Raw genomic sequence first — 57,671 nt, 5'->3', positions numbered from 1 at the left:
GAGCACGTCTTCCCTGGCGCTGGACCCGGAAGGGCGGCTGGTGGTCGGCAAATATCTGGGCGCCATGGTCGATATCGTCGATATCCCCATCGGCGGGCGTTAGTGCCCGTCAGGTTGAGATGGGATCTTCTCTTCCACCTTCCCGGTGACAAGCCGGGCCCCAGGGGCGTGACGGGCGGGTGGTGCTGCCCGGCCCCATCCGCAGCACCACCCTTCCCTGCCCAAACGGCGCTTTACTTGGACGCCGTCGCTTCGTAACAAGACGCGGACGTGTTGTTTTGGAGTTCGGGCGCAATGCCGAAGATGGTGTTCATTGAAACCGACGGCACCCGCCGCGAGGTGGATGCCCCCCTGGGCCTGTCGATCCTGGAAGTGGCCCGCCGCCACGATATCGACCTGGAAGGGGCGTGTGAGGGTTCGCTGGCCTGTTCCACCTGCCATGTCGTCGTGGCGCCGGAATGGTACGACCTGCTGCCCGACGCGGCAGAGGATGAGGAGGATATGCTGGATCTGGCCTTCGGCCTGACCAAGACCTCCCGCCTGGGCTGCCAGATCCGCATCACGCCAGAACTGGACGGTCTGACGGTCAAGCTGCCGGGCGCCAAGTAAGGCGCCCGCCATGGCGGGCGCTGTTGCGGCATTGCCGGACCTTGCCACGCCGGGCGGCCTGTTCGACCGGCTGCGCACGGCGTCGCGCCCCTCCTGGGACCGCTATGTCCGCCATGGATTCGTGGCCGGCATGGGCAACGGCACCCTGCCGCAGGCATGTTTCCGGCATTACCTGGTTCAGGATTACCTGTTCCTGATCCATTTCGCCCGCGCCTATGCCCTGGCCGCCTTCAAGGCCGACAATCTGTCCGACATGCGCGCGGCGGCCCGGTCCATGTCCGCCATCCTGGACCTGGAAATGGGGCTGCACGTCAAATATTGCGCCGGCTGGGGCCTGGACGAGGCCGCGATGCAGACGACGGCGGAGGCGCAGGGCACGCTGGCCTATACCCGCTTCGTGCTGGAACGCGGGCTGGCGGGTGATCTGCTGGACCTGCATGTGGCGCTGGCACCCTGCATCCTCGGCTATGCGGAGATCGCATCCAACCTGCTGACCGATCCGGCGGCCAGGCTGGACGGCAACCCCTACGCCGACTGGATCGTCCTGTATGCCGATCCGGAATATCGCGCCGTGGCCGCCGCCCAGGTGGAATTGCTCGACCGGCTGTCGGCCGCGCGCGGCGGGGAGGCACGCTTTGCCGACCTGACCCGCACCTTCGACGCGGCCAGCCGGCTGGAGGCCGGGTTCTGGGACATGGGCCTGGGGCTGCTGCCATGAAGGAGGCCCAGGCCCATCGGCTGGCCCTGCTGGCGCTGCTGCTGCTGGTCCTGTCGGTTGCCATGCCGCCTTTGGGCGGCGGGCTGGCCAAGGAGGTGTCGCAGGGCCACGATATCCTGGCTTTGTCCTTCCTGCGCAATGCGCTGGCGGCGGCGGTCATGCTGGCCGTCATCCGCCCGTCCTTCCGCAACCTGACACCGGTGCAATGGCGGGCGGCGATGGCGCTTGGGGCCGGGCTGGCCATCATGAATGCCTGTTTCTATCTGGCGCTGGCCCGGCTGCCGCTGGGCGTGGCGGTGGCCATCGAATTCCTGGGCCCGCTGGGTGTGGCCATGATCGGGGCGCGGCGCGTGGCCGATTATCTCTGGCCGGCTTTGGCGCTGGTGGGCGTGCTGCTGCTGACGCCGCTGGCGGGAACGGAAAGGCTGGACCCGCTGGGCCTGGCCTTCGCCATCATCACGGCCGGCGGCTGGGCCGCCTATATCCTGCTGTCGCGGCGCGTCGGCCGGGTGATCCCCGGCATGACGGGCCTGTCCCTGGCGCTTTTGTTCGCCACCCTGTTCACCCTGCCGGTGGGCCTGCCCGTCGCCGGCCCCTATCTGGCCAGCCCGGCAATGATGGCCAAGGTGGGTGCCGTGGCCATGCTGTCGACCCTGCTGCCCTATGCGCTGGAATTCGTGGCGCTGCGGCATGTGTCCACCGCCCTGTTCGGCATCATGATGGCGCTGGAGCCGGCCCTGTCGGCCGTGGTCGGCCTGTTTCTGCTGGGCGAGGTCCTGTCGCTGTCGGCCGTGATGGCCATCGCCCTGATCTGTGCGGCAGCCGTGGGGTCAAGCCTGGCGCGGCGATAGTCCCCTTTCAATGAACCCCGTCTTCATACCCACCAGCCAATAAAAGCCGATGCTCAGCACCTGATGCAGGGCGAATTCGCCCCAGTCGGCCAGCCCCTCCAGGTCCGGCGGATCGGGATCGATGCGGGTCAGCAGATCGGGGAAGGAGAAGTCGGCCCCGCCGATGAAGAAAGAGAACAGCACATTGTTGATGATGTGCACGCCCATCGCCGCCTCCAGCCGGCCGAAGCGCACCGTGATCCAGGACAGGAACAGGGCCATGGCCATGATCTCCGCCCGCTGTCCCCACACCGCCCGCGCGCCGGACCCTTCATGCGCCAGGGTGAACAGCATTCCGGTCAGCAGGGCCGCCGGCACGGCATGACGGAACAGCAGCTGCGCACCCTGGGCCAGATATCCCCGGAACAGCAGCTCCTCCGCCGAGGCCTGCACGGTGAACAGCACGATGCTGACCGGGGCCAGCGCCAGGAAAACCAGCATGGTGGTGCCCGTGGCCCGCAATTCCTCATTCAACAGGCCGCCCCCCACCTGCACCATCAACGGCACGGCCCAGACCAGCGCAGACCGGCCCAGCATGCCCCAATCGGCCCGCCGGCCGGGCGCGATCAGGTCGCCCAGGTGCATCCCGTGCAGGAAATGCACGACCAGGGCCAGGGCCGGGATGCCCATGGCGTTGATGGCCAGCATCCCGAAGGACTGCACCACCGGCACATCGGGCACGGTGCGCATGAACAGGAAGACGGGTAACCCCAGGACCAGTAGCGCCAGGAATGTCAGCAAAAGCCCCAGCAGATAGGATCGGCGCGACTGCCCCGTCGCCAGCCCGGCCAGATGCACGGGCACCACGGGGCCGCTCATTCCGGCCGCTCGCGTTCCCGCCAGCGCCCTTCGACGAAGCCGGTGCGCACCCCGATGAACCAGTAATTGGCGCAGACCGCGCCATAGACCAGGGTCTGGGCCAGCAGCGCATTGATGCTGAACGCCCGGTCGGGGAAATCCTCATTGAACCCGCTGACCGACGGCAGCCCATGGTCGGGCCGGGCAGCCAGCGTGAAGACGATCAGATTATGGGCGAAATGCACGCCCATGGCCGGCTCCAGCCGCCCGGACTGGGTCGTCAGCCAGGACAGGGCCAGACTGATCATCAGGATATTGGCCTTGCGGTCCCAGCCCGCATCCCACCCGCCCGTATCATGCAGGGCCAGGAAGATCACCGCCACCGGCAGTGCGGCAAGGGCGGCATGGCCGAACAGCACCTGGAACCCCTGGGCCAGATATCCCCGGCAGACCATCTCCTCCGCCGTGGCCTGCAACGCCACGATCACCAGCATCATGGGCAGCAGCACCAGCGCCGCGCGCCAGTCGCCCAGGTTCAACTGCCCGCTCATCACCGTCATGATCACGATGGGGGTGAAGGCGAGCGCATAGGTGCCGGCCGACCGGGCCATCATGCCCAGGTCCAGATGCTGTTCGGGCGCCACCACGCTCATCAGCGACCGGCCCTGCATATTCACCACCACACCCAGCACCAGGATGATGGCGGCCAGGGCCAGCAGGTTGGTGATGCGGCGGATGGCGGGATCACCATCGGCCCAGCCCAGCGACAGGCTGATCGTCTCCGACACGCCCCCCGCGACCCAGGCGACAGGAAATACCAGCAGGCCCAGCGCCAGCATCCCGGCCAGGTAATGCCAGAAGGACAGGCCCAGATGCACGCCGACCTGATGGACCGGCACGGGCCGCCAGCCCCGATCCTTGCCCTGCTGCCGCATGAAGCCTTCCATCCGCCGTTTCCGCCCACCGGTTTACCCGCAGGCGGCGGGTGGGGCAAGCGGCGGACCCTATGGCGAAAGGCCGGGGCAATGAAAAGGGGAGCCGAAGCCCCCCTTGTCCTTTGCGGTGTCCTTTGCCGTCGTAACGGCTGCCGGCGCGGCTTCACCCGCGCCAGATATAGCCGGTGCCGGGATCATTGCCGATGGCATCGAACCCCTCATCGACATCGCGGAACTTCCTGCGGATGCGCTTGATGAAAGCCCGAACATTGGCACGGTAGCCGGCATGGCCCTTGCCGGCCATGAAGCCCGGCCCGTGCACAAGATCATAAAGTTCGCGATAGCTGACGGGTTCGCCCGGCCGGTGGATCATCAGATGCAGCATTTTCAGCTCCGTCCCCGTGATGGGAACAGGCTTGCCGCGCCACTGGACACGGCCCACGTCGAGGCGCAGTTGCAGGTCGCCCTGCACCAGGGTGGACTGGCCGGCCGATCCCTTGTGGGGGGCGGCCGCGGCGAACATTGTGGCGCTGAGCGACATGGACTTGCTCCTTCTTCAGGTTCGTCGGCTTCCTCCCCCGCCGACCTCTCTCGTGACCTTAGAACACCTGTCCGCGATGGCGCGGACGGGGCTGAATAATGGCGGGCCTGGGGCGCTTTCCCCACCTCCCCTTTTGCGCCGCCACCCGTGGCACATTGGGTACCGCAGGTGGGACAATCGTAACCATTCCCGTGACAAGTGATCGCCGTCATGGTTGAAAGGAAGGGGAAGGTCAGCCCGCGCCGTCCGGGGAATGCACCATGGAAGCCCTGCTTCGTCTTGATGTCCTGACCCTGCTGGTCACCTTCGCCGCGGTCGCGGTGGGGCTGGCCTTTTCGCTGGGGCTTTATTGGTGGCGCCAGCGCACCATTCCCGGCCTGGGCCTGCTGACCGGCGGCGTCATCATGGGGGCTACGGGCGTAGCCGTGCTGGCGGCGCGTGATTACATGCCCCTCTGGCTGTCGGTAACGCTGGGCAATCTGGGCGTCGGCTTGGCCCATATCCTGGTCCTGATCGGCATCCGCCGCTTCTGCGGCCGGCCGTTGCGCGCCACCATGCCCCTGGTCACGCTGGGCATCCTGACGGCGGTGATGCTCTATGATGTCTTCAATCGCGACGACATCATCCTGCGCTCCATCGCCGCCACCATCTGGCTGGTCGGCATCAAGCTGAGTATCGCCTATGAAAGCTGGCGGCAGGGGCGGCAGGTGGCGCCGCGCCTGTGGGTGGTGATCACCGCCTTCTTCCTGGGCATGGCCCTGATCCTGATCGTGCGCATCACCGACATCGTGCTGCGCCAGGATGCCGGCGGCTTCTTCTCCCCCAGCCCGGCGGCCGCCGTCAATTTCCTGACCTCCATCGTCGGGCTGGTGGCCGGATGCATGGCCATCATGGCGCTGTCGAATGAATGGCTGCAGCGCCGGCTGGAAACCGAGGCGGCGGAGAATGCCCGCGTGGCACGCGAACGCGACCAGGCCGCCCAGACGGCCGACGCCGCCAACAAGGCCAAGTCGGTGTTCCTGGCCGCCGTCAGCCATGAAATCCGCACCCCCATCAACGCCGTGATGGGCGGGCTGGAGATCCTGAGCGGTCCCGGCCGGCCCGAGCCCTCGTCGCCGCAGGGCAAGGTGCTGGAGGTGATGGATAAGGCCGGGCAATCCATGCTGGCCCTGCTGGACGATCTTCTGGACATCACCCGCATCGAGGCGGGGCACCTGTCGCTGCTGCCCCAGCCCATGGACCTGCACCAGCGCCTGCATGACGCCATCGACCTGATGGCCGGGCGTGCCGCAGCCGGCGGGTTGAGCCTGGATCTGTCCATCGCGCCGGATGTGCCGCGTCATGTCAGCGTCGATGCCGCCCGCCTGCGCCAGATCCTGCTGAACCTGATCGGCAACGCCATCAAATTCACCGAACGCGGCGGCATCAAGGTGGTGGCCGTGCGCCAGCCGCCCAGCGTCGGCCATGCCAGCGCCACGCCGGGTGCCGTCCTGGTCCGCATCACCGTGGCCGACACCGGCATCGGCATCCCGGCATCCAAACTGCCGCATGTCTTCGACGCCTTCTATCAAGCCGATGGCGGCGACAGCCGCCGCTTCGGCGGGGTGGGGCTGGGCCTGGCCATCAGCAAGCGGCTGGTGGGCATGATGGGCGGTAATATCCAGGTGGACAGCGCGCCGGGCCATGGCACCGTCTTCACGGTGGATCTGCCCATGCCGCTGGCCGCCGCCCCGGTGCAGGCGCCGGGCGGGGCGGCCCGCGTCCTGCCCTATTGGACCAGCCGGCCGCTGGTGCTGCTGGTGGAGGATGACGCCGTCAACCAGTTCGTGGCCACGCAGCTGCTGACCCGCCAGGGCGTGCAGGTGATCACCGCGGAGGATGGGGAGACGGCCCTGCACATGCTGGCCCAGCAACGGGTGCGGCTGGTGCTGATGGATATCGGCATGCCCGGCATGGACGGGTTTGAAACGACGGCGCGGCTGCGCGACGGCGGCGGTCCCATGGCCACCGTGCCCGTCGTGGCCCTGACCGCCAACGTCCTGCCCGAGACCGTGTCGCGCAGCAAGGCCGTGGGCATGCAGGGCTTCATCGCCAAGCCCATCAAGCTGGAGGAGCTGCTGTCCACCCTGGCCCGCATCATCCCGCCCGACGGGATGGGGGCCGTGGCGCTGGCCGGCAATGGCGCCATGGAAACCACGGGCACCACCCCGCGGCTCCCGCCCGATACCGGGCCGATGGGCGCGCTGCGCGGGCGGCTGGGCGGACCGGCGGTCGATGGGCTGCTGGCACTGGCCGCCCAGAACGTGTCCGATGCGCGGCGCAGCCTGCGCCCGGTGGCCGACGACGGCCCCCACCCGGACGTCGCCGCCATCCGCCGCCTGGCCCTGCGCATGGCCGACGGGCTGGACAGCGTGGGCTTCCCCGGCGATGCCCAGGCGCTGCGCGACTGCCTGGGCCTGCTGCGGCCGGGCCAGCCCGTCAACACGGCCTTGGCCGCCATGGACGCCATCCTGGCCGACACCCAGTCCCGCCTGCCACGGGTGCGGACGGCGGCGGAGTAAACCATTTCGACCAGACAGGTTATAGAAAATGTCCGCCTTCCCGGCGAAGGCCGGGACCCAGGGGCCAAGCACCCGACCTGTCGGCAGCTTTGATCGAAGCTGCGTTAAGGTTTGATCCTGTGGCCCCTGGGTCCCGGCCTTCGCCGGGAAGGCGAGAAAAGGCGAGAAAAGGCGAGAAAAGGCGAGAATAGGAGCTCTGACGACCGCCCCTCTATTTCAGCAGCTTCTCCATCGCCTTCTTCACCACTGGGTCGATCGGCGGCGGGGTGATGTCCACGCCTTCGGCCAGGGCGGCGACGGCATGGCGCAGCACGGCCACGCGCGCATACCATTTGGCATCGGCCGGTACCGCCATCCAGGGGGCCTGACCCGTGCTGGTATGGGCGAACATCTCGTCGATAGCCTCCTCATAGTCGCCCCGCCGGTCGCGGTTGCGCAAATCCTCCGCCGTCAGCTTCCAATGCTTGTAGGGATTGTTCAGCCGTTCCTTGAAGCGCTGCAGCTGCTCCTCCGGGCTGATATGCATGAACAGCTTCACGATGCGCACCCCGTCATCGATCAGCAGCCGTTCGAACTCGTTGATCTCATCATAGGCGCGGCGCCATTCGGCCGGCCGGGCGAAGCCCTCCACCCGTTCCACCAGCACGCGGCCGTACCAGGACCGGTCGAAGATGGCGAAGGTCCCGGCCTCCGGCAGGCGCTGCCAGAACCGCCACAGGTAATGCTTGCCCTGCTCCACCGCCGTCGGCGCGGAGATGGGCCAGACATGGGTGCCGCGGGGGTCCAGGTTCTCCGTCAGGCGGCGGATCGCCCCGCCCTTGCCGGCGGCGTCCCAGCCCTCGAACACGATGACGGCCCGGCGCTTGCCATGCCAATAGGCCTGCTGGACATGCAGGATATCGTCCTGCAGCTTCTCCAGCTCCTTCTCATAGGCTCCCTTGTCGGCGATGCGGTGCGCCTTCATGTCCAGGTCGGCCAGGCGGGGAATGGCGGCGTTGTCTTTGCTCATCTTCTGTCCTGGAAAAGGGAATATCGGGCCCAGCCTAACGACCCGGTCCCCCCGCATCCAGCCGGCATTCCGGCATAAGCCGCCATGATCCATGACAATTGCCGGACATAGGCCTGTTCATTGTAACGGAAATGTTTCGCCCCTTGTCACCGGTTGACCGATGGCCGACCCATGTCGGTTCGGACAATCCCTATCCAAAAATAATGGGGGCAGGCAGTGAAGACTTTGTTGAAGAATGGGGCTTCGGCCCTGATCCTGGCCATGGTCGGGGCGATGGCCCCGGTGACGGTGCAGGCGGCGGACGCAGCCATCCAGGTAGCGCAGGCGGAGACGGACAAGGTGACCAGCGACAATCCCTTCTTCCATCAATGGAACACCCGCTTCGGCGTTCCGCCCTATGACGCCATTAAGCCGGAGCATTTCAAGCCGGCCTATGACAAGGCCATGGCAGACCATCTGGCGGAGATCAAGGCGATCACCGACAACAAGGACGCCCCCACCTTCGCCAATACCATCGACGCGCTGGAGATGAGTGGCGACCTGCTGGGCAACGTGTCGCGTGTGTTCGGCAGCCTGACCGCGTCCAACACCAATGATCAGCTTCAGAAGATCCAGCGGGAAATGGCGCCCATCCTGTCCAAGCACAGCAGCGCCATCAACCTGGACGCCGCCCTGTTCGCCCGCATCGATGCGATGTACGCCAAGCGCGACAGCCTGAAGCTGAGTGCCGAACAGAAACGCGTCCTGGAACGCTACCACCTGGATTTCGTGCGCGCCGGCGCCAAGCTGGAGGGCAAGGACCGCGAGCGCATGGCCGCCGTCATGCAGCGCCTGGCCGTGCTGTCCACCCAGTTCAGCCAGAACGTCCTGGCCGACGAGAAGGAATACAAGCTGGTCCTGACGTCGAAGGACGAGCTGGCCGGCCTGCCCGACTTCGTGGTGCAGGCAGCCGCCCAGGCCGCCAAGGACCGCGGTGACGACGGCAAATATGTCATCACCCTGTCGCGCTCCTCCATCGAGCCGTTCCTGACCTTCTCCGCCAACCGGACCTTGCGTGAGACGGCCTGGAAGGCCTGGATCGCCCGTGGCGACAATGGCGACGCCCAGGACAACAACGCCGCCATCAAGGAGATCGTGCAGCTCCGCATCGAGCGCGCGAACCTGCTGGGCTACAAGACCTTTGCCGAATACAAGATGGCCGATACCATGGCCAAAACCCCGCAGGCCGTCAGCGACCTGCTGTTGCAGGTCTGGGAACCCGCCAAGGTCCGGGCGGCGGAGGAGAAGGAAGACCTTCAGAAGATGGCCGCCAGCGAGGGCCAGAACATCCAGATCGAGCCCTGGGACTGGTATTACTATGCCGAGAAGGTACGCAAGGCGAAGTTCGACCTGAACGAGGAGGAGATCAAGCCGTACTTCCAGCTGGACAAGATGATGGAAGCGGTGTTCTTCACCGCCAACCAGCTGTTCGGCGTCACCTTTGCTGAACTGAAAGACATTCCCCGCTATCACCCGGACGTCAAGGCGTATGAGGTGAAGGACCGGAACGGCAAGCACTTGGCCGTGTTCTACAGCGACAATTTCGCCCGTCCCACCAAACGTTCCGGCGCCTGGATGTCGAGCCTGCGGGAGCAGCAGAAGCTGGGCGGCGTGGTTCATCCCATCGTGATGAACAACAACAATTTCGCCAAGGGGGCCGACGGCCAGCCGACGCTGCTGTCCTTCGACGATGCCACCACCCTGTTCCACGAGTTCGGCCACGGCCTGCACGGCATGCTGTCGAACGTCACCTATCCGCAGCTTTCCGGCACCTCCGTGCTGCGCGATTTCGTGGAGTTCCCCAGCCAGATCCTGGAACATTGGGTGGAGCAGCCGGAAATCCTCCAGCGCTTCGCCGTGCATTACAAGACGGGCGAGCCGATCCCCAAAGCGCTGCTGGACAAGATCCTGGCGGCCCAGACCTTCAACCAGGGCTTTGCCACCGTCTCCTACACTTCCTCCGCCCTGGTCGATCTGGCCTATCACAGCCTGACCGATGCCAAGGGTCTGGACCCCGACACGTTCGAGCGCGAGGAGCTGGCCAAGCTGGGCATGCCGAAGGAAATCGTCATGCGCCACCGCAGCCCGCATTTCACCCATGTCTTCTCCGGCGACGGCTATTCGGCCGGCTATTACAGCTATATGTGGGCGGAAGTGCTGGACGCCGACGGCTTCAATGCCTTCAAGGAAGCCGGCAACATCTTCGACCCCAAGCTGGCCAAGAAGCTCTATGAGCAGGTCTACAGCGCCGGCGGCAGCAAGGACCCGATGGCGGCCTATGTCGCCTTCCGCGGCCGTCCGCCCAAGGTCGACGCGCTGCTGGAAAACCGGGGCCTGCTGGGAACGGGTTCGCGGGTGAACTGAGGTCTGGTACAAAAGGAAAGCCCCCGCCGGAGTGATCCAGCGGGGGCTTTTTTTGTTTATCGCCGCAAGGTATGGATCGACCGGATCAGCAGCGCGATGACCACCAGGGCCCCGCCCTGGTGGGCGGAGCCCAGCGCCACCGGGACCCCATGCAGCAGGGTGGTAATCCCCAGCACCACCTGTCCCCCGATGCCCAGCGCCAGCCAGAGCGCGGCACTTTTGGCCACGCCGGCCAAGTCGGCCCGCTGCCCCACCCGCCAGGCATAGGACAGCACGGCCAACGCCGTGGCGATGGCCAGCCAGCGATGGGTAAACTGCACGGCCGCCGTATTCTCCAGCAGGTTCAGCCAGAAGGGCGACAGGGTCCACATTTCCGGCGGCGCGAAATCCCCGTTCATCAGCGGCCAGGTGTTATAGGCAAAACCGGCATCCAGCCCCGCCACGAAGGCCCCCCAGACCACGGTGACCGACACCAGTGCCATGGCAGCCCAGCCATGGCGGCGCAAGCCCGCCCGGTCGGGCCGATGGACAGCACCGGGATGACGCAGGCCCAGCCCCGCCTGGATCAGCAGCCCATAGAGGATCAGGGCCATGGAAAGATGCAGGGCCAGCCGGTAATGGCTGACATCGGTGCGCACCGACAGGCCCGACTGCACCATGAACCAGCCGATGAACCCCTGCAGCCCACCCAGCAGGAACAGGCCCACCAGTTTGGGCAGCATGGCCCGCGTCACCCAGCCCTTCAGGGCGAACCAGGCCAAAGGCAGGGCGAAGGCGACACCGATCAGCCGGCCCCACAGGCGGTGGAACCATTCCCAGAAGAAGATCTGCTTGAACTCCGCCAGGCTCATGCCACGGTTCAGCACCTGATATTCCGGAATCTGCTTGTATTTCTCGAATTCCGCCAGCCATTGCGCCTCGTTCAGGGGCGGCAGGGCGCCGGTGATCGGCTTCCATTCGGTGATGGACAGGCCGCTTTCCGTCAGGCGGGTGATGGCCCCGATGATGGCCATGACAAACACCATCCCGGCGCAGAACAGCAGCCAGTTGGCGACGGCACGGGGACCGGAAGCAGAAGCGGCATTCATGACGGGCCGTTCGGTGGATGAAAGATGCGGCTGATATGGGGCCCTGCGGCCCCGCCGGTCAAATGCCGGGCTTGCGGCCCGGCGTCGCAGCCAGCAGCGATGCCATGGCAGACGGATCGCGCATCGGCCCGCCCATCACCGCCACCCCCGCCGCACCGGCGGCGATACAGTCACCGATATTGGCAGCATCCACGCCGCCCAGCGCCAGGGTGGGCAGGGGCAGCCCGGCCAGCATATCCGTTCCCAGGGCCGGCCCATATCCCGGCTTGGACGCCGTCAGGAAGATCGGGCTGAGCGTGGCATAGTCGGCACCGTCCCGTGCCGCCGCGATCACACCGTCCCGGTCATGGCAGGAGGCGCCGATCAGGGCATCCGTCCCCAGCAGGGCCCGCACGGCGGCGATGTCGGCCCCGTCGGGCAGATGCACTCCGTCGCACAGCGGGGCCAGCGACGCATCGCCATGCACGGTCAGGGTACCACCGATATCGGCGAGCAGCGGCTTCAGCGCCCGCAGCAGATCGGCCTGTTCGGCGGCGGACAGGTCCTTCTCCCGCAGACTGACCCACCGGCACCCGGCAGCCACACAGTCCGCCACCGCCGACACTAGCCCGCCCACGGCCTGCGTCCGGTCGGTGATCAGCAGCAGGGGCGGGTTGGGCAGGGGCATGGGGGCACCTTCGATCGATATCCCCCACCCCTCTTTCGTCATCCCGGCGAAAGCCGGGACCCAGGGGCCACGGGGAAACACTTGTATGGTTTGCGGCGATCAACGCTGCGGAAAGGTCGGGCTTGTGGCCCCTGGGTCCCGGCTTTCGCCGGGATGACGATTAAAAAACCTGGACGGCTTCAACCGATCAGCTTTCCCCCGATCCCATGCGGATATCCGCGCAGGAAGGCACCGCCATCGACCGGTCCCTTGCCCGGCCGCTGCACGCGGATCAGGCGCAAGGCGCCCTCGCCGCAGGCCAGGGTGGGGGCCCCGTCCAGCAGGGTACCCGGCTCGCCCTTGCCCTCCACGGGCAGGGTTTCCAGCACCTTCAGCTTCTCGCCATTGGCCAGATCGATCCAGGTACCGGGCCAGGGGGTCAGGCCGCGCACCTGCCGGTCCAGGTCCGCCGCCGGGCGGAACAGGTCCAGCCGCCCCTCGTCCTTGGTCAGCTTGGCGGCATAGGTCACGCCCGCTTCCGGCTGCGGCACCGGCTTCAGCGAACCGTCCGCGATGCCGGGCAGTGCTTCCACCATCAGCCGCGCGCCCATGTCAGCCAGCGCATCATGCAGGTCGGCGGCATTCATGCGGGGTGTGATCGCCACCCTGTCCGTCAGCAGCATGGCGCCGGTATCCAGTCCGGCATCCATCTGCATGATGGTCACGCCGGTTTCGGCATCCCCGGCCAGGATCGACCGCTGGATTGGGGCCGCCCCCCGCCAGCGCGGCAGCAGGCTGGCATGCACGTTGACGCAGCCCAGACGCGGCGCATCCAGGATCGGCTGCGGCAGGATCAGGCCATAGGCCGCGACGATGGCGCAATCCAGGTCAAGGGCGGCAAACGCCTCCTGTTCCTCGGCCTTGCGCAGACTTTTGGGCGTGCGCACCGGAATGCCCAGGGCTTCGGCCCGGCGATGCACGGGGCCGGCCTGCAATTGCTGGCCGCGCCCGGCGGGCCGCGGCGGCTGGGAATAGACGGCGATCACCTCATGCCCGGCAGCGACAAGGGCATCCAGAATACCGACGGAGAAATCCGGCGTGCCCATGAAGGCGAGACGCAGCGGCATGGGGAACCTTCCGGGCTATGGGGAACGGGTGTGCTTACTTCTTCGCCTTGTTGTACTTGCGCAGGATCATGTTGCGCTTCAGCGACGACAGATGGTCGATGAACAGCACGCCGTTCAGATGGTCGATCTCATGCTGGATGCAGGTGGCCAGCAGCCCGTCGGCATCCATCTCCCGCACCTCACCCGCCCGGTCGACATAGCGCACGCGCACCATCTTGGGTCGCGTCACGTCGGCATAGATCTCCGGGATGGACAGGCACCCTTCCTGGGTCACCGCCAGTTCGTCCGATGTCCAGAGCAGCTCGGGGTTGACCATGGCCATGGCGTCGCTGCGGTTTTCCGACACATCCACCACGATCAGCCGTTCCAGCAACCCGATCTGCGGGGCGGCCAGACCGATGCCCGGCGCCTTGTACATGGTCTCCAGCATGTCATCCATCAGGCCCACCACGCGGCCATCGACATTGGTCAACGGCTTGCACTTGGTCTTCAGGCGGGTGTCGGGAATGGTCAGGATGGGCAGCAGCGACATGGGGAGTTCCGGGGCTCAGGAAGGCGAACGGGACACAAAGTCCCTCATAGGGCAGATATGCGCGCGAGCGGCCAATGGTCAAGCGCGATCCCGGCGGGGCGGAATTGCCGCGTTGCATCCCCTTGGGCCTCATCCCCTTGCAATCCGTCCATGACAGGCCCATGACATAGCGCATGGACCCTGGGGTGCCGCATGGCCTATCCGGTCGCGCGGCTGAGATCACACCCATAGAACCTGATCCGGGTCATGCCGGCGAAGGGAGAAGGCGGAAATGACGCTACATCGCACCACGGAAAAGCCGCGCGTCGCCATCATCGGCGGCGGCATCATCGGCATGTCCATCGGCTGGCGCCTGGCCCAGGCCGGGGCCCGGGTCGATATCTATGAGAAGGCCAAGGCCGGCCAAGCCGCCAGCCGCGCCGCCGCCGGCATGCTGGCCGCCGGCGTGGAGGCGGAGCCGGGCGAACAGCGCCTGCTGCCCTTGTGCCTGGAAAGCCAGGCCCGCTGGCCGGACTTCGCGCAGGAGCTGGCGGCGCTGACCGGCCTGCCCGTGGGCCTGCGGACCGAGGGGACGCTGGTGGTGGCCAGCACCCGCGATGAGGTGGAACTGCTGCGGTCGAACTATGAGTTCCAGCGCGGACTGGGCCTGGACCTTGTCTGGCTGACCGGCGCGCAGGCCAAGGAGCGGGAACCGTTCCTGAACCCGCGCACCGCCGCCGGCATCTACAGCGCCAAGGACGGGCAGGTGGATAACCGCCTGGCCAGCGCCGCGCTGCGCGTGGCCCTGGAACGGACCGGGGCCCGTCTGCATGAAGGTGTGGAGGCCACGGGCCTGGATGTGCAGGGCGGCCGCGTGCGGGGCGTGGTGCTGGGCGACCGGGTGGTGCCGGCCGATCAGGTGGTGATCGCCGCCGGCGCCTGGTCGCGCCTGGTGCCCGGTCAGGCCAGCCCGCCGCCGGTGCGGCCGGTGAAGGGCCAGATGATGTCGCTCGCCATGGACCCGGCCCATCCGCTGTTGACCCATGTCGTCTGGGCGCCCAAATGCTATCTGGTGCCCCGCGCCGACGGCACCCTGATCATCGGGGCGACGACGGAGGAGAAGGGGTTCGACGCCCAGATGACGGCCGGCGGGGTGCTGGCCCTGCTGGACGCCGCCTGGCGCGCCCTGCCGGGGGTGGAGGAACTGCCCATCCGCGAGATGTGGACGGGCCTGCGCCCCGGAAGCCGCGATGATGCGCCGATCCTGGGGGCAGCTCCCGGCCTGGATGGGCTGGTACTGGCCACCGGCCATCACCGCAACGGCATCCTGCTGGCCCCGATCACGGCGGATGCAATATCCGCCCTGGTCCTGACGGGCCGCACCGACCCGCATATCGCCCCGTTCGGGGCCGACCGTTTCAACGCCGCCCGCGCGGCGTGAAGGATGGAAACATGATCATGATCAATGGCCGCACCATCGTGCCCGACGATTACGCCCTGACCGCCGTGATGGCGGCGGACGGGATCGATGCGGGTGCGCGCGGCATCGCCGTGGCCGTCAATGACAGTGTCGTGCCGCGCGGCCGCTGGGCCGATACGGTGCTCTCCCCCGGCGACCGGGTGGAAATCGTCAAGGTTCTGCAAGGTGGTTGAGATGAAGGATCCACTGAAGATCGCCGGCCAAAGCTTCCGGTCGCGCCTGTTCCTGGGCAGCGCCGGTTATCCCAACCAGCAGGTGTTCCTGGACAGTCTGGACGCCTCGGGTGCTGAAATCCTGACCGTCTCCGTCCGGCGCGCCGACCTGACCGGCTATGGCGAGGGCTTGCTGGATCTGGTGGCAGGCCGAGTCTGGCTGCTACCCAACACCGCCGGCTGTTCCACGGTGAAGGATGCCGTGCTGACCGCGCAGCTGGCGCGCGAGGCGATGGACACCAACTGGATCAAGCTGGAACTGATCGGCGACCGCGAGACGCTGTATCCCGACGTGGAACAGTTGCTGCGCGCCGCGGACGAGCTGGTGCGTGACGGGTTCGTGGTCCTGCCCTATTGCACCGACGATCCCATCATCTGCCGCCGGCTGGCCGATATCGGCTGCGCCGCCGTCATGCCGCTGGGGGCACCGATCGGCACCGGCCTGGGCATCCTGAACCCTTACAATATCGAAACGATCTGCCGGAACAGCCTCGTTCCCGTCGTGCTGGATGCCGGTATCGGCACGGCCAGCGACGCGGCCCTGGCCATGGAGCTGGGCTGCGACGCGGTGCTGCTGAACACTGCCGTATCGAAAAGTATCGATCCCGTAATGATGGCCGCTGCCATGCGCGCCGGCGTGGAAGGCGGGCGCATGGCAAGGCTGGCGGGTCGCATCCCCAAGCGGTTGCGGGCCGAAGCGTCGAGTCCGGAACTGGGGCTGATCGGGACCTAAACCGCCCCTGCTGCCAACCCCGGCGATCCGGCCCCAGCCTGCTCCGCCGCCCGGATCAAATCCCGGACCCGGCGATTGACCGGCGCGTCCAGCTCGTGGCGTTCGGCCAGCTCGATCACCGCCCCCTGCAACCGGTCGATCTCCGTCGGCCGACGGCGCTCCAGATCCTCCCACATCGATGACCGGGCCAGCGGGTCGATGGACAGCATGCGCCGGGCCGCCAGCCGGAAAAGCGGGTCGGGCAGGCACAGCAGCCAGGGCAGCAGATGCGGCGCCAGGGCCGCCGATTTGGCCGGCTTGATCCCCGCCCGCTTCAACGCCCGCAACCCCTCCCATTGCTGCTGCGCCAGCAACAATCGCCAGGGCCGCGCCGCCAGCTGCTGGGCCAAAGGCAGGCCGGACAGGGCGTTCAGCGCGTTGTTCAAATTGATCAGCAGCTTGCCCCACAGCACCGCGTCCATGTCGGCACTTTCCGCCACGGGCAGGCCCGGCACGTCCAGTTCCGCACACACGCCCTTGTGACCAGCGGCGATCATGATCCGCCCGCCGGTGCCGCGGTGGAAGCGGCCGTCGGGCAGTTGCACGATGTTGAACGGCACCATACCGGCCAGCACACGGGCCCGCCCCAGCCGTTCCGCCAGGATGCCTGCATTGCCCACGCCGTTCTGCAGGCTGATGACCAGCGCGTCGGGCGGGGCATGGGTGGCGATCAGGTCGGCCATCCCGGCCGTATCGGCGCATTTCACCGTCACCAGGATCAGACCGGCATCCGCCATGGCGGCGGCGGGATCGGTATCCAGCCGCAGACCCGGCCGCGGCAGAACCGGACGGTCAAGCCCGTCCAGGTCGCTGACCCGCAACCCGCCGGCCGCGACCCGGTCCAGCAGCGATGCGCGACCCAACAGGGTGACGGGCCGCCCCGCCAGTGCCAGGCACCCGCCGGCATAGCAGCCGACGGAACCGGCCCCGGCGATCAGGATACGTCGCATCTTAACCCTGATGCGCCGGCAGGCTCAGGGCGCCGGCACCGCCGATGCCATCGGCCACCAGCCGTTCCACCTCGGCCTCCACTTCCCGGCGCAGGCCGACGGCGAAATAGCCTTCCGCCACCAGGAACAAGGGTGCCACGAAGATCTGCAACAGATTGGCGGTCAAAGCCGGCTTGTTGCCTTCGAACTTGTGGCCCAACAGCTGCACCGCCCAGCCACCGATGAAGGTGGACAGGCCGATGGTGGCCGCGATGGTCGGCGGCAGGGTCGATACATGATCGGCCAGCATCAGAAACGGCACCGACAGGGCCGCCAGCGTGCCGCCGATCATCGGGTCCAGATAGACGTAATAGGCGGCCAGCACCGCCATCAGGACCAGGGCCACACTGACCTGCATCCCGCCTAGCGGCACGGTCAGATATGAGAGGCCCAGCATCACCGCGAACACGATGGTCGGCACCCCGAAATAATGGGTCAGCCGGTTATGCGGATGCCGGTGATAGGCGGAATAGAAGGCCATGCTGCGCGCCAGCCGGCCGGGCTTGAACTCGTTTGCCATCCCATCCTCCCTTTTATGACGACGGTCAAAAACAGACCGATTGGTTTGTTTTTACATCGGGCCGGATTTTATGGCAATGATGAAAACGGGGAATGTTTCAGGTGCATGATGAGCGTGACGGAACAGGAAAAGCCGGCCCGGCGCAGCCAGTCGGTGCGGCGCGACGAGATGCGGCAACGGCTGGCCGCCGCCACCTTGGACGCGCTGGCCGATTATGGCCATGCCGGTGCATCGCTGTCGGTGATCCTGGAACGGGCTGGCGTGTCGCGCGGCGCCTGGGCCCACCATTTCGACACCAAGGCGGAAATGCTGGCCCTGGCGGCCGAAGGGCTGCTGCACAGTGCGGTGGAGGCCGCCCGCGCCCTGGCCCCGCCCACCCCGGACCCGTCGCTGCCCGCCGACGCCAGGCTGGCTGCGATGATCGAGGCGGCCTGGGCACGCTTCTATACCGGCCGCCACCGCGACCTGCTGTTCGAGGTGGCCTTGGCCGCCCGCACGGATGCAGAGCTGCGGGCCCGGCTGGCCCCCATCTTCTCGGGCTTTCTGGCGGCCACGGGCGGCAATTGGGGCGTGACCCTGCGCCCCGGTCCGGATGGGCTGGCGGAGATGGCCGACCTGATGGTGCTGACCATCTATATGCTGCGCGGCATGGCCATGCAGGAACTGGCCGCCGGCCCGACGCCGGGGCATGAGGGGCTGCGACGGCTGTGGGTGCGGATCCTGTCGGGCTGGCTGGACCGGGGATAGGCCGTCAGGGCGCGTCCGTCTTCACCGGCACCAGCCCATGGCCCAGTGCCACCCGTTCGTCAAAGACGAAGCAGCCGCCTTCCCATAGGCTGTCTTGCGGCCCGATCCGTTCCAGATAGTTCAGGATGCCGCCCTTCAGGTGGTAGACCTCCCCGAACCCCTGTTCCAGCATATAGGCCGTGGCCTTCTCGCAGCGGATACCGCCGGGCAGAACATGGCAACCTTGCGGTGCTTCGCCGGGTCCAGTTCACGCCGCACATAATCGGGGAACTGGCCGAAACTGTCCGTGCCGGGATCGACCGCGCCCTTGAAGGTGCCGTGCCCAACCTCGAAACTGTTGCGGGTATCGATAAGGATGGTATCGGGATCGCGGATCAGGGCGTTCCAGTCCTCCGGCTCCACATAGGTGCCGACGGCGCGCAGCGGATCGATGCCCGCCACACCCATGGTCACGATCTCCTTCTTCAGCCGCACCTTCAGCTTGCCGAAGGGGGGCTGGTCGGTGGTGGACCAGCAGGGCTGCAACGGTTCGGGCAGGCCGGCGATGCGGGCGATCTCCGCCACCACATGCCCCATCATGTCGGCGGGACCGGCGATGGTGCCATTCAGCCCCTCATCGGCCAGCAGCAGCGAACCGCAGACGCCATGGGCCGCCATCATGTCGAACAGCGGTTGACGCAGGTCGCGGAACTGCGGCAGCGGGTGGAAACGGTACAGGGCGGCGACGGCGATGACGGACATGGGGTGCGGCAGGCGGTTCTGAAAGGATGTGGGGCTTATACCAAGGCAAGGCGGAAGCGTCAGCCCCCACCTTGCCTGGCCCTCGCTCAGTGCGAATGACCGCCCAGCTCATACTTGGCCTGATCCGCCTTGCCATCCTTGGTGCGCAGGCTCAGCACGATATCGGCGCCGGCCGGTACCGCGCCGGCACCTTCCAGCCGGTCGCCCGCCGGCTTCAGGGTGATGGTGCCCACGCGGGCCGTGCCCTGGGTCAGCAGCAGGCTGCCCTGCACCCCCTCGGGCGGGATGGTCTTGGCGCCATGGTCGGACAGATAGACGGCAACGGTGCCGGTACCGATGACCAGTTCGGCCTCCAAACCTGCTACATCCTGGACAAGGCCGCCATGGGGTCCCTTGGCGGCGTGGCCATGGTCATGGTCCCCGGCCGCCATCGCGGCGGCGGGCATCAGGGCAATGAGGGCGGCGATCAGAAACGGCTTCAACATGGTTCTTCTCCTCTTCAATGGATGGTCGGGACGGGCATCGCTACCTCGTCCGCGTCGGCCGGCTGGATCGGGACGGCGAAGCGGCGATAAAGGGTGGGCAGCAGGATCAAGGTCAGCAGGGTGGCGGTGATCAGGCCGCCGATGACCACGGTGGCGATGGGCCGCTGCACCTCCGCCCCCACGCCGGTGGACAGCGCCATCGGCACGAAGCCCAGGCTGGCCACCAAAGCTGTCATCAGCACGGGACGCAGCCGGGTGAAGGCCCCTTCCCGCACCGCCTGGTCCAGCCCCATGCCCGACAGGCGCAACTGGCGGATATAGGACAGCATGACCAGCCCGTTCAGCACGGCGATGCCCGACAGGGCGATCATTCCCACCGCGGCGGAGATGGAGAACGGCATGCCCCGCAGGAATAGCGCCAGGATGCCGCCGGTCAGCGCCAGCGGCACGCCGCTGAACACCAGCATGGCGTCACGGCCAGAGCCCAAGGCACTGTAGAGCAGCAGGAAGATCAGCGCGAAGCAGGCCGGCACCACGATCGACAGCCGCTCACGCGCCGCGATCAGGTTTTCGAACTGCCCGCCCCAGGTGACCCAGTACCCGGCCGGCACCGGTACCTGGGCCGCCAGCCGTTCCTGCGCCTCGGTCACGAAGGACCCGATGTCACGGCCGCGGACATTGGCCTGCACCACGATGCGGCGCTTGCCATTCTCGCGGCTGATCTGGTTGGGTCCCTCGGTGAAGGTGATCGTTGCCACCTCTCCCAACGGCACCGTGCGGGCCTGCCCGGCCTCATCCGCCGGCAGCGGGATGGGCAGGGTGGCCAGGGCTTCGGGATCGTTGCGCAAGCTGTCGGGCAGGCGCACCAGGATGTCGAAGCGGCGGTCCCCCTGATAGACCAGCCCCGCGTCGCGTCCGCCCACGGCCACGGCCAGCACCTCCTGCACCTCGGCCACCGACAGGCCGAAGCGGGATGCCCGGTCGCGGTCCACCTCCACATTCATGAAGGAGGCGCCGGAAACCTGTTCGACGCGCACATCGGCCGACCCCGGCACCGCCTGGACGATGGCGGCGATCTGGTTGGCGGTGGTCAGCAACGTGTCGAAATCATCGCCGAACACCTTGATGGCCACATCGCCGCGCACGCCGGCCAGCAGTTCGTTGAAGCGCAGCTGGATGGGCTGGCTGACCTCATACACCTGGCCGGGCAACGCCCCCACGGCCGCTTCCAGCCTTGCCACAAGGTCGGCCTTGGACAGGCCGGGATCGGGCCATTCGTCGCGCGGCTTCAGCATGACAAACATGTGGGAGATGCCGGGCGGCATCACGTCCGTGCCGATCTCCGCCGTGCCGGTCTTGGAAAAGGCGAAGGCCACTTCCGGGAATGCGGCGACGGTCTTTTCGATCTCCAGCTGCTGTGCCGTGCCCTGGGCCAGGCTGGTGCTGGGGATGCGGAAGGCGTTCAGCGCCACATCACCTTCATCCAGCTGCGGGATGAATTCCTGGCCCAGCTGCGTGAACAGCAGCAGCGACAGGGCGAACAGGGCACCGGCGATGCCGGCCGCCCGGACAGGTGCCGCCAGCGCCTTTTCCAGCAGCGGACGATACCAGATGCCGGCCCGGCGGATGATGGCGTTCTCCTTCTCCTCCACCTTGCCCGACACGAAGAGGGCAATCAGGGCGGGGACAAGGGTTAAAGACAGGATGAAGGCCGCGACCAGGGCGATGATGACGGTCAGGGCCATCGGCTCGAACATCTTGCCTTCCACACCGGTGAAGGTCAGCAGCGGCAGATAGACGGTGATGATGATGGCCTGGCCATAGACCGAGGGCTGGATCATCTCCTTTGATGCGCCCATCACCTCCGCCAGCCGTTCCTTCAGCGTCAGGACGCGGCCCAGATGGTGTTGACGCTCCCCCAGCCGGCGCAGGCAGTTTTCCGCGATGATCACGGCCCCGTCGACGATCAGGCCGAAATCAAGCGCGCCTAAGCTCATCAGGTTGGCGCTGACCCCGGCCTCCAGCATGCCTGCCGCCGTCATCAGCATGGTGACGGGGATGACCAGGGCGGTGATCAGGGCCGCGCGGATATTGCCCAGCAACAGGAACAGCACCGCGATGACCAGCAGGGCACCTTCGGTCAGGTTCTTGGCCACCGTCCTGATGGTGGCCCCCACCAGATCGGTGCGGTCCAGCACCGTCTTGGCGATGATGTCGGCGGGCAGGGAACGGCGGATATCCTGCAGCTTGGTGTCCACGGCGTTGGCCACGGTGCGGCTGTTCTGCCCGATCAGCATCAGGGCCGTGCCGACCACCACCTCGCGCCCGTTCTCGCTGGCGGAACCGGTGCGCAGTTCCTGGCCCGTCTGCACCGTCGCCACATCGGACAGGCGCACGGGCACGCCGCGACGGGTGGCCACCACCACGCCCGCGATCTGCTCGGGCGTGGAGATGCGCCCGTCCGACCGCACGATGAACAACTCGCCATTGCGCTCCAACTGGCCGGCACCCAGGCTCTGGTTGGCGCGTTCCAGCGCCTGGGACAGGTCGGCGAAGGTCAGGCCGAAACTGACCAGCCGCACCGGGTCAGGCAGCACGTGATACTGGCGGACATGACCGCCGATCGTGTCGATGCCGGCCACGCCGGTGACACCCTTCATCTGCGGCGCCACGATCCAGTCCTGGACCGTGCGCAGATAGGTTGCCCGCTCCACCTCGCTGGCCAGGATCTCCCCCTCCGGCGTGCGGTAGGAGCCGTCGGGCTGCCAACCCGTCTGGCCGGCCCTGGCCCTGGCGGGATCGAAGGGACCATACTCCACGGTCCACATATAGACCTCCCCCAGGCCGGTGGAGATCGGGCCCATGGTGGGCGACAGGCCGGGGGGCAAGCCTTCCCGCGCCTCGTTCAGCCGTTCGCCGACCTGCTGGCGGGCGAAATAGATGTCCACCTTCTCACCGAAGATGGCCGTCACCTGCGACAGGCCGTTGACGGAGATGGAGCGGGTACTTTCCAGCCCGGCGATGCCGGCCAACGCGGTCTCCACCGGATATGTCACCTGCTGTTCGATCTCGAACGGCGACAGGGCGGGGGCCAGGGTGGTGATCTGGATCTGGTTGTTGGTGATGTCGGGAACGGCGTCGATGGGCAGCTGCAGCAGCGACCGCGCCCCGAATATCGAGGCGACGGCCACCAGCAGCACCACGAGCACGCGGCGCCGGATGGCGAAAGACAGGATGGGTTCGATCATCATCCCCTCCCGTCAATGCGCATGGCTGTGGGCGGCTTGCCCACGCGACGCCTCGGCCTTCAATAGAAAGGTATTGCCCGCCGCCACCTGCTCGCCCGCGAACAGGCCGAAGATGATCTCGGCATGGCGGCTGTTGCGCCGCCCGACCTCCACCACCCGCGGCTCGAACCCCTCATCATTGCGCACGAAGACCATTGTTTCGCCGTTCAGCACCTGCAGCGCGCTGGCCGGAACGGCGATGTCCGCCATCTCCCCGCCCGCCTGGATCGTGCCCGACCCGAAATCGCCCGGCCGCCATTGACCATCCCTGTTGTCCAGGGAGGCAACCACACGGCCGGCCCCGGTCTGCGGGTCCAACGTGGCGCCGGCGGCCACCACCTTGCCGTCTGCCGCGCGCCCGCCCTGCCCCGTCAGGCTGACGGGCTGGCCTTCCCGCACCAGGGGCAGGTCGGCGGCATAGACAGGCAGTTCCACCCAGACGCTGGACAGATCGGCCACGGAGAACACTTCCTTCTCCGCCGCCAGCAGCTCACCGCGCACCGCCTCGCGCCCGATGACGCGGCCGGCGATGGGGGATCGGACCTCCAGCCGGCCCAGGCTGAAGGGCTGCCTGTCCAGATTTTTGATCTCGGAAGAGGACAGGCCCAGCGCCGTCAGGCGTTGACGTGCCGCGGCCAGGGTGATGGCGGCCGTTTCAGCGGCGGCGCGGGCGGTCAGGTAATCCTGCTCCGCCGATACTTTCTTGCGCCACAATCCCTCCTCCCGCGACAGGGTGGTGGCGGCCAGGCTTTCCTGGCGCAGGGCCGAGAGATAGTCGGCCTTGGCCTCGGCCAGATCGCGGCTGTCCAGCACCAGCAGTACGTCGCCGGGGGCGACCGGCTCGCCCAGGCGCTTATGCACCTCCGTCACGATGCCCGACACGCGCAGGGTGACATGCACCATCCTGTCGGCATCGGCCACCACCGTGCCCATGACGCGGATGTCACGGGACACGGGCGCCGGCCCGGCCGCCACCAGGGTGATCTTTGACCGGGTGATGGTGGCCGCGTCCATATGGATGGCGCCACCTTCCTCCCCATGCTCGTCATGGCCTTCGCCCTCACCATGGTCATGGCCGTCGGCGGATTTGGTTGCGGCTTGCTTGTCCGTGGACGTGAATGCGGAGATGGCGTAACCGCCGGCCAGCAGCAGGGCCAGGGCCGACACGCCGATGATCAGCGTCTTCTTGGAAATATTCATCGGGTCACCTCGATGCCCTGGGCGGTCAGCCGGTCAAGTTCGGCCCGCGCGTCATGGAAGCCCTGAAAGGCGTTGATCAGGTCGGTGCGAGCGCCAACCAGGGTGCGCTGCGCCTCCAGCACCTCCAGATAGGAGAACTTGCCCTGTCGATAGCCCTCATCGGCCAGGGCAAACGCCTGTTCCGCCGTGGGGATGATGCTGCCCTGCAGGCTGGCGGCCGTGTCGCGGGCCGCGGCCAGGTTGAAGCGGGCGGCGGTCAGCCGGCGGTCAAGGTCGATACGCTCGGCGGCCAGATCGGCCTCCGCCGCCACCAGTTCGGCCCGCGCCTTGGCGATGCCGCCCCGGTTGGTGTCGAAGATGGGAATGGGAACAGAGACCCCCACCAGGAAGGCATTCTCCCCATCCTCCCTGAACTGCCGGAAGCCGGCGGACAGGGTCAGGTCGGGCACGGTCTTCGCCTGTTCCACCGACAGTTCCGCCCGGCCGCGCGCCGCTTCGGCCTGCAACCGGCGCAGGTCGGGCGCCTCGCCCGCCATCTGCGGCTCCACCTGATCGATGCGGCTGAACCAGCCCTCATCCAGGCGCAGGGCCGCCGGGTCCAGCCCGGTCAGCCCGGCCAGCACCTGTCTGGCCGCCATCTGGCGACGGCCGGCCTTGTCGACCTCCAGCTGTGCCTGCCGGCGGGCGATGTCGGCGCGGCTGGCCTGGATGGGGGCCTCCCGCCCCGCCTCCACCCGGGCCTTGATGGCGTCTTCCACCGCAACGGCCAGACGCAGCCCGTCACGGGCCAGTTCCCCCTGCCGGGCTGCGGCCACCGCCTCGCTGAAAGCCAGGCGCACGTCGCGGGTCAGGTCCAGCCGCGCCAGATCCAGGTCGGCCGCCGCCACGTCACGGGCGGCACGGGCCGCATCGGTCCGGCGACCGCGCTTGGCCCCCAGTTCCACCGTCTGTGACAGGCTGTAGGTCCGTTCCGATGATCGGAAATCCTTGTAAGGACCGGAGCCGGAAAAATTCTCCAGCTCGAACCCGACCTCCGGATTGGGGCTGGTGTCGGCCTGATCGACGGCGCCGCCGGCCGCGTCCAGCCGGGCGCGTGCCGCCAGACCGCGCGGGGCAGATTCCAGCGCGCGGGCGATGGCCAGCTCCGGTGTCAGCAGGGCAGTGGTTTCAAGAAGGGTGGAGACGGCGGCGGGCGCTGTTTGCGCCCATGCCGCCGGGGCCCCGGCGATGGATATCGCCAGGGCGACCGCATAAGGCAGCCGCATGGATACTCCGCGAATGACGAACGAATCTCAGGCGCCGAAAGGCACCGGTGACGGGGATCGGTTCGTCAGGCGCGCGGGGGTTCGTCGGGCAGCGTGGGATCGGCACTGTCGGGCAGCAGCGGGGCCGCGGCCGGATAGGTGGTCACGCTCCATTCCACAGGTTCCACCACCCGCGCCGCACGGACATGGTCGGCCACATGGATGTGGCTGCATTCATGGTGGCAATCGGTAGAGAAGCTGCCGGCGGGCGCATGGCCCACCGCAGCCTGACTATGCTCGTGTCCCGGAGCGGCATGGCTGTGCGACAGGTCCCGGGCGTGGAGCCCAGGGACGTTCATCAGGAACGCCGCAAGCAGCAGAAGGGTGGCCAGGAAGCGCATGGGGGGTAAGGTAGGCGTCGCGGGCCACAGGCACAAGGGCCCATGACCCGCGATTATCGATGTCCAAACCGTCCTTATGGTCGCAGGCGGCAGGTCATGCCGTCAGCCGCGCCTCCACCAGCGCACCGAGCCGCGACAGCGGCACATTGCCCGTCATCACCAGGGCGTCGTTGAACTTCTTGAAATCGTACCCGGCCCCCAGCCTGGCCTTCAGATCGTCACGCACGCGGTTGATCTGGGAATGGCCGATCTTATAGGCGCAGGCCTGGCCGGGCCAGGAGCAATAGCGATCCACTTCGCCCGCCACCTGCACGGCGGTGGAGCCGTTATTGGTGACGAACCAGTCGATGGCCTGCTGACGTGTCCAGCGCTTGGCATGGATGCCGGTATCCACGACCAGCCGGCAGGCGCGGAACGCCATGGATTGCAGATAGCCCAGCTGGCCCACCGGGTCCTCCTTGTACACGCCCAGCTCATCCGCCAGCTGTTCGGCATAAAGCGCCCAGCCCTCGGTATAGGCGCTGTAGGCCAGCAGGGTGCGGATCAGCGGCAGTTTGTAGCTATATTCCCCCTGCCAGATATGGCCGGGAATGCCCTCGTGATAGCTCAGCGTCGGCAGGGCGTGGCGCGGCCACATGCTGGTGTCGCGCAGGTTGATGTAATAGGAGCCGGGCTGCGTGCCATCCATCGACCCGGCACTGGCATAGCCGCCGGGGGCCCCGGCTTCGATGCTGACCGGCACGCGCTTGACCACCAGTTTGCCGGGCACCAGATTGTTGAAGGCCTGGGGCATGCGGGCGCGGATATCGTCCACGCGGCCGTTGATATAGGAAAGCAGCTCCGCCCGCCCCTTGTCGTCATTCGACCAGAGGTACCGGGGATCCTTGCCCAGCGCCGCCATGCGTTCCCCCACGCTGCCCTGGGTCAGGCCCTGGGCGCGCAGCAGCGGGTCCATGCGCCCCTGCAATTCCTTCAGCTGCGCCAGCCCCATGGCATGCACCTCATCCGGTGACAGGCTGGTGGTGGTGGCGGCACTCAACGACCATGCATAGTAATCACTGCCCTGCGGCAGGGCCCAGACGCCGGCATCGCTGCGCGCCCCCTTGCGCTGCGCCTCGAACACCGCCAATTGCCGCTTCAGCGCCGGCAGCACCTTGTCGGTGGCGATGCGCGCGGCATCGGCACCGCCGGCATGGCCGACCGCCTTGGCCCCCGCCTTGAAATGCTTGACGATCTCCCATTCGGCCACGGGAATGGCGAGCGCGCGGGTCATCTGGCCGATGGCCTTGTCCAGCAGGAAGTCGGGCAGCGAATAGCCCTGGCCACCGTCGGCCCGCAGCCGCTCCGTCTCCGCATCCAAGGCCGTGCCATAGGCGGTCAGGCGCGACAGGTAGCTGTCGGCATCCGCCTTGGCCTCGATCTTGTGCTGGCTGGTCAGGAAGTCGGGCACCTCCACGAAGGCGCCCAGGTTCTGGGCCACGGCGTAGGGGCTGTTGCGGTAGGAATAGCTCTGGTTCAGCATGGCCATGTCGCCGAAGCGGAAGCCATGGCCGGCGACCGACAGTTCCAAGGACGCCTGCGCCACTTCCAGATTGGCCTGCATTTCCGATGACAGGCCGGTGCGGTCCAGCGCCTTCACCGCCGCCAGCTGCTGCTTCACCACACCGCGCTGCGCCTCGATCCCCGCCAGCGACCGGTCGCCCAGTGCGGCGCGCAGGCCCGCATGGCGATCCTTGTCGATACCCAGTTGGGTGGCATTCTCCGGATACCAAGCCAGCAGCGTGTCGCTGAGTTTGTCCAGGAAAGCCTGGGCCTGGGCGCCGGCATCGCCGGTGGCGGCACCGCTTCCGGGCACCAGCCCCAGCATGGCCAGCGACGCGGTGCCGGCTAGCAACTGGCGGCGATTCATGGAAGAAAGATGCGCGATCTTGTTGTTCATGCTTGCTGCCTTCACCTGGGTCCGAACGGAAGGGCCGGCATTATGCGATGGTGACGCCCCCTTTCGTCCAGCGTGAAGCGTCCCCTCAGCCAAACGATATCCGGCAATGGGCCATGAAGGCCTGCGCAGCCTTGGGCAGGGGCACATTCTCCGCCGTCATGAAGGCATAGTCGTGCGGGATGCGCGGACGGAAGCGGCGGATGGCCACCCCATGGCCGACATAGGAGGTGGCCATCAGCTCGTTCACGATGGCGATGCCGATGCCCAGGCTGGCGAAGATGCAGGCCGATCCGATCGTGTGGGTTTCCAGCCGCACCTCCGGATAGACATTCGCCCGCTGGAACGCCTCTTCCACCAGCACGCGGGAATAGCGGCCTTTGCCGGTCAGCACCAGCGGCTGGCCCTTCAGATCCTGGGGCCGGATGGTCTCCAGCGCCGTCAGCGCATGACCCTGCGGCAGGACGCAGACCGTCTCCGTGGTGATGAACTTCTCGTATTTCAGGCCCGGATGCACGCCGGGCGGATAGAAACCCAGGTCGAAGGACCGGCCCACCACCAGCTCGCGCGCCGTGTCCAGGTCGCGCGGGTCGATGGTCACCCGCACTTCCGGGTAAAGGTTCATGAAGCTGGCGATGGCACGCGCCAGCGGCCCTTCCACCAGGCTGGGCGGGGCCACGATGCGCAGCTCCCCGATGCGGAAGGCGGAGATGTTCTCCGCCATCTGCGTCACGCGGCCCAGCCCGTTGAGCGCATTGTCCACCGCCTCGAACAGGATCGCCGCTTCCGGCGTGGGGATCAGGCGGCCGTTTTCGCGGTGGAAGATGTCGAACCCCACCTGTTCCTCGCATTGCGCCAGCAGGCGGCTGATGGCCGGCTGGCTGATGCCCAGCTTACGGGCGGCGGCCGTGGCCGACCCGGTGCGCATGGTCTCGCGGAAGGCCTCCAGATTACGGATATTCACCTTCATCGGCCCACCCTCCGCCATCGATATTCTGAGGAAACCAAAGGTGCGGGAGAAGGCGCGCGACCTGCCATCCCATAAGGGTTCTGGTATGTCCCTATTGGGATATATCATGTCGTTGTTATGGGTCGCGACACGTTCCTACTGTTACCCCACAATCAATTCGGTGACCGCCGTATGTGCCGCGGACGGACACCAGGGAACAGGGGTAAAGAACAATGAGATCACGTCGCGCGGCCCGCCTGATGGCCGGCAGTTCCCTCGCTCTATTGTCCGTTCTGCTGGCCTCGCCTTCGCAAGTTCTGGCCCAGTCGGGCAATGCCGATCAGTTGGATGAGATCGTGGTCACCGGCTCCCGCATCGTGCGGCGTGACGCGCTGTCGGTAGGGCCGCTGACCACCATCACGGCCGAAGACATCCTGAACGCCGCCCCCATCTCCGTCGGCCAGTTGCTGCAGGACCTGCCCGGCGCCGGCGTCAGCCTGAATTCCAACGGCACCCAGGGGACATCCTTCGGCGTCAGCGCCATCAACCTGCGCAATCTGGGCAGCGTGGAAGGCAGCGGCAACCGCGTGCTGGTGCTGGTGGACGGGCATCGCTGGGTCAATGCCGCCGGCGGGCGCGGCTTCCGCGACTTCGTCGATCTGAACACCATCCCCATGGGCATCGTGGAAACGATCGAGGTGCTGAAGGATGGGGCGTCCGCCATCTATGGCGCCGATGCCATCGCCGGCGTGGTCAATGTCATCACAGCCAAGAAGCTGGACGGGTTCGAGGCCAAGCTGCAAAGCGGCATCACCAGCGAAGGCGACGGGCGGTCGATCAGCGGGGAGGTGAATTACGGCAAGAGCTTCGAGAATGGATCGATCCTGCTGTCGGCATCCTATGTCGATACCACCAAGATCCTGACCGAAGATCGGGCCCTGACGCGCCGGGCCCTGACCCCGCTGACCGCCCCGCCGACCAGCCCGCGCGGGCTTTACCAGTTGAACGGCATTTCCACGGCCGCATCCCCGCTGACCCGCATACCCGGTGCGGCTGGCACCAGTGCCGCCGATTTCCGTACCGCCCGTCTGCCCGACGACGATTACAACACCATGGTCCAGGGCAACTATGCCGGCGGCCCCAGCGAGCGGGCGGGCCTGTTCGGCCGCGTCACCACCGACCTTTCCGACAGCATCGAGTTCAAGGCCGAACTGCTCTATAATCGGCGGGAATCGGCGCAGCTGTTCTCGCCCTTCCTGCTGGATGTGCGCGGCAGCAATGGTTTCGCCATCGCTGCCGACCACCCGTTCAACCCCTATGACCGGGCCTTTTCCGGCAGTGCGTTCCGCATCCAGATCGTTCCGGAGGCGGTGGGCGACCGCAACAATGTCCAGACCGTCGATACGTTCCGCAGCACCGTGGGGCTGGAAGGCAAGACGGAATTCATGGGCAATTGGCGCTGGGACGCGTTCTTCAGCTATTCCAAGAACGACGCGGTGTTCAAGCAGTTCAACCAGATCAGCTATGACAAGCTGGCCCTGGCGCTGGGCCCCAATGACCGTTGCCGGGCCAATGGCTGCGTGCCGGTGGATTTGTTCGGCGTGATGACCCCCGCCATGGCCGACTATATCCGCTATAATTCCCGCGACGAGAATGGCACCGGTCAGTACGATGCCAGTTTCAACATCTCCGGTGCGCTGTTCGACCTGCCGGCGGGTGAGGTCGGCGTGGCGGCCGGTGTGGAATATCGCAAGGAAACCGCCTATGACCGGCCCGACCGCGGTGTGAACGCCACGCCGGTCTATGTGACCGGCCTGGCCGCCACCTCCGCCCCGACGCGGGAGCCGACCAACGGTTCGTACGATCTGCGCGAAGCCTATATGGAGCTGAACCTGCCGCTGCTGGCCGATCTGCCGGCGGTGCAGTCGCTGGACCTGTCGGCGGCGGTGCGCTATTCGGACTATTCCACCTTCGGCAGCGCCAGCACGACGAAGTTCGGCCTCTCATATCGTCCCTATGACGATCTGCTGGTGCGCGGCACGTTTTCCGAAGGGTTCCGGGCGCCGTCGATCCTGGAATATTACCAGGGCACGCGCGAGACGCAGTTCCAGGGCACCGATCCCTGCAACAATGGCGGTGCCGGCAAGCCCGGCTGCGCCGGGGTGCCCACCGCCTATACCCAGACCCGCTATGGCAACGGGTTGCTGAAGGGCACGATCGGCGGCAATACCGATCTGGACCCGGAAACCGCCGATACCTGGAGTGCCGGCTTCTCCTACACCCCCGCCTGGGCGGACGGGCTGTCGCTCACGTCGGACTGGTATTCGATCACCGTCGATGACGCCATCGCCTCGCAGACGCCGCAGCAGATCCTGAACAATTGCGCCAATCTGGGTGGCAGCTATTGCGATCTGGTGCGCCGTGATGCCGCGACAGGCGAGATCCTGAATCTGCGCCAAGTGGTGCAGAATTTCAGCCGTATCAAGGTGGAGGGCGTGGACGCCACGCTGCGTTACGGCTTCGACACGGAGATCGGCCATGTCACCGCCGTGCTGGACGCCGCCCGCCTGATCCATTTCATCAATTACGTGCCGCAGGCCAACGGCACCGTCCTGAAGGATGAACGCACCGGCCGGTCCGACACGCCGCGTTCGTCATATCCCCGCTGGAAGGGCCAGGCATCGCTGCGCTGGAGCAGCGGGGCCTGGGATGCCGGCTGGAAGACCCGCTATATCGGCGACATGCGCGACATCCCGGGCAACGCCGTCAATGGCGGCCATGTGACCGATGTGTTCATGCATGACCTTCAGTTGGGCTATACGCTGGAGGAGAGCGGCACCAGCTTCACGCTGGGTGTCGACAACGTCTTCGACCGCATGCCGCCGGCATCGGCCGCCAACAACCCGATCAATTTCGACATCTATTCCTACGATGTGCGTGGCACCTACGCCTACGCCCGGATCATGGTGAAGATGTAAGTTTTGCTTGTTCCCTCAAACGCCGGGCGGGCGCATCCGCGCCCTTGGCTTACGCGCCACGTGGCGCGGCCCGGCAGTCGCCGGCCTCCGACGGTCATGGATCATGACCGTCGGATCGCTCCCGGCTTCCGGGTAACCGAAGGACCCATCCCCCATGGTCTTCTTCCTTGCGCGCCGCCTGCTGCAGAGCCTGTCCGTGCTACTGGTGCTGTCGGCGCTGATCTTCGCCGGCATTTATATGATTGGCAATCCGGTGGACATCCTGATCAACCCGGAGGCCACACCGGCCGACCGGGCGGCAGCCATGACCGCGCTGGGCCTGGACCGGCCGCTCTATGAGCAATATCTGGCCTTCCTGGGTCGGGCGCTGCAGGGCGATCTGGGCCATTCCTTCGTCTTCAACGAACCGGCCATCCGCCTGATCATCGACCGGTTCGGTGCCACGCTGGAATTGGCCATCGTCGCCATGGGCATCGCCATCCTGTTCGGCATTCCACTGGGTCTCTATGCAGGGCTGAAGCCGGCCAGCATCGCCGGCAAGTCGATCGAGACCGGGTCCATCCTGGGCTTTTCCCTGCCCAGCTTCTGGCAGGGGATGATGCTGGTGCTGATCTTCTCCGTCACCCTGGGCTGGCTGCCGTCGGGCGGGCGGGGGGAGACGGGGAACCTGCTGGGCCTGCAGACCAGTCTGGCCACCCTTGACGGCTGGCGCCACCTGCTGCTGCCGTCCATCAACCTGGCCTTGTTCAAGCTGGCCCTGGTCATCCGTCTGGTCAGTTCCGGTACGCGCGAAGCGATGCCTCTGGATTTCGTCGGCTTCGCGCGGGCCAAGGGCCTGTCGCCTTCCCGCGTCGTGGGCGTGCATATCCTGAAATATATCCTGATCCCCATCATCACCGTGCTGGGGCTGGAATTCGCCGGGGTCATCGCCTTTGCCGTGGTGACGGAGACCATCTTCGGCTGGCCCGGCATGGGCAAACTGATCATCGACAGCATCAACCAGCTGGACCGGCCGGTCATTGTCGCCTACCTGCTGGTCGTGGCATTGCTGTTCATGACCATCAATCTGGTCACCGACATCGCCTATACCATCCTGGACCCGCGCCTGCGGCTGGGCGGAGGCAAGGCATGACCGCCCTGACCGCCATCGCCCCCACCCGTCCACCCCGCCGTCAGGCAGCCCTTTCCCTGCTGCGCGACATCTACGCCAGCCGCCGGGCACGGGTCGGCCTTGTCCTTCTCATCCTGCTGCTGACGGCCGCCCTGCTGGCCCCGCTGCTGGCGCCGCAGAATCCCTATGATCTGGCGCAGCTGGACCTTGCCGACAGCCATCTGACGCCCGGTACGGTGGGCGCCACCGGCATGGTGCATTGGCTGGGCACCGACCTGCTGGGCCGCGACATGCTGTCGGGCATCCTCTATGGCCTGCGCACCAGCCTGTCGGTGGGGCTGCTGGCAGGATTGCTGGCGGCGGCCCTGGGCACGTCGGTGGGCCTGATCGCCGCCTATACCGGCGGGCGGGTCGATGCCGCCATCATGCGGTTGGTCGATCTGCAACTGAGCCTGCCCAGCATCCTGGTGGCCCTGATCCTGCTGGCCATCTTCGGCAAGGGGCTGGACAAGATCGTCCTGGCCCTGGTCATCGTGCAATGGGCCTTCTATGCCCGCAATGTCCGCGCCACCGCCCTGTCGGAGGCCGCCAAGGAATATGTGGAGGCGGCCCGCAGCCTGCGTCTGGGCCGGATGCGCATCCTGTTCGGCCATTTGCTGCCCAACTGCCTGCCGCCCCTGATCGTCATCGGGTCGTTGCAGACGGCCAACGCCATTTCCCTGGAAGCGACGCTCAGCTTTCTGGGCATCGGCCTGCCGGTGTCGCAGCCGTCGCTGGGCCTGCTGATCGCCAACGGCTTCTCCCACATGCTGTCAGGGAAATACTGGGTCTCGGTATTCCCCGGCGTCACCCTACTGCTGCTGGTGGCCAGCATCAATCTGGTGGGTGATCAGGTGCGTCTGCTGCTGAACCCGCGGTTGCGGCCGCAGCCTTTGCCGCCGGAAATGCCCCTGGAACGCCCCTCCCTGGCCGCCGATCCGGCCAGGCTGCTGTCGGTGCGCGGGCTGCAGACCTACTTCTTCACCCGCAACGGGGTGGTGAAATCCGTGGACGGGGTCGATTTCGACCTGGGCGCCGGGGAGGTGCTGGGTCTGGTCGGTGAAAGCGGGTCCGGCAAATCCATCACCGGCCGGTCCATCATGGGCCTGATCGACCCGCCGGGCCGGGTGGTGGGCGGTTCCGTGCTGCTGGATGGGCGGGAATTGCTGGGATTGGCCGAACCGGAGATCCGCGACGTGCGGGGACGGGAGGTCGCCATGATCTTCCAGGACCCGATGATGACGCTGAACCCCATGCTGCGCATCGACACGCAGATGGTGGAGGCGCTGACCGCCCATGGCCTGATCCCGGCGGAGGAGGCCCGATCCAGGGCCGCCGCCGCCCTGACCAGTGTCGGCATCGCCGATGCGGACAAGCGGCTGAAATCCTATCCGCACCAGTTTTCCGGCGGCATGCGCCAGCGCGTGGCCATTGCGACCGCCATGCTGCACCGGCCCAAGCTGATCATCGCGGACGAGCCGACGACCGCCTTGGACGTCACCGTCCAGGCCCAGATCCTGGCGGAGATGCAGGAGATGGTGGCCGCATCCGGCACCTCGCTGATTTGGATCACCCATGATATCGGCGTCGTGGCCGGTCTGGCCGACCGCATCGCCGTCATGTATGCCGGCCGCATCGTGGAAATCGGGCCGGCGGACCAAGTGCTGTCCCACCCCCGCCATCCCTATACAAACGGCCTGCTGCACAGCCTGCCGCACCGTGCCGAACGCGGCAAACCCCTGGCCCAGGTGCCGGGCAGCCCGCCGCACCCCGTCCACCGCCCGCCCGGCTGCGCCTTTGCCCCGCGCTGCCCACGCGCGACGGAGGTCTGTGGCCAGATGCCGGCGATGCAGGGCGACAGCCACCAGGTCCGCTGCTTCCATCCGATGGCAGGTGAGCCATGAGCACGAAGAATGAATCCATGGTGGTCCTGGAAAATATTTCCATGCGCTTCGGCCCCCGGCCCGGTCCGCTGGCCAGGCTGGGCCTGACCAAGGCGCCCGACATCGTGCAGGCGGTGCGCGACGTGACCCTGGATATAAGACCCGGAGAGGTGCTGGGGCTGGTGGGGGAAAGCGGCTGCGGCAAGTCCACCCTGGGCCGGGTCGTGGCCGGGCTGTACCGGCCCAGCGCCGGAAGGCTGCTGGTGGAGGGGCGCGACCCCTGGACCCTGCCGGCGGGGGAGGCCAAAGCCATCGGCCTGGGCATCCAGATGATCTTCCAGGACCCGATGGCCAGCCTGAACCCCCGCCTGCGCATCCGCCGCATCATCGGGGAGGCGGCACAGGCCCATGGCATCGTCGATGCCGGGCAGGTGGCCGACTATGTCGCCGGCCTGATGCGCCGGGTCGGCTTGGACCCGGCCATGATGGAACGGTTTCCGCACGAATTCTCCGGCGGCCAGCGCCAGCGCGTGGGCATCGCCCGCGCCCTGGCCGTGAAGCCGCGTCTGCTGGTCTGTGATGAGTCCGTCGCAGCATTGGACGTGTCGGTGCAGGCGCAGATCCTGAACCTGTTCATGGAGCTGCGCCAGGAACTGGGCCTGACCTATCTGTTCATCAGCCACGACCTGGCCGTGGTCCGCCATATCAGCGACCGGGTGGCGGTGATGTATCTGGGCCGCGTGGTGGAACGCGGGCCGGCGGCGGAACTGTTCGACGCCCCCATCCATCCCTATTCCCGCGCCCTGGTGGGCGGGGCGCTGGCCGATCATGTCGGCAAGCGGCGCTTCACGGGCCTGAAGGGGGAGATCCCCTCTCCCCTGCGCCCGCCGCCCGGCTGTGCCTTCCATCCCCGCTGTCCCGTCGCCGTCCCCGCCTGCCGGGTGGATGTGCCCGAACCGGCGGATGTGACGCCCGGATATCGCGTCGCCTGCCATCTGGCCCCCGTTACGGGCCGGGAGATCGCCCATGCGTAAGCTGATCCTGGCCGTGCTGCTGTTGCTGGCGCCGGTGGCGAGTCCGGCCCAGACGGTGACCATCGCCCTGCAGGCCGAACCCAGTTCCGTCGATCCGCATTTTTCCGCCACCGGCGTCAACCAGGAACTGGCCGCCCATATCTTCGACACGCTGATCGCGCGCGATGCCGATCTGGCCCTGGTGCCGGGTCTGGCCACGGCCTGGCGGCGCATCGACGCCCTGACCTGGGAATTCGACCTGCGCCAGGGCGTGCGCTTCCATGACGGGTCGCCGTTGACGGCCGAAGACGTCATCTACAGCTTCCGCCGCGCGCCCACGGTGCCCTTCTCCCCCGCCTCATTCGCAGGAAGGGTTGCGCAGGTGCAGGAGATGGTGGCGCTGGGCCCCAACCGGCTGCGCATGGTGACGCGCAAACCCTATGCCCAGCTGCCCTATGATATCAGCTTCATCGCCATCCTGCCCCACGGGCTGGGTGAAGGGGTGGCGACAGAGGCATTCAACGCCGGTCGTGCGGCCATCGGCACCGGGCCCTACCGGTTCCGGTCCTGGGCCCATGGCGACCGGGTGGAACTGGCCCGCAACGAGGATTACTGGGGGGCCAAGCCCGCCTTCGCGCAAGCCACCTTCCGCTATATCAGCAATGATGCGGCCCGCGTCGCGGCCCTGCTATCCGGCAATGTCGATGTCATCGACGCCGTACCGCCGGCCGATATCGACTGGCTGCGAATGCGGTCCGACCTGAACCTGCTGCAAAGCCCCACCGTCACCCTGATCTATCTGCATCTGGACAGTGCGCGCGATGTCAGCCCCTTCGTACAGGCGCCGGACGGCAGCAATCCCCTGCGCCAACCCGCTGTCCGCCGCGCCCTGTCGCTGGCCATCGACCGGCAATTGCTGATCGACAAGGTGCTGTCGGGTGCGGGCGTGCCCGCCAACCAGATGGTGCCGGCGGGGTCCGTCGGCTTCAATCCCGACATCCCGCCCATCGCCCATGACCTGGCGGAGGCCAAGCGTCTGCTGGCGGATGCCGGCTTATCCACGGGCCTGCGCCTGACCCTGCATGCCACCAACAACCGCTATGTCGGTGACGGGCTGGTGTCGCAGGCTGTGGCCGCCATGCTGGCCCGCGCCGGGATCGATATCGCGGTGGAACCGCTGCCCAAGAGCGTGTTCCTGCCGCGCGCGTCGAAGCTGGAATTCAGCGTCATGCAATACGGGTTCGGGTCGGTCACCGGCACCTCCCTGCTGGGCATGCGCTCCGTCGTCGGCACGTTCGATCCGGCGCGCGGCAGCGGCGGCATCAATCGCGGCCGCTATTCCAACACCGAAGTGGACCGCCTGATCGACGCCGCCGAACAGGCACCCGATGCCGCCTCCTATGACGAGAACCTGCGCCAGGCCGCCGCCATGCTGGCCGCCGATACCGGCATCATCCCGCTTTACCACCCCACGACCAGCTGGGCGGCACGCAAGCACATCGCCCTGCAGCCGCGCCGCGATGAATGGAGCCTGGCCCAGTTCATGGCGCCGACCCCGTAGAATCTTTGGTTTTCCGTGAGATTCACGCTGGAACCATATGGTCCCAAGCGATCTCGCTCTAGAGCCCCTGAGGAACCGAGATCATGATTATCCAACCCGGCGCGCAATATGATGTGGCGGTCGATGAGGATGTGGAGATGCGCACCCGCGACGGCGTGCGCCTGCTGGCCGATATCTATCATCCCGTCACCAACGGCGCCCGTGTCCCCGGCCCATGGCCGGTGCTGCTGGAACGCACGCCCTATGACCGGCGCGGTGTCAACCTGTCGGAATACAGCTTCGCCAACCCCAATCCCCGCTCGCGGACACAGATCGCCCGGCGCTTCGCATCCGAAGGCTATGTCGTCGTCATGCAGGATTGCCGCGGCCGTTACGGGTCGGAGGGCATGTTCGAGAAATATGTGAACGAAGCGGAGGATGGGTACGACACCCTGGCCTGGATCACCGGCCAGCCCTGGTGCGACGGGCGGGTGGGCACGTTCGGCCTGTCCTATGGCGCGCATGTGCAGATGGCCATGGCCTGTCTGAATCCGCCGGGCCTGGCCTGTATGGTGGTGGATAGCGGCGGCTTCTCCGACGCCTATCATGCCGGCATCCGCCAGGGTGGGGCGTTCGAGTTGAAGCAGCTGACCTGGGCCTATAAGCAGGCCCTGCTCAGCCCGGCGGTGATGGCTGATCCCGCCCATGTCCAGGCGCTGCTGGACGAGGATCTGTTCGACTGGTTCCGCCGCCTGCCCTGGAGCGAGGGCAACTCCCCCCTGCGCAGCGTGCCGGAATATGAAAGCTATGTCCTGAAACAGTGGCGGCAGGGGGAGTATGGGGAGTTCTGGCGGCAGGTGGGCCTGTCGGCCCGCACCTATTACGCCGCCTGCGCCGATGTGCCGATGGTGCATCTGTGCGGCTGGTACGATCCTTACGTCACCACCATCATTTCCAACCTGACCGGCCTGTCGGCGGCCAAGCAGGGACCGGTGCACATGGTCATGGGGCCCTGGACCCATGGGCAGCGGTCGCGCACCTATGCCGGCGACGTGGATTTCGGATCGGCCGCGACGCTCGACGGCAATCTGGCCGATGATTACGACCGGTTCCGCCTGTCCTGGTTCGACCGCTGGCTGAAGGGGGGTAAGACCGATCCGGCCGATGCGCCCGTGCGCCTGTTCGTGATGGGCGGGGGCAGCGGCGGGCGCACCGCCGACGGCCGCCTGGATCATGGCGGCCACTGGTTGTCGGCGCAAAGCTGGCCGCTGCCCGGCACGGATTTCCGGACCTTCCACCTGCATGCGGATGGTGCCCTGCGTGATCAGGTGCCCACCGGTGCCGGCCACGGCCTGTCCTGGCGCTTCGATCCCGCCCATCCGGTGCCCACCATCGGCGGCGCCCATACGTCGGGACAGCCGGTGATGGAACCCGGCGCCTATGATCAGGTGGAACGCGCCGATTTCTTCGGCTGCGACATGCCGGGCCGGCCGCTGGCCGACCGCAACGATGTGCTGGTCTTCCAGACGCCGCCGCTGGAAAGCGATGTCACCATTGCCGGCCCCATCGACCTGATCCTGCATGTCAGCAGCGACCGGCCCGACACCGACATCACGGTGAAGCTGATCGATGTCTATCCCGACGGTTTCGCCATGAATCTCAGCCACGGCATCCGCCGCCTGCGCTATCGCGACGGATGGGAGAAGCCGGTCTTCATGGAGCCGGACCAAGTCTATGAGGTCAGGATGGAGATGTTCCCCATCGCCAACCTGTTCAGGGAAGGCCACCGCATCCGCCTGGATGTCAGCTCCAGCAACTTCCCGCATTTCGACGTGAACCCCAATACCGGCGGGGCGCAGGGCATGCCGGACAATCCGGTCATCGCCACCAACCGCTTGCACCTGGATGGGGACCATCCGTCGCGCATCACCCTGCCAGTGCAGCCCTTACCCTGAAAGCCCGGCTTCTTACCCGCCATGCCCATGGCGCCGGCGACGGGCTGTCGCTTCTATTGCATCATCGACCGGAATGACCGGCAGCAACGGGAGGTTCAGGGATGGCCAGGGCATGGAAGCGGCTTGCATCAACCCTCATGCTGGCGCTGGCCCTGCCGGGGCTGGCGGCCGCCCAGTCACAACAAGCGCAGCCGGCTCCGGCGGCCGCCACGCCACCCGGCTATACCATGCCATCGACGCACAGTTTCGAGGTCACGGCGGACAATGGCGAGGTCTATTCGATCTTCGTGTCCTTTCCCAAGACGGAGATGCCGGCTGATGGCTATCCCGTGCTGTATGTGCTGGACGGCAACGCCATGTTCGCCGGGTTTGCCGAAGCGCGGCGCATCCAGGAATATTACGAGGTGGGCAAGGGCATCGTGGTCGGCGTGGGTTATCCGGGCGACCAGGCCTATGATGTCCGCCGGCTGGATGATTACACCCCGCCCCTGGTCGATCCGCCGCCCGCCAATGTCCGGCATCTGGCCAAGTACAAGAGCGGCGGGCAGGACCGGTTCCTGGATTTCCTGACCGGCAAGCTGCGCACCGAGATATCCCGGCGTTACAAGATCAACGCCGAACGCCAGTCGCTGTTCGGCCATTCGCTGGGCGGGCTGCTGGCGCTGCACACGCTCTATACAAGACCCCAGGCCTTCCATTCCATCATCGCGGCCAGCCCGTCACTGGAATGGAACGACCAGAGCATCTTGAAGGAGGAGCGGGAGTTTACCGCCCGCATGCTGGCCGGCAAGGTTCCCAAGACCAGCCGCCTGATGGTGGTGGTGGGCGACCGCGACATCGATGATGAACCCGGCCCCGCCGCCGCCTTCATGAAGCGGATGGATGCCTTGGCGGTCTATGGCCTGCGCTCGCGCTTCCACCGCTATGCCGATGAGGGACACATGAGCGTGCCGGTCCGCGCCGTGCCCGATACGCTGCGCTTCGCGTTCGAGGTGCATTGACTGACTGACCGGCACCGCCGGGCTGTTCAGCCGTGGCGCAGGGCGGGCGGGGTGATGGGGATGGAACAGGGCCCATGCGGGCCGCTTCCCGCCAGGAAATCACCGATCAGGTCGATCTGGTTGGGATCGGACAGGGCCGGCGTATGGCCCGTCTGCGGCACATGCGCCACGCAAAGGCCGGGATATCGGGCCATGCGGGCCAGCACCGGCGGGCGCAGCGCGTCGGACAGCATGCCGTGCAGCACCAGGGTGGGTGCGCTCAGCCGCCCCCATTGCGCCCATTGGTCCAGCGCCTGGCCGGCACCATCGGCATAGGCCTGCATGGCGCGCGGGTCGTGGCGATAGATGCGGCCGCCTTCGGTTTCCGACCAGCTTGTCTGGTGCCAGGCATTGTGCAGCCGCTCCTCCTCCGACAGGGGGCCGTCCTGCTTCTGCGCAGCGCCGATGCGGCGCAGCAGGGCGTCGGGGCTGTCGAACAGGTAATGGCGGGCCACGGCTTGCGCGCGTCGCGCCCGGCGGGCGGCGGGGATATAGGGGCCGACATCGTTCAGCACCAACCGCTCGATCAGGCGCGGATCACGGGCGGCCAGCGCCAGCCCCACCGACCCGCCCAGCGACGATCCCAGCAGCAGCATGCGCCGCCGCCCCAGATGGTGCAGCAGGGCCAGCACCTGCGCGCAATAGGTCTCGATACGATAATCGCCCTGCACCGGCATCCAGCCCGACAGGCCGCGCCCCACCCAGTCCAGCGCCACAATATGGAACCGGTCGGACAAGCGGTGGGCCAGATAGTCGAAGCGCCGGGCGGTATTGACGATGCCGCCCGCACACAGCAGCAACGGCAGCGACGGGTCGCCCCAGGCCGTGTAGGCACAACGGATCGCCACGTCCCGGCGCAGCCGCGCCGGCCAGTGCCCCTGCAGGCGACGGTGATAAATGAAATCATAATGATGGACCGCATAGGCACCGGCCCAGCGCGCCTCGATCGCCGCCACGCGCTGCGCGCATCTTTCCCAACCGGTGTCGCCATATGGCGATGTCGGGATTTCACGATCCGGGGAAAAAGCCACCACCGTCACGGGCGAAGGGTTCCTTGATAACCACGCTTATCCGTATAGCATGCCGACCACGAAAGGATATCCGCAACCCGTCAGCCCGTTCTTTTGATGTAAAACAATAGGATATCCCGCACAGCTTCCCCATGCGGCGCCGGTTCGACCCCGTGGAAGGACATGTCGTCCTTCACGAACCAGAACAGGCTGTTGGGCAGAAACGGCGCCGTCCAGACATGATCGAACGCCGCGCGCCCATGATGGCGTCCGCCCCAGCAGCGCAGATCCGGGTCGCGCGGTGCATAGAGGGCCGTGCCCTGTGCCCGGTTGGCTTCATCGAGCGGCAGGTAGAACAGCAAGGTCAGCACATTGGGCGGGTCGGACGTATGGGGCAGCACCCCCGGCCCGCCCCGGTCGCGCACCAGCAGCAGCGAGGTGCGCCAGGAACCCAGGGCCGTCCCCTCCGCCGCAAACCGTGCCGCCACGGGCCCGGCCGCCACACGCAGCAGGCTTTCCCCGAATTCCCGGCCCAGCGTGCGCGTGGCCAGTTCCCGCCAGAAGGCGGCCCGGTCCGCATCCATGGCGGCGATGGCCGCATCGTCAATGACCAGACCGCGCCGGGCGGCATAATCGCCCGCCGGATCCCAGTCCGCCGACAGCGGTTTGTACGCCGCCTCGTCCGGCAGGCTTGCGCGCAGGCTTGCATAGAAATCCGGCGGAAACACGTCCGCCACCCATCCGTGCCAGTGCGGATCGGGCGTCAGGGGCGTGGCGGCGATGCGGTCTTGCACCCAGGCGCGGGCGGCATCGAAATCGGGTGTCATGCGGGTACCGTCTGATAGCGCAGGGAAACGCAGGTGATGTCGTCGGCCTGCGGCGCGCCGCGCGCGAATTCATTGACCAGGGCAACCATGTGCATGGGTACCGCATTGTTGGCCAGGGTGGCGATGGCGGCGGCACCCGCGATCAGGCGGGGATCACCGAACATCTGCTCCTCCACATCGAACGCCTCCGTCACCCCGTCGGTGAACAGGAACAGCGTGTCGCCGGGCGACAGGAACAGATGGGCATCGTGATATTCCATATCCTCCACCACCGCCAGGGCCGTGTCGCCCGTGCCCGGCAGCATGGTGACGCTGCCGTCCGTTCGGACCAGCAGGGGTTGGTTATGGCCGGCATTGCAATAATCGAAGCGGCCGGTGCCCGGGTCCAGGATGCCGTAGAACAGGGTGACGAACATCAGTTCCGGGTTCTCCGCCGCCAGCAGGTCGTTCACCTGCGCCACGCAACGCGAGGGGGAATGCGTGAAGCCGGCCGTGGCGCGCAGCAGGGTGCGGGAAATCGCCATGAAGAAGGCCGCCGGGATGCCCTTGCCCGACACGTCGGCCACCGCCACGCCCAGCCGCCCGTCGGGCAGCGGGAAATAATCGTAGAAATCGCCCCCGACCTCCTTGGCCGGCACCATGGCGCCGGCCACCTGGGTGCCGGCATGCAGCAGCGGGGCCGAGGGCAGGATGGAGGCCTGCAGCTTGCGGGCGATCTCCAGTTCCTGCTGCAAACTGATGAACTGCGTCTTGGTCATCAGCGCGTCGCGCAGTTCCGCCACCAGCAGCGACAGCTTCTGGTGCTGTTCACGCACGCGCAGCGACATCTTGCGGAAAGCCGGGGCCATCATGCCCAGCGCGTCGCCGCCGCCATCGGCCGCCGCCTCTCCGCCTGTTCCGGCCGGGGGCTGGCGGTTGGCCTCCGCCTCGATCTCGGCCAGATCGTTCAGCAGTTCGGCCTTCGCCCCCTCGGCCAGCATGCCGGCCAGAGCCGTCATCTCCTGGCGGATGAACTGTTCCTGGCGCTGGCGCTGGCGCTCGCGGCGCTCGCGGGCAGCCGACAGGGCCTCCAGCGTCTCGCGGAAGAAGCCGACGGTGCGCACGATGCGCCCCACCTCGTCATTGCCGGCCCGCCGTTCGAACCGGATGGCGGTATTGCCGCGAGCCAGCGCGTTCAGCACGTCGATCGCCTCCTCCAGGGGTGCGAAGGCACGGCGCATGGAAGCGTTCAACAGCCAGAGCAGGGCCAGCAGCGTCGCCGCCGCCAGCATCAGCACGATCTGTTCCGTCAGCTTCTCGATCTCATATCCCTTGGTGGCGTCGGTCACGGCCAGCAGGCGACCCACCGTCTGGCCGGCCCGGTCCTGCAAGGGGATGGTGGCCAGCATGACGGTGCGGTCGCCGATGGTCCGCGTTTCGAACGCGCCCCGCGCCGCCAGCCCGCCATTGGTCGTCAGTTCGTCCCACAGCGCCTGGTTGGTCCCGGCCTCCAGCTTGCCGTCCGTATCCTCGATGAAGGCGTCGGCCACGTCGCCATGTTTGAACAGGGGCAGCACCTGGGCGATGTTGGTGGCCAGCGTCAGGCTGCCCACCATCGTCCCGTCCGGCCCGGCCAGCGGCAGCAGCAGGGTGGCCATGGCGCCGTGACGGCTGTCATTCTCAATACCGCTGATGGCCGTGCCCGCCTGCAGGCCCTGCATGCGGGTGATGTCATCGACCATCGGTTCGGGGAAGGTGGCCGCCAGGGTGGTGAACAGGATGGCGCCGCCGGCATCCTGCACCTCCACCCGGTTCTGCCCGCCCAGCCCGGCCAGGTCGGCCGCCAGCATCTGGCCCAGGCGCTGCACGCCGGCCCGGTCCCCCTTGGCCAGGGATGAAGCCAGCCGAATCGACAGGTCGCCCGTGCGGTCGGCCCGCCAGCGCAGCCGTTCCACCAGATGCGCCGTCGACTGGTCCAGCAACGTGCGGGTCCCGTCCAGAATCACGGCGGCATAGCGCGCCACCACGATCCGCTCCCGCATCAGGCCGGCGTAATAGAGGCCGCCCGCCAGCAGCAGGCAACTGGCCGTGACCATGGTTATGACGCGGGTGCGCAGCAGCATGCTTCCTCCCCGGATGTGGATAATACAGGCTGGAAGCCCGAAAAAGGGCGGCGGGCGAAAGTCACGGTGCCGGTTGGTGCGCGGCGATTGTGTCTGGTATGATTGCCCGGTGCAATCCGGCACTGTCGATCATCTGGCGGCTGTCCATGAGAAATACGCGGCATCTGGTGCGGGGGCTGTGCCTGTGGCTGGCGCTGCTGCTGCCCGTCCACGCGGCCCTTGCCCAGGAGCCGGCCCCGGCGGCCAAGCGCGTCTATATGGTGCTGTGGCGCGGCGAGACGGAGATGGAGCGCGGCTTCCGCGACTATCTGGCGGAACAGGGTGTGGCGGTGGAATACACCGTCCGCAACCTGGACCAGAATCTGGCCGGCCTGCCGGACCTGGTGGCGGAGATCAAGCGGGAACGGCCCGACCTCGTCTATAGCTGGGGCACCAGCGTCACGCAGAACCTGGCGGGCACGATCGGCAAGACCGATCCCGAGCGGCATGTCACCGACATTCCCACGGTTTTCATCTTCGTCACCGACCCGGTCGCAGCCGGCATCGTGGAGAATCTGGAACAGCCCGGCCGCCCCCTGACCGGCACGTCGCACATGGCGCCGCTGGACAGCCAGTTGAACGCCATCGAAGCCGTGCTGCCCCTGAAGAAGCTGGGCAACATCTTCAACCCGGCGGAGGTCAATTCCCGGCTCTATGCGGAGAAACTGGCGCAAACGGCGGAACGGCACGGCGTCCAGGTCCTGAACCGTCCCATCCCGCAGAACGAGCAGGGCCAGCCCATGGCCGACGCCTTCCCCGCCCTGCTGGACGCGATGGTGGCCGACGGGGTGGATTGCCTCTATATCGGGCCGGACAGCTTTCTGGGTCGCAATTCCGCATCCTTCACCCAGGCGGCCCTGGAGCGGGGCCTGCGCACCTTCGCGTCCACCGAACAGCCGCTGCGCGGCGGCAGGGCGCTGATGGGGCTGGTGTCCAGCTATTACAATCTGGGCCGGTTCACGGCGGCCAAGGCACGGCGCATCCTGGTCGATGGCACACCGCCGGGCGAGATCCCGGTGGAAACGCTGCGCCGCTTCACCTTCCTGGTGAACATGGACGTGGCCCGCCAGTTGGATACCTATCCGCCGATGAGCGTGCTGCGCTTCACCGAGGCGCTGAACGCACCCGCCACTGCCGTGCGATAAAACGGCTTTTTCCAGGTCCCGCGCCCTCATGCCGCGCGCCGGGGCAGGAAACGCAGGCCGGTGGCCAGCAGCAGCGTGGCGCCCAGGCATAGCAGGCCGGTGCCGCCCAGCGCCATCCCCGCCCCGCCATGCGCCAGCAGGGACGCCATCACAACGGGCCCGATGAACAGCCCGACCCGGTCGGCCACCCGATAGACGGCCAGCACCAGCAGCCGGCCGGCGCTGGCCTGCTCCACCACAGTCTCGTCGAAGATCAGGGTGACCAGGCACGACATGCCGAAGGCCTGGGCCGTGCCCAGGGCGATGATGGCCAGCGCCACGCCCGGTGTGGTCGGCGACAGCAGCGCCAGGAAGGCAGCGGCCGCCGTCAGCGCGCCGCTGGCCAGCACCAGGCGGCGGGCGGCCAATGGCCCGCCGGCCACCCGGCCCCAGAAGGGCGTGGTCAGTGCCATCAGCAGGGCATAGACCATGATCACCCGCCCCGCCTCCGACGGGCTGTTGCCCAGATCGGCCAGCCGCAGGGGCGCGAAATAATAGACGAAACCCGCGATCATCAGCCGCGCCGGCAGCGCCGCCAGCAGCAGCAGCGCCAGAAAACGCGGGTTGCGCAGCAGAAGGCCCAGCCCGGCCAGCCGACCGGCGGCCGGGGCTGACAGCATCATCGCCCCCTCCCCCGCCTGGCCGGACGGGGTGCCCATGGATAGCAGGATAGGTACCGCGGCCAGCGCGAAGGCCGCCGCCACCAGCAGCGTGGCGGCGGGGCCGGCATGATTGGCGATCAGGCTGCCCGTGACGGTGCCGCAGACGGTGCCCGCGAAGAAGATCGACAGATAGCCGGCATTGGCCTGGGCGCGGCGGTCGGCCGGCACGGCGGCCAGCATGCTGTCCTGCACCAGGATCATCACCGCCCCCACGGCCAGCCCGCCCAGCACGCGACCGGCCAGCAGCATCCGCAAACTGTCCGCCATGCCGCACACGGCCAGACCCAGGGCGCAGAAGGCAGCAACCCCGCCCAGCAGCAGCGGGCGCGGCAACCGGTGGGCCAGCAGCCCGGTCAGCGGCTGCGACAGGGCCACGGCCAGCCAGAAGGCGGAGATGGGCAGGCCCACGGCCGTCGCCGCATCCACGCCGCCCCAGTCGGCACCTGGGTCCGCACCCAGCAGGGCGCGGGCATAGACCGGCATGAAGCTGTGGGCGAAACTGTCGGCGAAGACCAGCAGGAAGAAACCCAGGCGCACAAAGGACAGCAGCCGTTCCGCCTGTCGCCGATCGACCGCCGCCACGCTGCCCGCCGCCACCAGCGTGCCGACCAGGAACCGCCGCAGTTCCATCGCTGCCAGCAGCACGACCAGCACCGCCATGCCCATGTCCAGCGGGATATCGACCAGGCGCCCCCGCACGAAGCCGGCATCCGCGCCCACGAACAGCGTCCCGGCCACGGCGGCACCTGCCCGGATGGGCTGCGCCATGACGCGTATGCCATCCACCTCCGGCAGCGCACCCGCCTGGCCCGCCGGCCAGGCCGACAGCGCCGCGCGCACCGCCTCGCCATCCAGACCCGCGGCATGGCGGACGGCGCCGGCGGCATCGGTCACGGCCAGCAGGGTGATGCGCGGCTCCTGCGCCACGGTGTCGGCCAGATAATCCGGCATGCCGCCCAGCCGGTCGAAGGGCACGCCCAGTCCCACCGCATGGCCGATATCGGACCCCACGGCGATGGCCAGCGCCCCGGCCGTGCGGTCCAGTTCCGGCAGCAGCGTTTCCTCGAACGCCGGCAGCGCCCGCCACAGGCCCAGCCCCAGGCACAGGACCAGGGCGCCGGTGGCGACCGCCCCCGTCCAGCCGATCACGAACCCGTCGGGATCGGCGGGCGGATGGGTGCGCAGGCGCCGGAACAGCAGGAACAGCCCCGCCGCCATGAAGGCCGCCGCCGGCACCATATCGGCCAGCAGCCCGGCAGCCAGCCGGTGGGCCATGACACGGGTCCGCTCCCCCACCAGCCCGGCCTCCAGCAGCAGCACCAGGGTGCCCTCCTGCTGGTCGAAGCTGTTGCGGATGGGATAGGCCTGCAACAACAGGCCCCGCCATTCCCGCATTTCCGGCGACGGGCCGGACAGCCAGCCGGTGGGCAGGTCCCCCGGCCCCAGGCCCGGATCGCTGCGCCCCACCTGTTCGCCGTCATCGGCCAGCAGCAGCGCGCCCCGCACCGCCGGCTGCGGCGCCACGGCGCGCGCCAGGATGGCGTCGGCACCGGGCAGGGATGAGAGCGACAGGCCCAGCGCCATGTTGCGTTCCAGGGTGGCGCGGATGGACCGGGCCACCACATGGCCCTGGTCGGCCAGCAGTGACACCATGCTGCGCCGGTATTCCAGCACGCCCAGCGCCAGGAACAAGGCGGCAGCGGCGACCAGGACCAGGGCTGTGGACAGGGTCGTGCGCAGTACCATCCGGCCCCGCATTCACGCGGCTCCCGCTGCCCGGCCGCGTCCGGCCAGCAACGGCAGGCCACCCAGCATCCCCAGCCCGACGCCCAGCAGCGCCAGGCCCTCTGGCCCCAGGTCCGCCCCCAGGCACAGGCACAGGGCACCCCCGGCCAGCAGCGCCAGCAGCAGCGTCCTGGCCAATTCCCGCCAGGGCAGCACGCCCCACAGGCCGCGCAACAGCAGGAACCCGGCCACGATACCGAGCGCCAGGAGCAGCAGCATCAGCGGCGCCTGGTCCGACCGCCCGACCGACAGCAGCGCCCAGGTCGACAAAGACAGCGGCACCAGGCCCACGCACAGGCCGAACAGGCACAGACGCCGGCGCTGCGGCAGGTCGCACACAGCCAGACGTTCCCCCTCCCCCTCCAGCCCCGTCTGGCCGCGCGCCCAGCGGATGACGGCATTGACGGCCGCCACGACGCTGATCGCGTCATCATCGGGCCCCGGCGTGGCCAGATAGCGGAAATCACCCGCCCCCGCCAACGCCGCCACCTGATATGTCGCGGCCAGCGACAGGTTGCCCAGGCGCAGCAGGCCCAGGGCCACCGCTTCCAGCCCGATCAGCAGAATGGCCAGCGACAGCCATGCGAGGTCGCGCAGCAATGGCAGCAGCATGCCCCCCGTGACGTCCGGCTGGCGCGCCACCTGCAGGGCACCCACGGTGCGGCCGCCGGCGGCGATGGGAAGGCTGAACCGTTCGGCCCCTTCCAACGCGTCCGGCATATCGGGATCGGTATAGGTGTAAAGCACCCGTCCGTCGGGGGCCGCCACATCGGCCCGGATGAAGCCATCCTCCGCCTCCACCGCCGCCGCCAGCAGCGGTTCCACCCCGACCAGCCGGTCGAAGGGAATGCCGAAGGACAGCGCGCGCTCGATCTGCCCCACGATGGAATAGCCGGTCAGCCGCGCCCGTTCCGTGATCAGCGGCGGCACGGTGCGCTCCATCTGCTGATGGACGGTCCAGACCAGCGCGCCACCGGTGGCGGCCAGGATGGTCAGCAGCGCCACGCCCAATCGCAGGGACCGGGCGCGGGCCACTTCCCGCAGCGGGGCGATGGAGGCCGCGGGTCCTTCAGCCGCGACAGGCGGCGCGCCCCCTTCCGCATGCAGGCGTAAGGCCGCGATCCGGCGGGCAAGCGGTTCCAGCCAGTCGGGCACGGCCCCCCCGTCCAGCACCCCGATCAGCGATACCCGTAGCAGGCCCAGCCGCCGGGCCCGGCGCCATGCCTCCGCCAGGCCGGCCAGACCGGCGACCAGCAGGGCCAGACAGCCGATGGCGACGATGTCGCGCGCCAGGCGCATCAGGGCGACGCGGTGGCCCGCGCGCGCCTGCGCCTGCGGCACACGCAGCGATACCGCCCCCACCGTTTCCCCGAAGGTGCCATGGACGGGCTGGATCACCACCAGTTCATCCTCCCGTTCCAGGACGATCTGGGCATCCTGATCCAGGGCGGCGCCGGACGGCCATTGCGTCTTCCAGCCGACATCCGACGGGTTGGTGCTGAACCGCACCTCCCCGCCTACATCATAGACGGAGACGGCGGAAACCGAGGGTGCCAGTCGCCGCGTGCGTTCCAGCAGCCCCTGCAGGCCGATCAGTTCCTCCAGCGGCAGGCCCAGCGCCAGCCCGCTCTCGATATTGGTGCCCAGCCCCGTGGCCAGCCGGCGGAAGGTCTCCACCTGCGTCTGCGACTGCGCGTCCTGGAAGAAGCGGATGGACAACAGCCCGCCGCCCGCCACGAACAGCAGGACCAGCAGCACGAAGGCGGTCAGGGCGCGGCCGAAAGCGGTCACTCGGGCAGCCTCTTGGCAAAGCGCAGGCGGTTATGACCATCGACACGGGCATAGGTCACCTCATCCATCATGCGTCGCAGCAGATGGATGCCCAGCCCGCCGACCTCCCGCTCGTCCAGTTCCGCGTCGATATCCGGCCCCTCACGCGCCAATGGGTCGAAGGCGGGCGCGTCGTCCACCACCTCGCCCACCACCAACGGTCCCTCCTGCGCCAGACGCACGGTGATGGCGCGGCCGGCCCGCCCGCCCAGCCCGTGGTGGATGATGTTGGTCACGACCTCTTCGAAGCAGATATTGAACTGGAAGGCGAATTGCGGCGGCAGATCATGGCTGTCGCAGAATTCATCGACCCGTTCGGCCAGCGGGGCGATCTCCTGCAACCGGCTGTCCAGGACCAGGACGATTTCCGCCACGCCTTCCCCCATCGCCATGAAAAGGGCGGCCGGCACCGCCCACCCTCCTCAGCTCAGCAGGCCGACGCCGCTGGCGCGGTCCTGCGCGAACTGGAACAGCTTGGTGAATCCACTCAACTCGAAGATCTGGAACACGTTCTCGTTCATGGAAGACAGGACGAGCCGGCCCTGTGCCGCCTTGGACAGCTTGGCGCATTTCAGCAGCGTGCGCAGACCCGCACTGCTGATATAGCCCACATGCTGGAAATCGATCAGCAGGCGACCGGCGGCACGCTGCGCCCTTTCCACCAGGAAACTCTCGATCTCCAGATAGTTGTTGCTGTCGATCCGGCCGGTCAGCTCGATGATCACAAGCTCGCCATGAATGATTTCGGAGAACATTTTCCTGATCCCGGTGAAACAGATCTGTTCAGTGATAAACTTTCACCATCATGACGCAGGCAGACGCCGGAGGAAACAAAACAATGCCATCACGCCGGCGGCACCTGGGTGATCACATCATTCAGCAGCCAGTCCAGGCTGCCGGCCATCACCTCGGCACTGACCGACGCGCTGGCATCGGCCTGCCACGCAGCGCTAGCCACCAACGCTGCGTCCGCCACGGCCGCGGCGCCGCGGCAGAAAATGTCGGCCAGTTCCTGCAATTGCGGGGCCTGCGGGTTGGTGGCGACCGCCTCGCTCTCCACCCGCGCCAGGGTCACCGTCTGCGTCCAGAGCAGGATCAGCGCCTGGCCGATGGCGATCAGGGCCGGCTGCTGCACCAAGGCCCCCTGTACGCCGCCGCTGCGGTCGATCAGGGCCCGCACCGCCTGGGCAATGCGGGTGGTCAGGACGGCGGCGGCCTCCAGATGCGCGCGGTTGGCCGGCGACAGATTGGTCGTGGGCGGCACCGGCAGTTGGGGCGGCACGGGATCGCCACTCGCCGCCGCGACCAGGGCGGAATTGCCGACATTCAGCTCCATCAGCGCATTGGTGGTGCCGAAGATGCGCATGACCCGCAGGTCGCGATAGAACCGTTCCACCGGATAGGGAACCAGGCCGCGGTTGGCCAGAGAGATCGCCGTCTCATACCCGCGCCCGGCAATCAGCGACATGGTGCTGTCGATGACGCTCCAGGCCGTGTCGCTGCACCAGGGTTTCATCGCCGTCCATTCGGTCCATAGATCCAGATTGCCCGCCACCTGTGACAGGGTCAGCCAGCGCAGCACGCTTTCCTGCGCGAACACCTTGGCCGCCGCATCGGCGATGGTGGCCTGCGTCGCCTGATAGCTGGCCAGGGGCTGTTCCAGGTAGGGACGGTCGCTGAAGCCCCGCGCCCAGGTCAGTGACAGCTTGGAGCCGGCCAGCGTGATGGCGTTGATGAACATGCGGTTGGGCTGCTGGATCTCCAAGATCACATTCAGGCCCAGGCCCGGCGCGCCCACCATGCGGCTCACCGGTACCTTGTACTTCCTGAATTCAAGCACCGAATTGGCCAACCCCTTCAGGCCCATATAGGTCTGCGGGCTGGCCACGCGGAAGCCGCGCTTGCGCGTGTCGATGATGAACAGGGTGATGCCGATCTCCCCCGTCGTCCCCTGCGAGAAGGTCGTGCAGGGGACGACCAGCAGGTTGGCCAGCGGCCCGTTGCCGATATAGCATTTGCGGCCGGTGATGAAGTAATGGCGCCCATCCTTGGTGGGGATGGCCGTGGTCTGGAAGATGGGGTTCGACGCCCCCTGATATTCCACCGCCGACAGGCCGGAGATTGCCCCTTCTTCCACCATGCGGGCCACTTTCGCCCGCTCCTCGGCGTCCTGCATGTAATCCAGATAGGAGGGGGCGCCCAGATAATTGTTGACCGAGATGGACATGGCCACCGCCGTGCACCAGCTGGCCGTCACCTCCACCAGCCGGGCCATGTTCAGGGGTGACAGCCCGTCCCCGCCATATTGCTTGGCCAGCATCAGCTTCTGCCAGCCCGCCCGGCGGTAGAGTTCCACATAATCGGGGGGGAACTTTCCCCGCGCGTCGATGCGGGTCGGGTCGAAATGCGCCTGCATGAACTGCGCCTGTTCCTTGACGATCGCATCGCCCAGCGCCGCGTCGGCGGGGTCCTGCTCCGGAAAGGGCACCATCAGGTCCCAGCGGAACAAACCCGCCGCCGCCGATTTCAGGAAGCCCGGCGCCGGATTGTGCGGTGTGGCCTCCGCCAGCAGGCGAAAGACGGTGGCCGGATCGTTGGGAATGGGATGCTTGACTGCGGCTACGGTCATGGCTGGTCCTCCGGCGTCGGCGCGGCGGGTTGCGGGGAAACTATACTGATAATGGTATTGGCAACATCTTTAACGCATGGATGCTGCAATAAGGTCATATGATTCCCTGGAATACGCAAGACCTGAACGCCACCCAGGGCCAGATCCGACCAGCCCCAATCATCCCGCCTGTCGGCCGACGTGCCGGCGGTGGCGGTACGCAGCAGGGTGACGACGCCGCGCCAGGGCCGGGGATGGTACCCGACCGTGGCCCGGGCATTGCCGGCATAGACCTTGACCATGGGCCACAGCCCCTCCGCCCCGGCACCGCCGCGCAGGGTCATGTAGGCGCGCAGGTACGGCATCATGTTGCCCAGCACCGTGACGAACAGGAACCGCGCCGCCTCCAGCGGGTTGGGCGTCTGGCCCTTGATCTGGGCCGGTGTGTCGATCAGCAGGGTTGACGCCACGGTCCGCCCGCGCCGGTCCAGCTCGCGCGCCAGTTCGAACGCCACCGGGGCGCCGAAGGACCAGCCCGCCACATGCACCGGCCCTTGCGGCCAGACCTGGTCGATGGCGTCGGCAAACACCGCCGCTTGGCGTTCCAGGTTTGCCAGGGCGGGACCGCCATCCTGCATGCCGGGCGGCATCAGGGCATAGAAAGGCTGGTCCGGCCCCAGTTCAGCCGCCAGGGGGAAATAGGGAAAGGCCGTGCCCATGATGGGCGTGGCCATGAACAGCGGCGGCCTGGTGCCCCCCGGCTGGATGGCCAGCAAGGTGGGCGGCAGGGCGGAAGCCGCCTTGCCCCTGCTGCCATCCAGCAGCAGGGCAAGCCCCGCCAGGGTCGGGGCCTGCAGGAACTGCGTCACGGTGGGTGCCTCGCCGAACGCCGTCCGCACCCGCTTCAGCAGGGCCAGCGCCATCAGCGAATTGCCCCCGGACAGGAAGAAATTCGCCCCCGCCCCCGTCGGCGGCGTCCCCAGCACGTCCTGCCACAGGGGGGCGAGGCGCTGCTGTGTGCCCGTCAGGCCGGCCACGACCTCCAGATCGGCCATGCGTGCCGCCGCCGGCCGCTCGCCCCGCGCCGGTGGATCGATCCAGTAGCGGCGATGTTCCCAGGCATAGGCGGGCAGCCGCACGTAACCCCAGCGTTGCGGCAGCCAGGGCGCCAGCGACACGGGCTGCCCCGCCGCAAACAGCCGCCCCATGGCCTCGGCAAAGGCCAGCGGCGCATCACCGTCGCGCCGCAACGTGCCCAACGCCAGACCCGTGCGGCCGGCGCCGGCCAGGGTGGCGCGCACAGGTGCGGTCAGCACGGGATGCGGGCTGGCCTCCAGAAACACGCCATACCCTTGCGCCGACAGGGCCTCCACGGCGTCCTGGAACCGCACCATGCCGCGCAGGTTGCGCCACCAGTAATCCACATCCAGATCACCGGCACCAACCCAGGCACCGGTGACGGTGGAAAAGAAGGGAATGGCAGGTGCCTGCGGCCCGATCCCCGCCAGCGCGTCGCGCAGCTTCCCTTCCAGCGGGTCCATCTGCGGCCCGTGGGAAGCCACATCCACCTTGACCCAGGCAGTCGAGGCACCGTCCCCGTCCAGTACCGCCGCCAGCCGTTCCAGCGCCGCCCGGTCGCCCGACAGCACGCAATTGCCGGGACCATTGGCCACGGCCACGGCAACCAGATCGGTGATGCCCTGGGCCACGAGCACCTGTTCCGCCGCCGCCGGTGCCCGGTCCACGGCCAGCATGGCACCCTGGCCCGCCACGCTGCGCAACAGCGCGCTGCGCCGGCAGATGATGCGGGCACCATCCTCCAGGCTCAAACCACCCGACACCGCCGCCGCCGCCACCTCCCCCATCGAATGGCCGATGACGGCGTCGGGCACCACACCCTTGCTGCGCCACAAGGCGGCCAGCGCCACCTGCATGGCGAACAGGGCCGGCTGCACCACGTCGATCCGGTCCAGGGCGGCATCCGGCCCCTCCCCGCGCAGGGTGGCCGCCAGGTCCCAGTCGATCCAGGGGGCCATGGCCCGGGCGCATTCCGCGACGGCATCGCTGAACGCCGGCTCCGCCGCCATCAGGTCGCGTCCCATGCCGGGCCATTGGGATCCCTGGCCGGGGAAGATGAACACGCTGCGCCGCGCCGATCCCAACCTGTCCGCCTGCAGGTCCGCGTCGCCCGCCACATTGGGGGCCGCCGCCTCCAAGGAAGCCGTCAGTTCCGCCCGGCTGCGCCCGGCCACGGCCAGCCGCCAGGGCAGCAGGGCGCGGCGGTGAAAGGCCGTGCCGCAGAGATCGGCCAGGCCGGCGCCCGTCCCCCGCAGGAATTCCGCATAGCGCCCGGCCAGCCCCGCCAGCGCCCCCGGCGACCGGGCCGACAGCAGCAGCAACCCCGGCCCCGACCAGCCGTCACCTGTCGGGCGCGACGCATCCGGCGGCTGCCCCACGATCACATGGGCGTTGGTGCCGCCGATACCGAAGGCGCTGACCCCGGCCAGCCGCCCGGCCCCCAGGTCGGGCCAATCCTGCCGCCGGTCGGCCAGGATGAAGGGCGTGCGCTCCAGCCCCAAGGCCGGGTTGGGTTGCCCGGCATGCAAGGTCGGCGGGATCACCCCGTCCCGCACGGCGAGCGCCGCCTTGATCAGCCCGGCCACACCGGCCGCCGTATCCAGATGGCCCACGGCCGATTTGATGGTGCCCAGCCGGCAATAGCCCGTGGCCTTGGTGGCGCGCCGGAACGCATCGGTCAGGGCCGCCACCTCGATCGGGTCGCCCAGCGGCGTGCCGGTGCCATGCGCCTCGACATAGCCGATCTGGCCCGCCTCGACGCCCGCCACCTCCTGCGCCAGGGCCACGACGCGGGCTTGGCCCCGAACGCCCGGTGCGGTGTAACCCGCCTTGGCCGCCCCGTCATTATTGACCGCCGTGCCCAGGATCACCGCGTCGATCAGGTCGCCATCGGCCAGGGCATCGGCCAGCCGCTTCAGCACCACGGCGGCACTGCCGCTGCCGAACACAGTGCCGGCGGCATCGGCGGCAAAGGCCCGGCAATGCCCGTCGGGCGACAGGATCATGCCTTCCTGGTGCAGGTATCCGGCCCCCTGCGGTACCGTGATGGTCGATCCGCCGGCCAGGGCCACATCGCATTCATAGGCCAGCAGCGCCTGACAGGCCATGTGGACGGCGACCAGCGAGGTGGAACAGGCCGTCTGCACGGTGATAGCCGGCCCGGTCAAATCCAGCTTGTAGGCCACGCGCGTGGCCAGGAAATCCTTGTCATTGCCGATGATGGTGGCAAAGTCTGCGGCTGTATCATCGCTGACCGGCCCCGCCCCCCGGAACAGGTTGTGCAGCAGATAGGTAGGCACGCCGCAGCCGGCATAGATGCCAATGGGCCCTTCGGTCCGCGCCGGATCGATGCCGGCCTGTTCCAGCGCCTCCCACGCCACCTCCAGAAACACGCGCTGCTGCGGGTCCAGCCGGGCCGCCTCCAGCGCGCTGTAACCGAAGAAACCAGCATCGAACCGGTCATGGCCATCCAGCAGACCCTGGCGCGGCACGAAACCCGGATCGCGGCGCACAGGGTCGGGCACGCCGGCAGCCCGAAGTTGTTCGTCTGTCAGGGTCGATATCCCCTCCAACCCGTCCAGCAGGTTACGCCACAGCGCCTCCACGCTGCCGGCACCGGGGAAGCGACCGGCCATGCCAATGATGGCGATGCCGTCGGGCTGGCTGCTCATGCCGTCTCTCCTGTCACGGGCCGGCGGCGGCGGGCGAGCGCGGCACGGCGCAGGCCGGCACGGTCACGCGCGTCATCCCCTTCGTCCGCCTCCCCGCCCGCCAGCATCCCGGCCAGCCCGGCAATGGTGGGCAGGCGGAACAGGTCGGTCATGGCAATGCCACCAGCCGGCAGCAGATCGGCCAGCTCGGCGTTCAGCCGGGCCTGCAATGTGGCCAGCAGCAATGAATGGCCGCCCAGATCAAAGAAATTGTCGTTCACGCCCACGCTGTCCCGTCCCAGCACGTCGCGCCACAGGCCGGCCAGCCGTTCCTCCACGCCCGTGCGCGGTGCCAGGCTGGCCGCAGCCGGGGCGGCGGCGGGGTCGGGCAGGGCCTTGCGGTCAACCTTGCCATTGGGCGTGCGCGGCAAGGCGGCCAGGAAGGTCCAGGCCGATGGCAGCATGTAGGGCGGCAATCGCCCCGCCAGATGGTCCCGCAGCGCCTCCGTAGCCGGTGCCTCCCCGCGCGGTACGATCCAGGCGGCCAGCCGCCCCTCCCCATCGACACCGGGTCGGATGGCGGCCACGGCCTCCGCTACGCCCGCATGGGTGGCCAGCACCGCCTCGATCTCCTCCAGTTCGATCCGGAAGCCGCGCAGTTTCACCTGATGGTCGGCCCGGCCCTGGAACAGCAGCACGCCATCGCCCCGCCAGCGGGCCAGATCACCGGTGCGATAGATCCGCCCGCCCGGCACGAACGGATCGTCGCCGAAGCGCTGCGCCGACAGGTCGGGCCGGTTGTGATAGCCCAGGGCCACCCCGTCACCGCCGATCAGCAACTCCCCCGTCACCCCCACAGGCACGGGCCGGTCGGCGGCATCAACGATATAGACGCGCGTGTTGCCGATGGGCCGGCCGATGGGCACGGGGCCGGCACCGCGTTCAACCTTGTGCGCCGTGGACCAGATGGTCGTCTCCGTCGGGCCGAACATGTTCCACAGGATGCAGCCCGCGCCCTCGGGCAGCAGCGTGTCGGCCAGATCGCGGGGCAGCGCCTCCCCCCCCACCAGCATGGTCAGGCCGGGGTCGGGCCGCCATCCCGCCGCCAGCAGCAGGCGCCAGCCGGCGGGTGTCATCTGCATGAAGCTGGGTTTGCAGGCCGCCAGCCGCTGCGCCAGCTTCACCCCATCGCGCCCCTCCTCCGCCGTTGCCAGTTCCACCGTCCCGCCCACGGACAGGGGCAAAAACAGCTCCAACCCGGCAATATCGAAGGACAGGGTCGTGACGGCCAACAGCCGGTCAGCGGAACCGATGCCCAGCAACCCGCGCATCGCCACCAGGAAGTTGCCCAGATTATGGTGACTGACCACCACCCCCTTGGGCCGGCCCGTGGTGCCGGACGTGTAAAGAATGTAGGCGGGGCTCGACCTGTCCAGGGCCAGGACCGGCGGGGCCGCATCGCTAAGGTTCGGCAATTCCGCCAGCCGGCAGCCGCTATCCGCCAGCACCGGTGCCGTACCCGCATCCACCAGCACCAG

At 67.6% G+C, this 57,671-nt stretch carries 47 protein-coding genes and 1 riboswitch (2 of these 48 cut by a window edge); of the genes, 18 read left to right on the top strand and 29 right to left on the bottom strand.

Annotated elements, in window-relative coordinates:
* The 4 genes from AC1Q7F_RS22925 to AC1Q7F_RS22910 form a co-directional block, all read left to right on the top strand.
* Positions 1-103, top strand: partial view of a winged helix-turn-helix domain-containing protein gene (locus tag AC1Q7F_RS22925; RefSeq protein ID WP_492510870.1) — the final stretch only. The gene continues 1,271 nt to the left of window position 1, outside the view; the window shows 103 of its 1,374 coding nt (coding positions 1,272-1,374); the start codon falls outside the window, past its left edge; it ends in the stop codon at positions 101-103.
* Positions 104-294: 191 nt separating this feature from the next.
* Positions 295-609, top strand: coding sequence for a ferredoxin family 2Fe-2S iron-sulfur cluster binding protein (locus tag AC1Q7F_RS22920; protein ID WP_492510869.1), 315 nt, complete (start codon positions 295-297; stop codon positions 607-609).
* Between the two features lie 10 nt (positions 610-619).
* Positions 620-1,327, top strand: a complete 708-nt coding sequence (gene tenA / locus AC1Q7F_RS22915) for a thiaminase II (RefSeq protein ID WP_492510868.1) — start codon at positions 620-622, stop codon at positions 1,325-1,327.
* Entirely contained in the window at positions 1,324-2,178 is an 855-nt protein-coding gene (locus AC1Q7F_RS22910) for an EamA family transporter (RefSeq protein ID WP_492510867.1), read from the top strand. The genes tenA and AC1Q7F_RS22910 overlap by 4 nt, the downstream gene beginning before the upstream one ends.
* Here the strand turns inward: AC1Q7F_RS22910 and AC1Q7F_RS22905 are convergent.
* The 3 genes from AC1Q7F_RS22905 to AC1Q7F_RS22895 all read right to left on the bottom strand — a co-directional run bounded on the left by AC1Q7F_RS22905 (position 2,158) and on the right by AC1Q7F_RS22895 (position 4,491).
* A complete protein-coding gene (locus AC1Q7F_RS22905) occupies positions 2,158-3,036 on the bottom strand; it encodes a CPBP family intramembrane glutamic endopeptidase (RefSeq protein ID WP_492510866.1) in 879 nt (292 codons plus the stop codon). The two genes, AC1Q7F_RS22910 and AC1Q7F_RS22905, sit on opposite strands and share 21 nt — an antisense overlap.
* Positions 3,033-3,962, bottom strand: a complete 930-nt coding sequence (locus tag AC1Q7F_RS22900; protein ID WP_492510865.1) for a CPBP family intramembrane glutamic endopeptidase — start codon at positions 3,960-3,962, stop codon at positions 3,033-3,035. The genes AC1Q7F_RS22905 and AC1Q7F_RS22900 overlap by 4 nt, the downstream gene beginning before the upstream one ends.
* Before the next feature lie 151 nt (positions 3,963-4,113).
* Entirely contained in the window at positions 4,114-4,491 is a 378-nt protein-coding gene (locus tag AC1Q7F_RS22895) for a winged helix-turn-helix domain-containing protein (protein WP_492510864.1), read from the bottom strand.
* Positions 4,492-4,751: 260 nt separating this feature from the next.
* On the opposite strand from AC1Q7F_RS22895, the gene AC1Q7F_RS22890 reads away from it, so the two are divergent.
* Complete coding sequence (locus tag AC1Q7F_RS22890; RefSeq protein ID WP_492510863.1) at positions 4,752-7,052, top strand: ATP-binding protein; 2,301 nt, start codon at positions 4,752-4,754, stop codon at positions 7,050-7,052.
* Between the two features lie 211 nt (positions 7,053-7,263).
* Here AC1Q7F_RS22890 and AC1Q7F_RS22885 read toward each other — a convergent pair whose 3' ends face one another.
* Positions 7,264-8,061, bottom strand: a complete 798-nt coding sequence (locus AC1Q7F_RS22885) for a polyphosphate kinase 2 family protein (protein ID WP_492510862.1) — start codon at positions 8,059-8,061, stop codon at positions 7,264-7,266.
* Between the two features lie 228 nt (positions 8,062-8,289).
* Here AC1Q7F_RS22885 and AC1Q7F_RS22880 point away from each other — a divergent pair, with 228 nt between their 5' ends.
* Complete coding sequence (locus AC1Q7F_RS22880; RefSeq protein ID WP_492510861.1) at positions 8,290-10,464, top strand: M3 family metallopeptidase; 2,175 nt, start codon at positions 8,290-8,292, stop codon at positions 10,462-10,464.
* A gap of 56 nt (positions 10,465-10,520) precedes the next feature.
* Here AC1Q7F_RS22880 and AC1Q7F_RS22875 read toward each other — a convergent pair whose 3' ends face one another.
* The 4 genes from AC1Q7F_RS22875 to def all read right to left on the bottom strand — a co-directional run bounded on the left by AC1Q7F_RS22875 (position 10,521) and on the right by def (position 13,857).
* The gene (locus AC1Q7F_RS22875; protein WP_492510860.1) at positions 10,521-11,552 is read right to left on the bottom strand and encodes a COX15/CtaA family protein; all 1,032 of its coding nucleotides are present in this window, start codon (positions 11,550-11,552) and stop codon (positions 10,521-10,523) included.
* 58 nt (positions 11,553-11,610) lie between these two features.
* A complete protein-coding gene (locus AC1Q7F_RS22870; RefSeq protein ID WP_492510859.1) occupies positions 11,611-12,219 on the bottom strand; it encodes a thiamine phosphate synthase in 609 nt (202 codons plus the stop codon).
* A 179-nt stretch (positions 12,220-12,398) separates the two neighbouring features.
* Positions 12,399-13,325 (bottom strand): methionyl-tRNA formyltransferase, encoded by a 927-nt coding sequence (gene fmt, locus AC1Q7F_RS22865; RefSeq protein WP_492510858.1) that lies wholly within the window; start codon positions 13,323-13,325, stop codon positions 12,399-12,401.
* 34 nt (positions 13,326-13,359) lie between these two features.
* Complete coding sequence (gene def / locus AC1Q7F_RS22860; RefSeq protein ID WP_492510857.1) at positions 13,360-13,857, bottom strand: peptide deformylase; 498 nt, start codon at positions 13,855-13,857, stop codon at positions 13,360-13,362.
* 171 nt (positions 13,858-14,028) lie between these two features.
* A riboswitch (TPP riboswitch) is annotated at positions 14,029-14,136 on the top strand.
* Between def and thiO the strand changes: the two genes are divergently transcribed.
* The 3 genes from thiO (at position 14,129) to AC1Q7F_RS22845 (ending at position 16,261) form a co-directional block, all read left to right on the top strand.
* Entirely contained in the window at positions 14,129-15,277 is a 1,149-nt protein-coding gene (thiO, locus tag AC1Q7F_RS22855; protein WP_492510856.1) for a glycine oxidase ThiO, read from the top strand. Its footprint overlaps the riboswitch before it by 8 nt.
* Positions 15,278-15,288: 11 nt before the next feature.
* The gene (thiS, locus tag AC1Q7F_RS22850; RefSeq protein WP_492510855.1) at positions 15,289-15,489 is read left to right on the top strand and encodes a sulfur carrier protein ThiS; all 201 of its coding nucleotides are present in this window, start codon (positions 15,289-15,291) and stop codon (positions 15,487-15,489) included.
* A 1-nt stretch (position 15,490) separates the two neighbouring features.
* On the top strand, positions 15,491-16,261 hold the full coding sequence (locus AC1Q7F_RS22845) for a thiazole synthase (protein WP_492510854.1): 771 nt from the start codon (positions 15,491-15,493) through the stop codon (positions 16,259-16,261).
* Here the strand turns inward: AC1Q7F_RS22845 and AC1Q7F_RS22840 are convergent.
* Both AC1Q7F_RS22840 and AC1Q7F_RS22835 read right to left on the bottom strand, forming a co-directional pair.
* Positions 16,258-17,250 carry a 2-dehydropantoate 2-reductase gene (locus AC1Q7F_RS22840; protein WP_492510853.1) on the bottom strand — a complete coding sequence of 331 codons (993 nt, stop codon included), beginning with the start codon at positions 17,248-17,250 and terminating at the stop codon, positions 16,258-16,260. The two genes, AC1Q7F_RS22845 and AC1Q7F_RS22840, sit on opposite strands and share 4 nt — an antisense overlap.
* A 1-nt stretch (position 17,251) precedes the next feature.
* Positions 17,252-17,809: an Mpo1 family 2-hydroxy fatty acid dioxygenase gene (locus AC1Q7F_RS22835; protein WP_492510852.1), complete on the bottom strand. Its 558-nt coding sequence runs from the start codon at positions 17,807-17,809 to the stop codon at positions 17,252-17,254.
* Between the two features lie 105 nt (positions 17,810-17,914).
* On the opposite strand from AC1Q7F_RS22835, the gene AC1Q7F_RS22830 reads away from it, so the two are divergent.
* Entirely contained in the window at positions 17,915-18,556 is a 642-nt protein-coding gene (locus AC1Q7F_RS22830) for a TetR family transcriptional regulator (protein ID WP_492510851.1), read from the top strand.
* A 4-nt stretch (positions 18,557-18,560) separates the two neighbouring features.
* Here AC1Q7F_RS22830 and AC1Q7F_RS22825 read toward each other — a convergent pair whose 3' ends face one another.
* From AC1Q7F_RS22825 to AC1Q7F_RS22785, 9 genes are all read right to left on the bottom strand, one after another.
* A complete protein-coding gene (locus AC1Q7F_RS22825; protein WP_492510850.1) occupies positions 18,561-18,728 on the bottom strand; it encodes a hypothetical protein in 168 nt (55 codons plus the stop codon).
* The gene (gene trhO / locus AC1Q7F_RS22820; protein WP_492510849.1) at positions 18,692-19,297 is read right to left on the bottom strand and encodes an oxygen-dependent tRNA uridine(34) hydroxylase TrhO; all 606 of its coding nucleotides are present in this window, start codon (positions 19,295-19,297) and stop codon (positions 18,692-18,694) included. The genes AC1Q7F_RS22825 and trhO overlap by 37 nt, the downstream gene beginning before the upstream one ends.
* An 86-nt stretch (positions 19,298-19,383) precedes the next feature.
* Positions 19,384-19,782 (bottom strand): hypothetical protein, encoded by a 399-nt coding sequence (locus AC1Q7F_RS22815; protein WP_492510848.1) that lies wholly within the window; start codon positions 19,780-19,782, stop codon positions 19,384-19,386.
* A gap of 14 nt (positions 19,783-19,796) precedes the next feature.
* On the bottom strand, positions 19,797-23,030 hold the full coding sequence (locus AC1Q7F_RS22810) for an efflux RND transporter permease subunit (RefSeq protein WP_492510847.1): 3,234 nt from the start codon (positions 23,028-23,030) through the stop codon (positions 19,797-19,799).
* 12 nt (positions 23,031-23,042) lie between these two features.
* On the bottom strand, positions 23,043-24,269 hold the full coding sequence (locus AC1Q7F_RS22805; RefSeq protein WP_492510846.1) for an efflux RND transporter periplasmic adaptor subunit: 1,227 nt from the start codon (positions 24,267-24,269) through the stop codon (positions 23,043-23,045).
* Positions 24,266-25,534: a TolC family protein gene (locus tag AC1Q7F_RS22800; protein ID WP_492510845.1), complete on the bottom strand. Its 1,269-nt coding sequence runs from the start codon at positions 25,532-25,534 to the stop codon at positions 24,266-24,268. The genes AC1Q7F_RS22805 and AC1Q7F_RS22800 overlap by 4 nt, the downstream gene beginning before the upstream one ends.
* A 65-nt stretch (positions 25,535-25,599) precedes the next feature.
* On the bottom strand, positions 25,600-25,872 hold the full coding sequence (locus AC1Q7F_RS22795; RefSeq protein WP_492510844.1) for a hypothetical protein: 273 nt from the start codon (positions 25,870-25,872) through the stop codon (positions 25,600-25,602).
* A 136-nt stretch (positions 25,873-26,008) separates the two neighbouring features.
* Positions 26,009-27,853, bottom strand: coding sequence for a DUF885 domain-containing protein (locus tag AC1Q7F_RS22790; RefSeq protein ID WP_492510843.1), 1,845 nt, complete (start codon positions 27,851-27,853; stop codon positions 26,009-26,011).
* 85 nt (positions 27,854-27,938) lie between these two features.
* Positions 27,939-28,820 (bottom strand): LysR substrate-binding domain-containing protein, encoded by an 882-nt coding sequence (locus AC1Q7F_RS22785; protein WP_492510842.1) that lies wholly within the window; start codon positions 28,818-28,820, stop codon positions 27,939-27,941.
* Between the two features lie 212 nt (positions 28,821-29,032).
* On the opposite strand from AC1Q7F_RS22785, the gene AC1Q7F_RS22780 reads away from it, so the two are divergent.
* The 7 genes from AC1Q7F_RS22780 to AC1Q7F_RS22750 all read left to right on the top strand — a co-directional run bounded on the left by AC1Q7F_RS22780 (position 29,033) and on the right by AC1Q7F_RS22750 (position 40,319).
* Complete coding sequence (locus AC1Q7F_RS22780) at positions 29,033-31,777, top strand: TonB-dependent receptor plug domain-containing protein (protein ID WP_492510841.1); 2,745 nt, start codon at positions 29,033-29,035, stop codon at positions 31,775-31,777.
* A 154-nt stretch (positions 31,778-31,931) separates the two neighbouring features.
* A complete protein-coding gene (locus AC1Q7F_RS22775) occupies positions 31,932-32,909 on the top strand; it encodes an ABC transporter permease (protein ID WP_492510840.1) in 978 nt (325 codons plus the stop codon).
* Positions 32,906-34,831: a dipeptide/oligopeptide/nickel ABC transporter permease/ATP-binding protein gene (locus AC1Q7F_RS22770; RefSeq protein ID WP_492510839.1), complete on the top strand. Its 1,926-nt coding sequence runs from the start codon at positions 32,906-32,908 to the stop codon at positions 34,829-34,831. The genes AC1Q7F_RS22775 and AC1Q7F_RS22770 overlap by 4 nt, the downstream gene beginning before the upstream one ends.
* Positions 34,828-35,844, top strand: a complete 1,017-nt coding sequence (locus AC1Q7F_RS22765; RefSeq protein WP_492510838.1) for an ABC transporter ATP-binding protein — start codon at positions 34,828-34,830, stop codon at positions 35,842-35,844. The genes AC1Q7F_RS22770 and AC1Q7F_RS22765 overlap by 4 nt, the downstream gene beginning before the upstream one ends.
* Positions 35,837-37,384, top strand: coding sequence for an ABC transporter substrate-binding protein (locus AC1Q7F_RS22760; protein ID WP_492510837.1), 1,548 nt, complete (start codon positions 35,837-35,839; stop codon positions 37,382-37,384). The genes AC1Q7F_RS22765 and AC1Q7F_RS22760 overlap by 8 nt, the downstream gene beginning before the upstream one ends.
* Before the next feature lie 83 nt (positions 37,385-37,467).
* Positions 37,468-39,318, top strand: a complete 1,851-nt coding sequence (locus tag AC1Q7F_RS22755) for a CocE/NonD family hydrolase (protein ID WP_492510836.1) — start codon at positions 37,468-37,470, stop codon at positions 39,316-39,318.
* A gap of 101 nt (positions 39,319-39,419) precedes the next feature.
* Positions 39,420-40,319 carry an alpha/beta hydrolase gene (locus tag AC1Q7F_RS22750; protein ID WP_492510835.1) on the top strand — a complete coding sequence of 300 codons (900 nt, stop codon included), beginning with the start codon at positions 39,420-39,422 and terminating at the stop codon, positions 40,317-40,319.
* A 26-nt stretch (positions 40,320-40,345) separates the two neighbouring features.
* Here AC1Q7F_RS22750 and AC1Q7F_RS22745 read toward each other — a convergent pair whose 3' ends face one another.
* The 3 genes from AC1Q7F_RS22745 to AC1Q7F_RS22735 all read right to left on the bottom strand — a co-directional run bounded on the left by AC1Q7F_RS22745 (position 40,346) and on the right by AC1Q7F_RS22735 (position 44,297).
* Positions 40,346-41,314, bottom strand: a complete 969-nt coding sequence (locus AC1Q7F_RS22745; protein ID WP_492510834.1) for an alpha/beta fold hydrolase — start codon at positions 41,312-41,314, stop codon at positions 40,346-40,348.
* Between the two features lie 155 nt (positions 41,315-41,469).
* Positions 41,470-42,195, bottom strand: a complete 726-nt coding sequence (locus AC1Q7F_RS22740) for a hypothetical protein (RefSeq protein ID WP_492510833.1) — start codon at positions 42,193-42,195, stop codon at positions 41,470-41,472.
* Complete coding sequence (locus AC1Q7F_RS22735) at positions 42,192-44,297, bottom strand: SpoIIE family protein phosphatase (RefSeq protein WP_492510832.1); 2,106 nt, start codon at positions 44,295-44,297, stop codon at positions 42,192-42,194. The genes AC1Q7F_RS22740 and AC1Q7F_RS22735 overlap by 4 nt, the downstream gene beginning before the upstream one ends.
* Positions 44,298-44,443: 146 nt before the next feature.
* Here AC1Q7F_RS22735 and AC1Q7F_RS22730 point away from each other — a divergent pair, with 146 nt between their 5' ends.
* Complete coding sequence (locus AC1Q7F_RS22730; protein WP_492510831.1) at positions 44,444-45,481, top strand: ABC transporter substrate-binding protein; 1,038 nt, start codon at positions 44,444-44,446, stop codon at positions 45,479-45,481.
* A 26-nt stretch (positions 45,482-45,507) separates the two neighbouring features.
* On the opposite strand, the gene AC1Q7F_RS22725 is transcribed toward AC1Q7F_RS22730, so the two are convergent.
* The 7 genes from AC1Q7F_RS22725 to AC1Q7F_RS22695 all read right to left on the bottom strand — a co-directional run.
* The gene (locus AC1Q7F_RS22725) at positions 45,508-47,940 is read right to left on the bottom strand and encodes an MFS transporter (RefSeq protein WP_492510830.1); all 2,433 of its coding nucleotides are present in this window, start codon (positions 47,938-47,940) and stop codon (positions 45,508-45,510) included.
* Positions 47,941-49,758 carry a hypothetical protein gene (locus tag AC1Q7F_RS22720; protein WP_492510829.1) on the bottom strand — a complete coding sequence of 606 codons (1,818 nt, stop codon included), beginning with the start codon at positions 49,756-49,758 and terminating at the stop codon, positions 47,941-47,943.
* Positions 49,755-50,207, bottom strand: a complete 453-nt coding sequence (locus AC1Q7F_RS22715; RefSeq protein ID WP_492510828.1) for an ATP-binding protein — start codon at positions 50,205-50,207, stop codon at positions 49,755-49,757. The genes AC1Q7F_RS22720 and AC1Q7F_RS22715 overlap by 4 nt, the downstream gene beginning before the upstream one ends.
* Positions 50,208-50,219: 12 nt before the next feature.
* Positions 50,220-50,552 (bottom strand): STAS domain-containing protein, encoded by a 333-nt coding sequence (locus AC1Q7F_RS22710; RefSeq protein WP_492510827.1) that lies wholly within the window; start codon positions 50,550-50,552, stop codon positions 50,220-50,222.
* A gap of 89 nt (positions 50,553-50,641) precedes the next feature.
* Positions 50,642-52,426, bottom strand: coding sequence for an acyl-CoA dehydrogenase family protein (locus tag AC1Q7F_RS22705; protein ID WP_492510826.1), 1,785 nt, complete (start codon positions 52,424-52,426; stop codon positions 50,642-50,644).
* On the bottom strand, positions 52,423-56,154 hold the full coding sequence (locus AC1Q7F_RS22700) for a type I polyketide synthase (protein WP_492510825.1): 3,732 nt from the start codon (positions 56,152-56,154) through the stop codon (positions 52,423-52,425). Before AC1Q7F_RS22700 ends, AC1Q7F_RS22705 begins: the two co-directional genes overlap by 4 nt.
* A protein-coding gene (locus AC1Q7F_RS22695) for an amino acid adenylation domain-containing protein (RefSeq protein WP_492510824.1) crosses the window boundary here: on the bottom strand, positions 56,151-57,671 show its 3' end. Its footprint extends 2,919 nt past the window's final position; only the last 1,521 of its 4,440 coding nucleotides appear in the window; its start codon lies beyond the right edge, outside the window — the gene reads right to left on this strand; the stop codon is at positions 56,151-56,153. The genes AC1Q7F_RS22700 and AC1Q7F_RS22695 overlap by 4 nt, the downstream gene beginning before the upstream one ends.

It is taken from the genome of Niveispirillum sp. GW835-FHT14G11 (genome assembly GCF_058793615.1).
Note: the sequence above shows the minus strand (reverse complement) of the source record. Positions and strands in the feature narration are given on the sequence as shown.

Excerpts from the sequence above, each read along its gene's own strand:
- AC1Q7F_RS22920 (WP_492510869.1), top strand. The coding sequence starts at position 295 with ATGCCGAAGATGGTGTTCATTGAAACCGACGGCACCCGCCGCGAGGTG.
- tenA (WP_492510868.1), top strand. The coding sequence starts at position 620 with ATGGCGGGCGCTGTTGCGGCATTGCCGGACCTTGCCACGCCGGGCGGC.
- AC1Q7F_RS22910 (WP_492510867.1), top strand. The coding sequence starts at position 1,324 with ATGAAGGAGGCCCAGGCCCATCGGCTGGCCCTGCTGGCGCTGCTGCTG.
- AC1Q7F_RS22905 (WP_492510866.1), bottom strand. The coding sequence starts at position 3,036 with ATGAGCGGCCCCGTGGTGCCCGTGCATCTGGCCGGGCTGGCGACGGGG.
- AC1Q7F_RS22900 (WP_492510865.1), bottom strand. The coding sequence starts at position 3,962 with ATGGAAGGCTTCATGCGGCAGCAGGGCAAGGATCGGGGCTGGCGGCCC.
- AC1Q7F_RS22895 (WP_492510864.1), bottom strand. The coding sequence starts at position 4,491 with ATGTCGCTCAGCGCCACAATGTTCGCCGCGGCCGCCCCCCACAAGGGA.
- AC1Q7F_RS22890 (WP_492510863.1), top strand. The coding sequence starts at position 4,752 with ATGGAAGCCCTGCTTCGTCTTGATGTCCTGACCCTGCTGGTCACCTTC.
- AC1Q7F_RS22885 (WP_492510862.1), bottom strand. The coding sequence starts at position 8,061 with ATGAGCAAAGACAACGCCGCCATTCCCCGCCTGGCCGACCTGGACATG.
- AC1Q7F_RS22875 (WP_492510860.1), bottom strand. The coding sequence starts at position 11,552 with ATGAATGCCGCTTCTGCTTCCGGTCCCCGTGCCGTCGCCAACTGGCTG.
- AC1Q7F_RS22870 (WP_492510859.1), bottom strand. The coding sequence starts at position 12,219 with ATGCCCCTGCCCAACCCGCCCCTGCTGCTGATCACCGACCGGACGCAG.
- fmt (WP_492510858.1), bottom strand. The coding sequence starts at position 13,325 with ATGCCGCTGCGTCTCGCCTTCATGGGCACGCCGGATTTCTCCGTCGGT.
- def (WP_492510857.1), bottom strand. The coding sequence starts at position 13,857 with ATGTCGCTGCTGCCCATCCTGACCATTCCCGACACCCGCCTGAAGACC.
- thiO (WP_492510856.1), top strand. The coding sequence starts at position 14,129 with ATGACGCTACATCGCACCACGGAAAAGCCGCGCGTCGCCATCATCGGC.
- thiS (WP_492510855.1), top strand. The coding sequence starts at position 15,289 with ATGATCATGATCAATGGCCGCACCATCGTGCCCGACGATTACGCCCTG.
- AC1Q7F_RS22845 (WP_492510854.1), top strand. The coding sequence starts at position 15,491 with ATGAAGGATCCACTGAAGATCGCCGGCCAAAGCTTCCGGTCGCGCCTG.
- AC1Q7F_RS22840 (WP_492510853.1), bottom strand. The coding sequence starts at position 17,250 with ATGCGACGTATCCTGATCGCCGGGGCCGGTTCCGTCGGCTGCTATGCC.
- AC1Q7F_RS22835 (WP_492510852.1), bottom strand. The coding sequence starts at position 17,809 with ATGGCAAACGAGTTCAAGCCCGGCCGGCTGGCGCGCAGCATGGCCTTC.
- AC1Q7F_RS22830 (WP_492510851.1), top strand. The coding sequence starts at position 17,915 with ATGATGAGCGTGACGGAACAGGAAAAGCCGGCCCGGCGCAGCCAGTCG.
- AC1Q7F_RS22825 (WP_492510850.1), bottom strand. The coding sequence starts at position 18,728 with ATGCTGGAACAGGGGTTCGGGGAGGTCTACCACCTGAAGGGCGGCATC.
- trhO (WP_492510849.1), bottom strand. The coding sequence starts at position 19,297 with ATGTCCGTCATCGCCGTCGCCGCCCTGTACCGTTTCCACCCGCTGCCG.
- AC1Q7F_RS22815 (WP_492510848.1), bottom strand. The coding sequence starts at position 19,782 with ATGTTGAAGCCGTTTCTGATCGCCGCCCTCATTGCCCTGATGCCCGCC.
- AC1Q7F_RS22810 (WP_492510847.1), bottom strand. The coding sequence starts at position 23,030 with ATGATCGAACCCATCCTGTCTTTCGCCATCCGGCGCCGCGTGCTCGTG.
- AC1Q7F_RS22805 (WP_492510846.1), bottom strand. The coding sequence starts at position 24,269 with ATGAATATTTCCAAGAAGACGCTGATCATCGGCGTGTCGGCCCTGGCC.
- AC1Q7F_RS22800 (WP_492510845.1), bottom strand. The coding sequence starts at position 25,534 with ATGCGGCTGCCTTATGCGGTCGCCCTGGCGATATCCATCGCCGGGGCC.
- AC1Q7F_RS22795 (WP_492510844.1), bottom strand. The coding sequence starts at position 25,872 with ATGAACGTCCCTGGGCTCCACGCCCGGGACCTGTCGCACAGCCATGCC.
- AC1Q7F_RS22790 (WP_492510843.1), bottom strand. The coding sequence starts at position 27,853 with ATGAACAACAAGATCGCGCATCTTTCTTCCATGAATCGCCGCCAGTTG.
- AC1Q7F_RS22785 (WP_492510842.1), bottom strand. The coding sequence starts at position 28,820 with ATGAAGGTGAATATCCGTAATCTGGAGGCCTTCCGCGAGACCATGCGC.
- AC1Q7F_RS22780 (WP_492510841.1), top strand. The coding sequence starts at position 29,033 with ATGAGATCACGTCGCGCGGCCCGCCTGATGGCCGGCAGTTCCCTCGCT.
- AC1Q7F_RS22775 (WP_492510840.1), top strand. The coding sequence starts at position 31,932 with ATGGTCTTCTTCCTTGCGCGCCGCCTGCTGCAGAGCCTGTCCGTGCTA.
- AC1Q7F_RS22770 (WP_492510839.1), top strand. The coding sequence starts at position 32,906 with ATGACCGCCCTGACCGCCATCGCCCCCACCCGTCCACCCCGCCGTCAG.
- AC1Q7F_RS22765 (WP_492510838.1), top strand. The coding sequence starts at position 34,828 with ATGAGCACGAAGAATGAATCCATGGTGGTCCTGGAAAATATTTCCATG.
- AC1Q7F_RS22760 (WP_492510837.1), top strand. The coding sequence starts at position 35,837 with ATGCGTAAGCTGATCCTGGCCGTGCTGCTGTTGCTGGCGCCGGTGGCG.
- AC1Q7F_RS22755 (WP_492510836.1), top strand. The coding sequence starts at position 37,468 with ATGATTATCCAACCCGGCGCGCAATATGATGTGGCGGTCGATGAGGAT.
- AC1Q7F_RS22750 (WP_492510835.1), top strand. The coding sequence starts at position 39,420 with ATGGCCAGGGCATGGAAGCGGCTTGCATCAACCCTCATGCTGGCGCTG.
- AC1Q7F_RS22740 (WP_492510833.1), bottom strand. The coding sequence starts at position 42,195 with ATGACACCCGATTTCGATGCCGCCCGCGCCTGGGTGCAAGACCGCATC.
- AC1Q7F_RS22735 (WP_492510832.1), bottom strand. The coding sequence starts at position 44,297 with ATGCTGCTGCGCACCCGCGTCATAACCATGGTCACGGCCAGTTGCCTG.
- AC1Q7F_RS22730 (WP_492510831.1), top strand. The coding sequence starts at position 44,444 with ATGAGAAATACGCGGCATCTGGTGCGGGGGCTGTGCCTGTGGCTGGCG.
- AC1Q7F_RS22725 (WP_492510830.1), bottom strand. The coding sequence starts at position 47,940 with ATGCGGGGCCGGATGGTACTGCGCACGACCCTGTCCACAGCCCTGGTC.
- AC1Q7F_RS22710 (WP_492510827.1), bottom strand. The coding sequence starts at position 50,552 with ATGTTCTCCGAAATCATTCATGGCGAGCTTGTGATCATCGAGCTGACC.
- AC1Q7F_RS22705 (WP_492510826.1), bottom strand. The coding sequence starts at position 52,426 with ATGACCGTAGCCGCAGTCAAGCATCCCATTCCCAACGATCCGGCCACC.
- AC1Q7F_RS22700 (WP_492510825.1), bottom strand. The coding sequence starts at position 56,154 with ATGAGCAGCCAGCCCGACGGCATCGCCATCATTGGCATGGCCGGTCGC.